Here is a 52991-nt window from a genome sequence, read left to right as displayed (position 1 = left end):
TCCTTCCGTTGTGCCGCCACCATCCAATCGTGGCGGTCTCCATGGAAAGCCGTGGAGGAGCTGCTCTTTCAGCATGGAACCATGCTGGACGAACGCTCGCGCGGCGGTTCTATGCGTATATGGTTAGACGCGCCGCTTCTTGCGCGGGCGGCAGCCATTGTGCGGGATCGGCGTCACGTCGCGGATCGAGGTGATGGTGAAGCCGCCGGCCTGCAGCGCGCGCAGCGCCGATTCACGACCCGAACCCGGACCGCAGACCTCGACCTCGAGCATGCGCATGCCGTGTTCCTGCGCCTTCTTGGCGACGTCCTCGGCAGCCATCTGGGCGGCGAACGGGGTCGACTTGCGCGAACCCTTGAAGCCCTGGGCACCGGCCGACGACCAGGCGATCGTGTTGCCCTGCGCGTCGGTGATGGTGATCATCGTGTTGTTGAAGGTGGAGTTCACGTGGGCGGTGCCCGACGAGATGTTCTTGCGTTCGCGACGGCGGACGCGTCCGGCTTCCTTGGCCATGTAGTACCTTTCTATCGATCTCAACGCCGCCGTAATGCCAGCGGCTACACCAGGGAGTCAGTAGGGAATAGTCAGTAGTGAGTAGTGGGAAATCGACTATTTCCTACTCACTGCTCCCTACTCACTCCAGATTACTTCTTCTTGCCCGCGATCGCCTTCGCCGGACCCTTGCGGGTGCGGGCGTTGGTGTGCGTGCGCTGGCCGCGGACAGGCAGGTTGCGGCGATGACGCAGGCCGCGATAGGCGCCGAGGTCCATCAGGCGCTTGATGTTCATCGAGGTCTCGCGGCGCAGGTCACCCTCCACCTGGTAGTCGCGGTCGATCGCTTCGCGGATCTGGAGCACCTCGGCGTCGGTCAGCTGGTTGACGCGGCGGTCTGCCGGAATGCCGACCTTGTCGACGATCTCCTGGGCGAATCTCTTGCCGATGCCGTGAATGTACTGGAGCGCGATGACGACGCGCTTGTTGGTCGGTATGTTGACGCCTGCTATGCGGGCCATCGTCTTCTCCATGTGGGCCGGCTGCAGAATTTCATCTGGCCGGCAGGTTATGGTTGACCCGCGTCCGGTGGAGGCCGGCCCTTGCGGGGTATCTTCCAATTCAACAAGGCCGCCTTGTCCCAAGGGACCCGGCAGCCTCACGCCTATTCGGAGATGCGCCGCTATAGCCCAGCGACGCTTCCTAGTCAACCGTTACTTCTTCGCCTTCTTGCCGGCCTTCTTCAGCAGCGCCTCGATCGCTTTCGTCACGTCGTCGATACCAGCCATGCCGTCGACGGTCTTGAGCAGACCCTTGGCGTAGTAGTAGCCGGTCAGCGGCGCGGTGTTCTTGTAGTATTCGCGCAGGCGAACCGGAACCTTCGCCGGATCGTCGTCGGCCCTGACCGGCTTGCCGGCAGCCTTGGTCTCTTCCGCCCGCTTGGCGATGCGCGCTACGAGTTCGGCTTCATCGACGGTCAGTTCGATGACCACATCGAGCTTCAGCTTGCGTTTCTTTAGCATCCTGCCCACGGCGTCGGCCTGCGCCAGCGTGCGCGGATAGCCGTCGAGGACAAAGCCCCTGGCGCAGTCCTTCTGGTCGATGCGCTCGGCGACGATGGCGTTGACGATCTCGTCGGAAACGAGCTCGCCGGCGTCCATGACCGCCTTCGCCTTCAGGCCGATCGGCGTTTTCGCCGCGACAGCCGCGCGCAGCATGTCGCCGGTTGAGAGCTGAGGTATGCCGTGTTTTTCGACCAGTCTTAGTGCTTGCGTCCCCTTGCCCGCCCCCGGCGGACCAAGCAGTATCAGCCTCATTTTCCCCTCTTGCCCCCGCGCAGCTTCGACTTCTTGATCAGCCCCTCATACTGGTGCGCGATCAGGTGACCCTGGATCTGCGCAACCGTGTCGAGCGTTACACTGACCACGATCAGAAGCGAAGTGCCACCAAGGTAGAAAGGCACGCCAGTCGCCGAAATCAGGAATTCCGGCAGCAGGCAGACGAGCACGAGATAGATCGCGCCGATCACCGTGATGCGGGTGAGCACATAGTCGATGTAGTCGGCCGTGCGCTCGCCGGGGCGATAGCCGGGGATGAAGCCGGAATGCTTCTTCAGCTGGTCGGCGGTGTCCTTCGGATTGAACACGATCGCCGTGTAGAAGAAGGCGAAGAAGGCGATCATCGCGGCATAGAGCGCCATGTAGAGCGGCTGGCCGTGGCCAAGCGCTGCGAGGATGGCGGACGCCCAGCCGGGCATTGTCGTCGTTGCCGAGAAACCGGCGACGGTCGCTGGCAAGAGCAGCAGCGAAGAGGCGAAGATCGGAGGGATGACGCCCGCCGTGTTGAGCTTGAGCGGCAGGTGCGACGTATCGCCCTGGAACATGCGGTTGCCGACCTGGCGCTTCGGATACTGGATGAGCAGGCGGCGCTGCGCGCGCTCGAAGAACACGATGAGCGCGATGACGACGACGGCAAGCACGATGATCGCAAGGATCAGGCCGGTCGAGAGCGCGCCGGTGCGGCCGAGTTCGAGCGTGCCGCTGATGGCGCCAGGCAGACCGGCGACGATGCCGGCGAAGATGATCAGCGAGATGCCGTTGCCGATGCCGCGCGCCGTGATCTGCTCGCCGAGCCACATCAGGAACATGGTTCCGCCGACCAGCGTGATCACCGCGGAGATGCGGAAGAAGATGCCGGGGTCGGCGACGATGCCGGAGCCGCCCTCGAGGCCGACCGAGATGCCGTAGGCCTGCACGATCGCCAGGAGAACGGTGCCGTAGCGGGTGTACTGGTTGATGACCTTGCGGCCCTGCTCGCCTTCCTTCTTCAGCGCTTCCAGCGACGGGATGACCGACGTCATCAGCTGCATGATGATGGAGGCGGAGATGTAGGGCATGATGCCCAGCGCGAAGATCGCCATGCGCTCCACGGCGCCGCCGGCGAACATGTTGAACATGCCGAGCACGCCGGATGACTGCTGCGAGAATGCCTGCGCGAAAGCGTCCGGGTTGATGCCGGGAAGCGGGATGTAAGTGCCGAGGCGGTAGACGAGAAGCGCGCCGAGGGTGAACCAGATACGCTTCTTGAGATCCTCGGCCTTGGCGAAGGCTGCGAAATTCAGGTTCGATGCAAGTTGTTCAGCAGCCGATGCCATGCACTATTCTCCGCTTGGTCACGCTGACCCGGTGCGGGCATCGCGTGTCGCCGAAGTTCCGAGATAGGCTCCGGTCGACGAAGTTGCAAGCGGCGGCAATCCCCTTGCCGCCGCCCGTCTGAAGGGCCCGTTACTCGGTCGCTTCCGCCTTCGCAGGCAGCTTGACCGAACCCCCGGCCTTCTCGACTTTCTCGATCGCGGCCTTGGACGCTCCGGCGATGTCGAAGGCGAGCTTCGCCTTCAGCTCGCCGTCGGCCAGAAGCCGCACGCCGTCCTTGGCGCGGCGGATCACGCCGGCCTTGATGAGGGCTTCCGCGTCGACCGTCGCCTTGGCGTCGAGCTTTTTGGCGTCGATGGCCGTCTGGATGCGGGCGAGCGACACGACGTTGAAGCTCTTGGCGAAGATGTTGTTGAAGCCGCGCTTCGGCAGGCGGCGATAGAGCGGCATCTGGCCGCCCTCGAAGCCGTTGATGGCGACGCCGGAGCGCGCCTTCTGGCCCTTCACGCCGCGACCGGCCGTCTTGCCGGAGCCCGAGCCGATGCCGCGCCCGAGGCGCTTCTTCGAATGGGTGGCGCCTTCGTTGTCCCTGAGTTCGTTGAGTTTCATTGTCTTTCTCCTCGCGCCCTGCCCTATTTCTCGTCGACGACGCGGACGAGGTGGGCAACGGCGGCGATCATGCCGCGGACCGAAGGCGTATCCTCCAGCGTGCGCTGCTTGTGCATCTTGTTCAACCCGAGGCCGACCAGCGTTGCGCGCTGTTCCTTGGGACGGCGGATCGGGCTGCCGATCTGCTCGACGGTCACGGTCTTGGTAGCTTTCTTGGCCATGGTGATGATCCCTGAGGCGACGACTACTCTTCGGCCGCGACCGCGTTGCCGCGGCGAGCCTGGAGCGTCGAGTACTTGATGCCGCGCTGGGCCGCCACATCCTTCGGATGCATCTGGCTCTTCAACGCATCGAAGGTCGCGCGGACCATGTTGTAGGGGTTGGACGACCCCATCGACTTGGCGACCACGTCATGCATGCCGAGCGTCTCGAACACGGCGCGCATCGGGCCGCCGGCGATGATGCCGGTGCCAGGCTTGGCGGCGCGCAGCAGAACCTTGCCCGCCCCGTGCCGTCCCTCGACGTCGTGATGCAGAGTGCGGCCCGAACGCAGCGGCACGAAGATCAGGTCGCGCTTGGCCGACTCGGTCGCCTTGCGGATCGCCTCGGGCACTTCGCGCGCCTTGCCGTGGCCGAAGCCGACGCGGCCCTTCTGGTCGCCGACGACGACGAGCGCCGCGAAACCGAAGCGCCGGCCGCCCTTGACGACCTTGGCGACGCGGTTGATGTGGACGAGCTTGTCGACGAATTCGCTGTCGCGCTCTTCACGGTCTCGGCCGCCGCGATGGCCGCCGTCCCTACGTTCCTGTGCCATATCCTGTTCCTTGTTCTTTTCCGGAAGCACGGGTTGCTATTTGCCGATCCTTTTGGATCTGGCGGCGAAATCATTCTCTCCTTGGCATCGTCCCGTCCGAAAAGTCTGCAACTTTTCGGGACTATGCCTAGAAGCTCAGGCCGGCCTCGCGGGCTGCCTCGGCGAGCGCCTTGACGCGGCCGTGATAGATATACGGGCCACGGTCGAAGACGACTTCCTTGACGCCTGCCTTGGACGCGCGCTCGGCGACGAGCTTGCCGACGGCAATGGCGGCGGCCACATCGGCGCCGGTCTTCAGCGAGCCCTTCAAGTCCTTCTCGAGGCTCGAAGCCGAAGCGACGGTGTGACCCTTCGCGTCGTCGATGACCTGCGCGTGGATGTTCTTCGACGACCGGTGCACCGACAGGCGCAGGCGGCCGTTGGAGACGGCCTTTACCTGGCGGCGGATGCGCTGGGCGCGGCGTTGGGTGGATTCTTTCGAAGCCATGATCTTACTTTCCTTGCCTTCATAAGCCGGGGGCCGTCCTGTGCGGTAGGGATTGCCTCCCGCGACTGAGCCCCCGTGGCGTTGGTCTTTAAGGCATGACCCTGTCCGAAAAGTCTGCGACTTCTCGGGGATCATGCCGCGTTCTACTTCTTCTTGCCTTCCTTGCGCACGATGCGCTCGCCGGCATACTTCACGCCCTTGCCCTTGTAAGGCTCGGGTCCGCGATACTTACGGATCTCGGCGGCCACCTGGCCGACCTGCTGCTTGTCGATGCCCGTGATCGTGATCTCGGTCGGCTTCGGCACGGTGATCGTGATGCCCTTCGGGGTCTCGTACACCACGTCGTGGCTGAAGCCGAGCGCGAGCTGCAGGTTCTTGCCCTGAAGCGCCGCGCGATAACCGACGCCGCTGATTTCGAGCTTCTTCTCGAAGCCGTCCTTCACGCCGGTCAGGATGTTCACGATCTGCGTGCGCGACATGCCCCACTTGGAACGCGCCGTCTTCGACTGGTCGCGCGGCTCGACGGCGATCTGGCCGTCATCCATCTTGACCAGCACCTCGTCGTTGACGACGAAATGCAGCTCGCCCTTCGGTCCCTTCGCCGTCACGGTCTGGCCGTTGACGGTGGCGGTGACGCCTTGCGGCAGCGATACGGGTTTCTTGCCAATACGAGACATTGTCGTCTCCTCGATTCTTTTTGTTCAGCCGATCAGAAGATCTGGCAGAGGATTTCGCCGCCGACGTTCTGCTCGCGCGCCTCGTGATCGGCCATCACGCCCTTCGGCGTGGAGAGGATGGCGATGCCGAGGCCGTTAGCCACGTGCGGTATGGACTTGGCCGACACGTAGACGCGGCGGCCAGGCTTCGAGACGCGGGCGATTTCGCGGACAACCGGGGCGCCGTCGAAATACTTCAGCTCGATCTCGATCTCGGACTTGCCGTTGTCGAAGTCGGTCTGGCTGTAGTCGCGGATATAGCCCTCGGCCTTCAGCACGTCGAGCACGCGGGCGCGCAGCCGGGAAGCCGGCGTCGACACAGTCGACTTCTTGCGGCCGTAGGCGTTGCGGATGCGGGTGAGCATATCGCCCAGAGGATCACTCAAAGACATGTCAGTCCTCCTTACCAGCTGGACTTGACGAGACCGGGGATGACCCCGGAATTGCCGAGTTGACGGAGCGCGATGCGCGACATGCCGAGCTTGCGATAGACGGCGCGCGGGCGACCGGTGATTTCACAGCGGTTGCGGATGCGGATCTTGGCCGAATTGCGCGGCATCGCGGAAAGCTTGAGCTGCGCGCGGAAACGCTCCTCGAGCGGCTTCGACTGATCCATGATGATCGCCTTCAGCGCCGCACGCTTGGCGGCGCTTTGCGCCACGAGCTTCCGGCGCCGGTTGTTCTTCTCGACTGAGCTGGTCTTTGCCATTCAGATTGTTCCTTTGCTCGCTGCCGTTACTGCCGGAAGGGGAAGTTGAAAGCCTTGAGCAGCGCCCTGGCTTCGTCGTCCGTCTTGGCGGTCGTACAAACGATGATGTCCATGCCCCAGATCTGATCGACCTTGTCGTAGTTGATCTCCGGGAACACGATGTGCTCCTTGATGCCCATGGCGTAGTTGCCGCGGCCGTCAAAGCTCTTCGGGTTCAGGCCGCGGAAGTCGCGAACGCGCGGCAGCGCGATCGTGACCAGGCGGTCCAGGAACTCGTACATGCGCTCCTTGCGGAGCGTTACCTTGGCGCCGATCGGCATCTGCTCGCGCACCTTGAAGCCGGCGATCGACTTGCGGGCGCGGGTCACGACGGCCTTCTGGCCGGCGATCAGCGCGAGATCCTCGGCGGCGACCGAGGGCTTCTTGGAGTCGCCCGTGGCCTCACCGACGCCCATGTTGAGAACGATCTTGTCGAGGCGCGGAACCTCCATCTCGTTGTCATACTTGAACTGCTCGAGAAGCGCCTTGCGGATCGTCTCTTCGTAGACCTTCTTCAGGCGCGGCTGGTTCTTGGCCGTCGCCTGGGCCTGTGCTGCTGCCTTAGCCATTGATGACTTCTCCCGAGCGCTTGGCGAAACGCACCTTCTTGTCGCCGTCGACGCGGAAACCGACGCGGGTCGGCTTGCCGTCCTTGGGGTCGGCGACCGCGAGGTTCGACAGGTGGATCGGCGCTTCCTTGACGATGATCCCGCCCTCCTGGGACTGGGTCTGCTTCTGGTGACGGCGCACCTGGTTGACGCCGCGAACGAGGGCCTTGTCCTCCTTCGGCATGACGGACAGCACCTCACCGGTGCGGCCCTTGTCCTTGCCGGCCAGGACGACGACCTTGTCGCCTTTTCTGATCTTCTGCATTTCCGGCTCCTTACAGCACTTCAGGCGCGAGCGAGATGATCTTCATGTGGTTCTTGGCGCGGAGCTCGCGCGGAACCGGCCCGAAGATGCGCGTGCCGACTGGCTCTTTCTTGTTGTCGACGAGAACGGCCGCGTTCTTGTCGAAACGGATCACGCTGCCGTCCGGGCGGCGGATGTCCTTGGCCGTGCGTACCACGACCGCCTTCATCACATCGCCCTTCTTCACGCGGCCGCGCGGAATGGCTTCCTTGATCGAAACGACGATGATGTCGCCGACCGAAGCATATTTCCGCTTCGAACCGCCCAGCACCTTGATGCACATGACACGACGGGCGCCGGAGTTGTCCGCGACGTCGAGGTTTGTTTGCATCTGAATCATGACTGGCCGCCTTCTTCATTCACCGGGGACCGGCTCTCGCCCTCCCCGTCTCATCCAAAATTGTTCTTAGGCCTGCGCTTCGGTGATCACGATCCAGCGTTTGTCCTTGGAAATCGGCTTCGATTCCTGGATGAACACCTGATCGCCCACCTTGCAGGCGTTGTTCTCGTCATGCGCCTTGTACTTCTTGGTCGAACGCACGGTCTTCTTCATCACCGGATGGGTGAAGCGACGCTCGACCTTGACGACAACCGTCTTCTCGTTCTTGTCGCTGACGACGGTGCCCTGCAGAATGCGCTTTGGCATGTTCTTGTCCTTATGCCTTCTTGGCCGAAGCTTTTTCGGCGGCGATGGTCTTGATGCGCGCGATGTCCCTGCGGACGATCTTGACGCGCGCTGTCTTCTCGAGCTGGCCGGTGGCCTTCTGGAAGCGCAGGTTGAACTGCTCCTTCTTGAGGCTCGCCAGCTCGTCGTTGAGCTGGTCGGCGGTCTTGGTCCTGACGTCGGAGGCTTTCATTGCCGTCCCTTCCTATTCTGCGATGCGCTGCACGAAGCGCGTCTTGACCGAGAGCTTGGCCGCGCCGAGGCGCAGCGCCTCGCGGGCGGTTTCCTCGGAAACGCCGTCGATCTCGAACATGATGCGGCCCGGCTTCACGCGCGCCGCCCAGTAGTCGACGGCGCCCTTGCCCTTGCCCATGCGGACTTCGGTCGGCTTCGAGGTCACCGGCAGGTCCGGGAACACTCGGATCCAGACGCGGCCGGCGCGCTTCATTTCACGCGTGATCGCGCGGCGGGCCGCCTCGATCTCGCGCGCGGTCACCCGGTTCGGCTCCATCGCCTTCAGCCCGAAGCCGCCGAAATCCAGGTTGGTGCCGCCCTTGGCGAGACCATGGATGCGGCCCTTGAACTGCTTGCGGAACTTCGTGCGCTTTGGCTGCAGCATCTTCCTTACTCCAAATTCCTATGCGCTCAGGCGTTCTCGCGGCGGCGTCCGCCGCTGCGTTCGCCGGAATGGTCGCCTTCCGTCGCGCGACGCTCCGAAGCCATCGGGTCGTGCTCGAGGATCTCGCCCTTGAACACCCACACCTTGACGCCGCAGATGCCGTAGGCGGTCTGAGCCTCGGCGGTCCCGTAGTCGACGTCGGCGCGAAGCGTATGCAGCGGCACGCGGCCCTCGCGGTACCACTCCATGCGGGCGATCTCGGCGCCGCCCAGACGGCCGGCGCAGTTGATGCGGATGCCCTCGGCGCCCAGACGCATCGCCGACTGCACGGCGCGCTTCATGGCGCGGCGGAACGCGATGCGGCGCTCGAGCTGCTGGGCGATCGACTGGGCGATCAGCGTGGCGTCGATCTCGGGCTTGCGCACCTCGACGATGTTCAGATGCGTCTCGGACTTCGTCATCTCCATCAGCTTCTTGCGAAGCTTCTCGATGTCGGCGCCCTTCTTGCCGATGATCAGGCCCGGACGCGCCGCGTGGATCGTCACGCGGCACTTCTTGTGCGGACGCTCGATCACGACCTTCGAGATCGCGGCCTGCTTGAGTTCCTTCTCGAGATAGGCGCGGATCTTGATGTCTTCATGCAGCAGCTTGGCGTACTCGCCGGTGTTGGCGTACCAGCGCGAGTCCCAGGTGCGGTTGATGCCGAGGCGCAGCCCGATCGGATTGATTTTCTGGCCCATTATGCGGCCTCCCCTTTTTCCTCGACTTCACGAACGACGATCGTGAGGTGAGAGAATGGCTTCTCGATGCGGCTCGCGCGGCCCCGGCCACGAGCATGGAAACGCTTCATGACGATGGACTTGCCGACATAGGCCTCGGCGACGACGAGCGCGTCGACATCGAGGTCGTGGTTGTTTTCCGCGTTGGCGATCGCCGATTCCAGCGTCTTCTTCACCGTTCCGGAAATCCGCTTCTGCGAAAATTCCAGGTCGGAGAGCGCTGTCGCGACCTTCTTGCCGCGGATCAGCGCGGCAACGAGGTTCAGCTTCTGCGGGCTGATACGGATCGTGCGCAGGACGGCGCGCGCTTCGTTGTCAGCAAGCCTGCGCGGAGCTTTGGCCTTGCCCATATCTATTTCCTCTTCGCCTTCTTATCCGCGCCGTGACCGTAATAGGTCCGGGTCGGAGCGAACTCACCGAACTTGTGGCCGACCATGTCCTCGTTGACCGAGACAGGGATATGCTTCTGGCCGTTGTAGACGCCGAAGGTGAGGCCGACGAACTGCGGCAGGATGGTGGAGCGACGGCTCCACATCTTGATCACTTCGCTGCGGCCGCCCTCGCGCACCTTGTCGGCTTTCTTGAGCAGATAGCCGTCGACGAACGGGCCTTTCCAGACTGAACGTGTCACTTCTGACTACCTCTTCTTAGCTCTTGCGCTGGTGGCGCGAGCGAACAATGAACTTGTCGGTCGACTTGTTCGACCGCGTCTTCTTGCCCTTGGTCGGCTTGCCCCACGGCGTGACCGGATGGCGGCCGCCCGAGGTGCGGCCTTCGCCGCCGCCATGCGGGTGGTCGACCGGGTTCATGGTGACGCCGCGGTTGTGCGGGCGCTTGCCCAGCCAGACCTTGCGGCCGGCCTTGCCCAGGTTGATGTTGCCGTGGTCGGGGTTCGACACGGCGCCCACCGTGGCCAGGCACTGGCCGCTGACGATGCGCTGCTCGCCGGAATTCAGCCGCAGGATCGCCATGCCCTGGTCGCGGCCGACGAGCTGTGCGTAGGAACCCGCCGAACGTGCGACCTGGCCGCCCTTCCCAGGCTTCAGTTCGACATTGTGGATGATCGTGCCGACCGGCATCGCCGAAAGCGGCATCGCGTTGCCGGGCTTCACGTCGACAGCGCTGCCCGCGACGATCTTGTCGCCGGGGGCCAGGCGCTGCGGCGCGATGATGTAGTTCAGCTCGCCGTCCTCGTACTTGACCAGCGCGATGAAGGCGGTGCGGTTCGGATCGTACTCGATGCGCTCCACCGTCGCCGTCATGTCGAACTTGCGGCGCTTGAAGTCGATGATGCGATACGAACGCTTGTGACCGCCGCCGATGAAGCGGGCCGTGATGCGCCCGTAATTGTTGCGGCCGCCCGACTTGGTCAGGCCTTCCGTCAGGCCCTTGACCGGCTTGCCCTTATACAGGGCCGAACGGTCGACCAGCACCAGCTGGCGCGTGCTCGGCGTTACGGGATTGTATGATTTCAGTGCCATTGTACTTCCCTCGCGCCCTGTCTCAGAGGCCCGTCGCGACGTCGATCGACTGGCCATCGGCCAGCGTGACAATCGCTTTCTTCACGTCGCTCTGGCGGCCGACCGTGCCACGGAACCGCTTCACCTTGCCCTTGCGGACGAGCGTGTTGACGGCGGTGACCTTGACGCTGAACAGCGCCTCGATGGCTGCCTTGATCTCGGGCTTCGTCGCCTTCCTGGCGACGTTGAACACGACCTGGTTCTGTTCGGAGGCCATGGTCGACTTTTCCGTGATGGCCGGGCTGACGATCACGTCGTAATGGCGAAGGTCAGTCATTTGAAGCGCTCCTCGAGAGCCTCGACGGCGGCCTTCGAGAGGACCAGCGTGCCGCGGCGCAGAATGTCGTAGACGTTGATGCCCTGGATCGGCAGCACATCGATGTTCGGGATGTTGGTGGCTGCCCGCTTGAAGTTCTGGTCGAGCTCGGCGCCGCCGATGACAAGCGCGTTCGAGAGGCCGAGCTTCTCGAAGTTCGCAACCAGCACCTTCGTCTTGGCGTCCTTCATCGTCAGTTCGTCGACGATGATGATGCTCTCCGACTTCGCCTTGGCCGAAAGCGCATGCTTTAGGCCAAGCGCGCGGACCTTCTTGGGCAGGTCGTGCTCGTGGCTGCGCACGACCGGGCCGTGAGCCTTGCCGCCGCCGCGGAACTGCGGAGCGCGCGCCGAATGGTGGCGGGCGCGGCCCGTACCCTTCTGCTTGTACATCTTGGCGCCGGTGCGCGCGATTTCGGCGCGGCCCTTGGTCTTGTGCGTGCCCTGCTGCTTCTTGGCGAGCTGCCAGCGCACGACGCGGGCGAGGATGTCCTCGCGCGGGTCGAGCCCGAAGATTTCCTCGGAGAGCTTCAGCTTGCCGGCGTCCTTGCCGGCGAGGGTAGTGATCTTGAGATCCATTATTCCGCTCCCTCAGTAGCCGCGGTCTCGGGCTGCGTTTCAGCCTTGGCCACCGCGCGGATCGCGGCCGGCTTCGGCGCGTCCTTCGGCAGCGCGACCTTGGCGGCGTCGCGGACCAGTATCCATGCACCCTTCGAGCCCGGAACCGCGCCGCGGATCAGGATCAGGCCGCGATCGGTATCGGTCGAAACCACCTCGACGTTCTGCGTGGTCACGCGGGTCGAACCCAAGTGGCCGGCCATATGCTTGCCCTTGAACACCTTGCCCGGGTCCTGGCGCTGGCCGGTCGAGCCGTGCGTACGGTGCGAGACCGAGTTGCCGTGTGTCGCGCGTCCGCCGCCCATGTGGTGGCGCTTGATGACGCCCTGGAAACCCTTGCCGATCGTGGTGCCCGTCACGTCGACCTTCTGGCCGGCGACGAAGTGATCGACCGTGATCTCGGAGCCGACGTCGAGCATGTTGTCGGTCGACACGCGGAACTCCACGACCTTCGCCTTGGGCTCGACGGAAGCGGTCGCGAAATGGCCGCGCATAGCCTTCGACGTGTTCTTCACCTTGGCGAGGCCGACGCCGAGCTGGACGGCGGTGTAGCCGTTCTTCTCTTCCGTGCGCTGCGCCACGACCTGGCAGTTCTCCATGCGGAGAACAGTGACCGGCACATGCTCGCCAGCGTCGTTGTAGACGCGGGTCATGCCGACCTTCTGTGCAATTACACCTGAACGCATTTTTTCGTTCTTCCTTCAGAGGAGCCTTCGGGCGGACCCTTCAGGCTCATGGCTTTGCCTTAAAGCTTGATCTCGACGTCGACACCGGCGGCGAGGTCGAGCTTCATCAGCGCGTCGACGGTCTGCGGGGTCGGGTCCACGATATCAAGCAGGCGCTTGTGGGTGCGCATTTCGAACTGTTCGCGGCTCTTCTTGTCGACGTGAGGCGACCGGTTGACCGTGAACTTCTCGATCCGCGTAGGCAGCGGAATCGGGCCGCGAACGTTGGCGCCGGTACGCTTGGCCGTCGAAACGATCTCTCGCGTCGAGGCGTCGAGCACACGGTGATCGAACGCTTTAAGTCGGATGCGGATATTTTGCCCGTTCATCTCGTCATTCCTTGGTTCTGGCGCGGCGCGGGCGTTGTCCCGCCCGCGACAGATGTCTTTTCTTGTTCTTCTTACTCTTTGATGCTGGCAACGATGCCGGCGCCGACGGTGCGGCCGCCTTCGCGGATGGCGAAGCGCAGCTTCTCCTCCATGGCGATCGGCACGATCAGCTCGACGTCGACTGTCACGTTGTCGCCCGGCATCACCATCTCGGTGCCTTCCGGCAGCGTCACGATGCCCGTCACATCAGTCGTGCGGAAGTAGAACTGCGGACGGTAGTTGGTGAAGAACGGCGTGTGGCGGCCACCCTCCTCCTTGGTCAGGATGTAGGCCTCGGCCACGAACTTCTTGTGCGGCTTCACCGAACCCGGCTTGGCCAGAACCTGGCCGCGTTCCACGCCCTCGCGGTCGACGCCGCGCAGCAGCGCGCCGATGTTGTCGCCGGCCTGGCCCTGGTCCAGCAGCTTGCGGAACATCTCGACGCCCGTGCAGGTCGTCTTCGTCGTCGGGCGGATGCCCACGATCTCGAGCTCCTCGCCGACCTTGACGATGCCGCGCTCGACGCGGCCCGTGACAACCGTGCCGCGGCCCGAGATCGAGAACACGTCCTCAATCGGCAGCAGGAACGGCTTGTCGATCGGACGCTCCGGCGTCGGGATGTAGCTGTCGACCGCTTCCATCAGCTTGCGGATCGCGTTCTCGCCGATCTCCTTGTCGCCGTCATTGAGCGCGACCACCGCCGAACCCTTGATCATCGGGATGTCGTCGCCCGGATATTCGTATTTCGACAGCAGCTCGCGAACCTCGAGCTCGACCAGTTCGAGCAGCTCGGCGTCGTCGACGAGGTCGACCTTGTTCAAAAACACCACCAGCGCGGGAACGCCGACCTGGCGGGCCAGAAGAATGTGCTCGCGCGTCTGCGGCATCGGGCCGTCGGCAGCCGAAACCACCAGGATCGCGCCGTCCATCTGCGCGGCGCCCGTGATCATGTTCTTCACATAGTCGGCGTGGCCGGGGCAGTCGACATGCGCATAGTGGCGGTTGGCCGTCTCGTATTCGACATGCGCCGTCGAGATCGTGATGCCGCGCGCCTTCTCCTCAGGCGCCGCATCGATCGAATCGTAGGACCGGTACTCGCCGAAAAACTTCGTGATCGCCGCCGTCAGCGACGTCTTGCCATGGTCAACGTGACCGATCGTGCCAACATTCACATGAGGCTTCGTGCGCTCGAATTTACCTTTTGCCATGTGAGATCTCCATTCCTGCTGCCCGGTTGCGGGCGTTAATTAAGTTCTCGCGTCAAGCCCTTGGAATTACGCGTATTTCTTCTGAATTTCCTGGGCGACTGCGGTCGGCACAGGCTCGTAGTGATCGAACTGCATCGTGTACTGGGCGCGGCCCTGGGACATCGAACGCAAATTGTCGACGTATTTGAACATGTTGGCGAGCGGCACCATGGCGTTGATGACCACGGCGACGCCGCGCGCTTCCTGGCCCTGGATCTGCCCGCGGCGGCCGTTGAGGTCGCCGATGACCGAGCCGACATAGTCCTCCGGCGTCACCACCTCGACCTTCATGATCGGCTCCAGAAGCTGTGCGCCTGCCTTCTGCGCACCCTCGCGGAAGGCCGCGCGGGCAGCGATTTCGAAGGCCAGCACCGAGGAGTCGACGTCGTGGTATGCGCCGTCGAGCAGCGTTGCCTTGACGGCAAGCATCGGGAAGCCGGCCAGCGGACCGGAGGACAACACGCTCTGGATGCCCTTCTGGACGCCCGGGATGTATTCCTTCGGCACCGCGCCGCCGATGATCTTTGACTCGAAGACGAAATCGTCGCCGTCGGGATTGTGCTCGAACAGGATCTTCACCCGCGCGAACTGGCCGGTGCCGCCGGTCTGCTTCTTGTGCGTGTAGTCGATCTCGGCCGCGCGGGTGATCGTCTCGCGATAAGCCACCTGCGGGGCGCCGACATTCGCCTCGACCTTGAACTCGCGCCTCATGCGATCGACGATGATGTCGAGATGCAGTTCGCCCATGCCGGAGATGATGGTCTGGCCGCTTTCCTCGTCGGTCTTGACGCGGAAGGACGGGTCCTCGGCGGCAAGACGATGCAGCGCCAGGCCCATCTTTTCCTGGTCGTTCTTGGTCTTGGGCTCGATAGCGATCTGGATGACCGGATCGGGGAACTCCATACGCTCCAGGATGACCGGATGAGCCGGGTCGCAAAGCGTGTCGCCGGTGGTCGTGTCCTTGAGGCCGGCAAGCGCCACGATGTCGCCGGCGAAGGCTTCATCGATGTCGGCGCGCGAGTTCGCATGCATCTGCAGCATGCGCCCGATGCGCTCCTTCTTGCCCTTCACCGTATTATCCAGCGAGGCGCCCTTGGCCAGCTTGCCCGAATAGATGCGGGCGAAGGTGAGCGAACCGACGAACGGGTCGTTCATGATCTTGAAGGCCAGCATCGACAGCGGCTCGCTGTCGTCGGCATGACGCTCGATCTCGGCATCCGTCTTGGCGTCGACGCCCTTGATGGCGGGAACGTCGGCCGGCGACGGCAGGTACTCGACAACCGCGTCGAGCAGCGGCTGAACGCCCTTGTTCTTGAAGGCCGAGCCGCAGAACATCGGGAAGAACTTCACCGCGATCGTGCCCTTGCGGATCAGAGCGCGGATCTGGTCGTTGTCCGGGAGGTTGCCTTCGAGGTAGTTGTTCATCGCGTCGTCGTCCATCTCGACGGCGGCTTCGATCATCTTCTCGCGGTATTCCTCGGCTCTCGCCTTGAGATCGTCCGGGATCTCGACGACGTCCCAGGCAGCGCCCAGCGTCTCGTCGCGCCATACCAGCGCGTTCATCTCGACCAGGTCGACAACGCCTTTGAACTCTGTCTCGGCGCCGATCGGCAGCTGCATGACGACGGCCTGCGCGCCGAGGCGCGAGCCGATCATCTCGACCGAGCGGTAGAAGTCGGCGCCGATCTTGTCCATCTTGTTGCAGAAGATCATGCGCGGAACGCGATACTTGTCGGCCTGGCGCCAGACGGTCTCGGTCTGCGGCTCCACGCCGGCGTTGGCGTCGAGCAGCGCAATCGCGCCGTCAAGCACGCGCAACGAGCGCTCCACCTCGATGGTGAAGTCGACGTGGCCGGGGGTGTCGATGATGTTGAAGCGGCGCATCTTGCCGTCGCGGCCCTGCCAGAAGGTCGTGGTAGCGGCCGACGTGATGGTGATGCCGCGCTCCTGCTCCTGCTCCATCCAATCCATGGTGGCAGCGCCGTCGTGGACTTCGCCGATCTTGTGCGACTTGCCCGTGTAATAGAGCACGCGCTCGGTCGTAGTCGTCTTGCCAGCATCGATGTGGGCCATGATGCCGAAGTTACGGTAGTCCTCGATTTTATATTCGCGGGCCATGGGGGTGCCTCTTCAGTCTCTCTTCGCCGCTTACCAGCGGTAGTGCGCGAAGGCGCGGTTGGCTTCCGCCATCTTGTGGGTGTCTTCACGCTTCTTCACGGCGGTGCCGCGGTTGTTGGCCGCGTCCATCAGCTCGCCGGAGAGGCGATCGACCATGGTGGTCTCGTTGCGGTTGCGGGCGGCTGCGATCAGCCAGCGGATCGCCAGCGCCTGGCGGCGCTCGGGGCGGACGTCGACCGGAACCTGGTAGGTCGCGCCGCCGACGCGGCGGGAGCGGACTTCGACATGCGGCGCGACGTTGTCGAGCGCCTGATGGAAGACCGTCACCGGCTCCTGCTTGGTCTTGGCCTGCACCTGGTCGAGCGCGCCATAGACAATGGTCTCGGCGACCGACTTCTTGCCGTCGTACATGACGGCGTTCATGAACTTGGTGACGATGAGGTCGCCGAACTTCGGGTCCGGGTTGATCTCACGCTTATCTGCACTGTGACGACGGGACATGCTGTTGTCTCTCTTGTCTCAAGCCCGGCGCACAAAAAAAGCGCCGAAGCCGGGAAACCCTTACTTCGGACGCTTGGCGCCGTATTTCGAGCGGCGCTGCTTGCGGTTCTTCACACCCTGCGTATCGAGCACGCCGCGAATGATATGATAGCGGACGCCCGGAAGGTCTTTCACGCGGCCGCCGCGGATCATCACCACGGAGTGCTCCTGAAGGTTGTGGCCTTCGCCGGGGATGTAGCCGATCACCTCGAAGCCGTTGGTCAGGCGGATCTTCGCAACCTTGCGCAGCGCGGAGTTCGGCTTCTTCGGCGTCGTTGTGTAGACGCGTGTGCAGACGCCCCGCTTCTGCGGGTTCTGCTGCATGGCCGGGACCTTGTTGCGCGTCGCCGGCGCCTGGCGCGGCTTGCGGATCAGCTGGTTGACGGTAGGCATTAAACCCTCTTGTCTCTCAATTCCGTGTCTCAAGCCCGTCAAGGCTCGTCTCGCTTCCGGGCCCCTGGCCCATTTCCATACGCAAATTCGGGCCACAAACCGCGGATCGCGGTCCTGCCCGAACAAAAAGCAGAGGAAGCGGGAGCCGCTTCATGCATGCCGGAAATGTTCAGTCGCTCGTAAGACGAACCCTGTTTGAGGCAAACTCCGGGGCGAGCCGCCCTGGAAAGCAAAACCTCACATCGGCTCAGATTGCGCGGCTTCTACTCGCAACGCCCTGAAGCGTCAACCCCGATGCCGCGATTTCTCCGCTCACATAGCCACATGCGGGCGGCGGCGCAAGGGCGCGACATTTTCTTGCGCGATCCCGCTCCTGCGAAACACATTGTGACCAGCTTTCGCCTGTTGCGCTTGCGCCGATCATGCGAAAATGCCCCGGCATGCGAATCTCCCCACGATATGGACCAATGTACGGACCGGCGCGCGAGGGAATCACCGCTCGGGGAATCAAAGCAATGAACGACAATGAGGAGCGCCCGGTCACGATCATCACCGGCCGCGTGCGTCGTTCGAAGGCCGGCGGATGGGAGGGCGTCCATGTGCTTCTGGCCGCACCCGACGACGACACCGCTGTCCGTACGGCGCTGACCGCCCTCACCCGTGAAGGCTACGCCGAGGCCGAGCTCGACCAGATCGGCGACATTGAGGGCGAGCCCGAGGAGGAGCCGCATCTGTCGGCCTGGCAGGGTGCGCTCGAAGGCGAGGTTTCGATCGTCATGGTGAAGGACGAACGCTGAAGCCGGCATGCCTGTTTGGAAGCGGAACGCGCAGCCGCCTCAGCAGGGACGGCGCGCCTCCACCAGGCGGAATGGGTCTGTACCGCCCCGATGCTTGAGCCCGAACCGATCGGCGCCTGCTCTGCCGGCTGCGTTCGCCGCTTGCGCGAAGCCCAGCTTCTGCTAGTCACCTCCCGAAAATCAATCCGGGGTATATTCCATGCCATCAGCAGAAGCGCCCATCAGGCTCGGCATCGTCGGCGTCGGCAAGATCGTCCGCGATCAGCATCTGCCAGCAATAGCGAGAAACAAGGACTACGCACTCGTCGCGGCCGCCAGCCGCAACGCGACGGTCGACGGCGTCGCCAATTTCGCGACCATCGAGGAGATGCTCGCCGCTGATGTCGAGATCGACGCGGTTTCGCTTTGCCAGCCGCCCCAGGTCCGTCACCAAGCGGCGCGCGCGGCACTTGAGGCAGGCAAGCACGTCTTCCTTGAAAAGCCGCCCGGCGCGACGGTGAGCGAAGTGGAAGACCTCAAGGCGCTGGCAACGGCAAAGGGTGTTTCCCTCTTCGCCAGCTGGCATTCGCGCTACGCCCCGGCCGTCGAAGCCGCCCGCGCCTTCCTCGCCTCGACGCGGATCAGATCGGTCGCCATCGACTGGAAGGAGGATGTCCGCCGCTGGCATCCGAACCAGGACTGGATCTGGCGCGCCGGCGGGTTCGGCGTGTTCGACCCCGGCATCAACGCGCTGTCGATCGCCACCCACATACTGCCACCGATGTTCGTCGTCTCATGCGCCCTCGATTTTCCTGACAACCGCGACGCGCCGATCGCCGCACGGATCGATTTCCTGACATCGACCGGCCAGCCGGTCGCGGCTGTCTTCGACTGGCGCCAGACCGGCCCCCAGACCTGGGACATCACGGCCGAGACGGACGCCGGCCGGATGCTGCTGTCCGCCGGAGGCGCCAAGCTCGCGATCGACAGCCGTGTGGTCCACGACGAACCCGAACAGGAGTATCCGATGCTCTACCGGCGCTTCGCCGAGATCGTGCGGGCCGGCAAATCCGACGCCGACCTCGCGCCGCTCCAGCACGTCGCCGACGCCTTCATGCTCGGCAAGCGGAATGTGGTGGAGGCGTTCTTCGATTGAGAGCGGCGAGTTTCCGGCATTGAAATCTGCATCAAATGATGCAATATTTGATGCAGATGGGAGCATGCATCATGCGCACGACAGTTACCCTCGACGACGAACTGGTCGCGAAGGCTCAGAACTATACGGGAGTAAAGGAGCGGGCGACCTTGATCCGTATGGGTCTGGAAGCTCTGGTGCAAAGGGAAGCGGCACGCCGTCTGGCGCGCCTTGGCGGGAGCGATCCGAACGCCACGGCCGGCCGCCGGCGTCGTCCGGACAATGAACAAGAATGATCCTGGTCGACTCCTCGGTGTGGATCGATCATCTGCGCACTACCAATCCCTCATTGCTCGGACTGATCAAAGACGACGTGGTGTTGACGCATCCTTTCATCATTGGCGAACTCGCGGTCGGATCGATCAAGGGCCGTCAGGAATTTCTGTCGAAATTGTCCGATCTGCCGACAGCGATAGTTGCGGCCGAGGTCGAAGTGCTTGAGCTTATCGAGCAGCGTTCGCTATTTGGCGGTGGTATCGGTTATCTGGATGCTCACCTTCTTGCGTCGGCTCTGGTAACGGACGGCGCGAAGCTGTGGACGTTTGATCGCAGGCTTCATGCGCTGGCGGAACGCGAAGGTTGCGCCGCGGATCTGCCGCGTCGACAATCTCACTAGATCGCCTTACGTCCGTCCGAACGCACAAAGGACGCTCATTGGCGTTCTTCGCGAAATTTCATCGGACAGCAGATAGCAGAAGGGGCCCGGACGGGCCCCTTTCAATTCGCATTGTCGACGCCGCCCTTTTACTCGGCGGCGTTGGTCATGTCGGCGAGCATCGGCTCGGCAATTTCCACGCCGGACGTCTTGCGGCGCTCGTCGAGGATGAGTTCGTCGCGCGACGTCGCGATGCGCCGGATGGCGCTCATCGTTCCGCCGGTGCCGGCCGGGATCAGGCGGCCGACGATGACGTTCTCCTTGAGACCCTGCAGCATGTCGGTCTTGCCGGCGACCGCCGCTTCCGTCAGCACCCGCGTCGTCTCCTGGAAGGAGGCGGCCGAGATGAAGGACGGCGTCTGCAGCGAAGCCTTGGTGATGCCGAGCAGCACAGGCTGGCCTTCGGCGGGCTTCTTGCCTTCGTCGATCAGTCGCTCGTTGATCTCCTCGAGCTCGATCACGTCGACATGGTCGCCCGGGATGTAGGTCGAGTCGCCCTGCACGGTGATCTCGACCTTCTGCAGCATCTGGCGAACGATCACCTCGATGTGCTTGTCGTTGATCAACACGCCCTGCAGCCGGTAGACCTCCTGGATCTCGTTGACGAGGTAGGAGGCCAGAGCCTCCACGCCCTTGATCGCCAGGATGTCGTGCGGCGCCGGGTTGCCGTCGAGGATGTAGTCGCCCTTCTCGATGGCGTCGCCGTCCTGCAGGTGGAACGGCTTGCCCTTCGGGATCAGGTACTCGACCGGCTCCAGCGTGGAGTCGTGCGGCTCGATGATGACGCGGCGCTTGTTCTTGTAGTCGCGCCCGAAGCGGATCGTGCCGTCGATCTCGGCGATGATGGCGTGATCCTTCGGACGACGCGCCTCGAACAGCTCGGCCACACGCGGCAGACCGCCGGTGATGTCCTTGGTCTTGGCGCTTTCCATCGGAATACGCGCGATCACGTCGCCAGGGCGCACGGTGGCGCCCGGTTCCACCGAAAGGATCGCCTCGACCGAGAGCTGGAAGCGGGCGTCCCCGCCCTTGCCCAGCTTGCCGACCTTGCCCTTGGCGTCATGGATGACGATCGCCGGCTTGAGATCGGAACCGCGCGGCGTCGAGCGCCAGTCGATGACTTCACGCTTGGTGATGCCGGTCGACTCGTCGGTGGTCTCCTGCACGGAGATGCCATCGACGAGATCCTCGAACACCACCTTGCCGGCGACCTCGGTCAGCACCGGGCGGGTATAGGGATCCCACTCGGCGATGCGCTGGCCGCGCTTCACCTTGTCGCCATCGTCGACGAACAGGCGCGAACCATAGGTCAGCCTGTGCGTCGCGCGCTCCTTGCCGGCCTCGTCCAGGATCAGCACCGCCATGTTGCGGCCCATCACCATGTTCTGGCCGTCCGAGTTGCGCACCACGTTGCGGTTGCGGATCTCGACCTTGCCTTCATACGAGGCTTCGAGGAACGATGAGTCCACCACCTGCGCCGTGCCGCCCATGTGGAAGGTACGCATGGTGAGCTGCGTGCCCGGCTCGCCGATCGACTGCGCCGCGATGACGCCGACGGCTTCACCCTGGTTGACCGGGGTGCCGCGCGCGAGGTCGCGTCCGTAGCAGACCGCGCAGACGCCGGTCCTGACCTCGCAGGTCAGCGCCGAGCGGATGCGGATCGCCTGAACGCCGGCCTTCTCGATCTGCTCGATGTCGCGCTCGTCCATCAGCGTGCCGGCCTTGACGATCACGTCGCCGGTCACCGGATGCGTGATGTTGTCGAGAGCGGTACGTCCCAGAACGCGTGCGCCCAGCGAAGCCACGACCTGGCCCGCATCGACGATCGGCTGCATGGTGAGGCCCTTGTCGGTGCCGCAGTCGACCGAGTTGACGATGCAGTCCTGCGCCACGTCGACGAGGCGGCGCGTCAGATAGCCGGAGTTGGCGGTCTTCAGAGCCGTGTCGGCAAGACCTTTGCGGGCACCGTGCGTCGAGTTGAAGTACTCGAGAACGGTCAAGCCTTCCTTGAAGTTCGAGATGATCGGCGTCTCGATGATCTCGCCCGACGGCTTGGCCATCAGGCCGCGCATGCCGGCAAGCTGGCGCATCTGGGTCGGAGACCCGCGGGCGCCGGAGTGCGACATCATGTAGATCGAGTTCATCGGCTTCTGACGGCCGTTGTCGTCGAATTCGACCGCCTTGATGCGGGCCATCATCTGGTCGGCGACGCGTTCCGAGCACTTCGCCCAGGCGTCGACCACCTTGTTGTACTTCTCGCCCTGGGTGATCAGGCCGTCATTGTACTGCTGCTCGTATTCCTTGGCGAGCGCCTCGGTCCGTTCGACTTCGCCGGCCTTGGTCTCCGGGATCAGCATGTCGTCCTTGCCGAACGAAATGCCGGCCTTGCAGGCATGGCTGAAGCCGAGCGCCATGATGCGGTCGCAGAAGATCACGGTCTCCTTCTGGCCGCAGTGACGGTAGACGGTGTCGATCATCTTGGAGATGTTCTTCTTGGTCATCTCCTGGTTGGCCGTCTCGTAGGGCACGTTGACGTTCTTCGGCAGGAGCTCGCCGATGATCATGCGGCCGGGTGTCGTGTCGTGGATTTTCGACACGGGCTTGCCCTTGGCGTCGACCGTCTTGAAGCGGCCCTTGATCTTGGCGTGCAGCGTCACCGCCTTCGTCTCGAGCGCATGCTGAAGCTCGCCCATGTCGGCGAACACCATGCCCTGGCCGGGCTCGTTCTCGTTGACGATCGACAGGTAGTAGAGGCCGAGAACCATGTCCTGCGACGGCACGATGATCGGCGCGCCGGAAGCCGGGTGCAGGATGTTGTTGGTCGACATCATCAGCACGCGGGCTTCGAGCTGGGCCTCCAGCGACAGCGGGACGTGGACGGCCATCTGGTCGCCGTCGAAGTCGGCGTTGAAGGCCGTGCAGACCAGCGGGTGAAGCTGGATCGCCTTGCCTTCGATCAGGATCGGCTCGAACGCCTGGATGCCGAGGCGGTGCAGCGTCGGCGCGCGGTTGAGCAGCACCGGATGCTCGCGGATGACCTCGTCGAGGATATCCCAGACTTCCGGCTTTTCCTTTTCGACCAGCTTCTTGGCCTGCTTGACGGTCGAGGAGTAACCCTTGGCGTCGAGGCGGGCGTAGATGAACGGCTTGAACAGCTCCAGCGCCATCTTCTTGGGCAGGCCGCACTGGTGCAGCTTGAGCTCCGGACCGGTCACGATGACCGAGCGGCCCGAATAGTCGACGCGCTTGCCGAGCAGGTTCTGGCGGAACCGGCCCTGTTTGCCCTTCAGCATGTCGCTGAGCGACTTCAGCGGGCGCTTGTTGGCGCCGGTGATGACGCGGCCGCGGCGGCCGTTGTCGAACAATGCATCGACCGCCTCCTGAAGCATGCGCTTCTCGTTGCGGATGATGATTCCAGGCGCGCGCAGCTCGATCAGCCGCTTCAGGCGGTTGTTGCGGTTGATGACGCGGCGGTAGAGGTCGTTCAGGTCGGACGTCGCGAAGCGGCCGCCGTCCAGCGGGACCAGCGGGCGCAGGTCCGGCGGGATCACCGGCACGACCTTCATGATCATCCACTCCGGACGGTTGCCGGACTCCATGAAGTTCTCGACGACCTTCAGGCGCTTCAGGTACTTCTTCTGCTTCAGCTCGGAGGTGGTCGAGGCAAGCTCGGTACGCAGCTCGCCCGCGATCTTCTCGAGGTCCATCGCGGCGAGCAGGTCGTGGATCGCCTCGGCGCCGATCATGGCGGTGAAGCTATCCTCGCCATATTCCTCGACGGCCAGCATGTACTCCTCTTCGCTGAGCAGCTGGTGCTCCTTCAGCGCGGTGAGGCCAGGCTCAGTGACGATGTAGTTTTCGAAATAGAGGACGCGCTCGATGTCCTTCAGCGTCATGTCGAGCAGCGTGCCGATGCGCGACGGAAGCGACTTCAGGAACCAGATGTGAGCGACCGGAGCGGCGAGCTCGATATGGCCCATGCGCTCGCGGCGCACGCGGCTCAGCGTGACTTCGACGCCGCACTTCTCGCAGATGACGCCCTTGTACTTCATGCGCTTGTACTTGCCGCATAGGCACTCATAGTCCTTGATCGGGCCAAAAATGCGCGCGCAGAAGAGGCCGTCACGCTCGGGCTTGAACGTGCGGTAGTTGATGGTCTCCGGCTTCTTGATCTCGCCGAACGACCAGGACAGAATCTTTTCAGGGCTCGCGAGCGATATCCGGATGGAATCGAACACCTGCACGGGCGTCTGGGGATTGAAGAGATTCATGACCTCTTGGTTCATGCCGTTCTCCTTTGCGGGGTCGGGGAACCCCATTTCCGGTTCAATAACGGGCGATGCCGCCCTTTTCGTGACCCTCGGCGAGCTCCGCAGCCCTTGCCGCCGTCACGGGTAGTCTTGCCTGCGGGCGTTGTTTCGCGCCCTGGAATTCGTCCGGCGCGCCGCGGGTTTAGCCGCAGCGCGCCTTGATCGTTTACTCTGCCGCGTCGGGCAGCCGGGCCGGCGCATCGTCGAGCTTGGTGTTCTCGAGTTCGACGTTGAGGCCCAGCGAGCGCATTTCCTTGACGAGAACGTTGAAGCTCTCCGGAATGCCCGCCTCGAACGTATCGTCGCCTCTGACGATCGCCTCGTAGACCTTCGTGCGTCCCGCCACGTCGTCCGACTTCACGGTCAGCATTTCCTGCAGCGTGTAGGCGGCGCCGTAGGCTTCGAGCGCCCAGACCTCCATCTCGCCGAAGCGCTGGCCGCCAAACTGCGCCTTACCGCCCAGCGGCTGCTGGGTGACGAGCGAGTACGGGCCGATCGAACGCGCGTGGATCTTGTCGTCCACCAGGTGGTGAAGCTTGAGCATATAGATGTAGCCCATCGTCACCTTGCGGTCGAAAGCCTCGCCGGTGCGCCCGTCATAGAGCGTCGACTGGCCGCTGGTGTGCAGGCCGGCCTCGGTCAGCATCTCGTTGATGTTTTCCTCATGCGCGCCGTCGAACACCGGCGTGGCGATGGAAACGCCGCGCCGCATCTGTTCGCCGAGACGCACGATCGACTCGTCGTCGTACTGCCGGACCGGTTCGTTGCGGTCGTTGGCCGGGATCAGGTGTTCGAGCGTCTTCCTCAGCGGCTTGATGTCTCCAGCCGCCTTGTAGGCGTCGATCAACTCGCCGATCTTCTTGCCCATGCCAGCGCAGGCCCAGCCCAGATGCGTCTCCAGGATCTGGCCGACATTCATGCGCGACGGCACGCCCAGCGGATTGAGCACGATGTCGGCATGGGTGCCGTCCTCGAGGAACGGCATGTCCTCGACCGGAACGATCTTGGACACGACGCCCTTGTTGCCGTGACGGCCGGCCATCTTGTCGCCCGGCTGCATCTTGCGCTTCACGGCCACGAAGACCTTGACCATCTTCATGACGCCCGGAGGCATTTCGTCGCCGCGCTGCACCTTTTCGACCTTGTCCATGAAACGCTGCTCGAGCGCCTTCTTGGACTCGTCGTACTGGCCGCGCAGAGCTTCGATCTCGCCCTGCAGCTTCTCGTTCTCGACGGCGAACTGCCACCACTGCGAACGCGGATAGTCGTCGAGGACATCCTTGTTGAGCTTGGTGCCCTTCTTGAAGCCCTTCGGGCCGGCGATGGCCTCCTTGTTCTTCAGCATGTCGGAGAGACGGCTGTAGACGTTGCGGTCGAGGATCGCCTGCTCGTCGTCGCGGTCCTTGGCGAGGCGTTCGATCTCCTCACGCTCGATCGCCATGGCGCGCTCGTCCTTCTCCACGCCGTGGCGGTTGAAGACGCGCACTTCGACGACCGTGCCGAAGGTTCCCGGAGGCATGCGCATCGAGGTGTCGCGCACGTCCGAGGCCTTCTCGCCGAAGATGGCGCGCAGCAGCTTCTCTTCCGGCGTCATCGGGCTTTCGCCCTTTGGCGTGATCTTGCCGACCAGAATATCGCCCGGCTGCACTTCCGCACCGATGTAGACGATGCCGGCCTCGTCGAGGTTCTTCAGCGCCTCTTCCGAGACGTTCGGAATGTCGCGCGTGATTTCCTCCGGCCCGAGCTTGGTATCGCGGGCCATGACCTCGAATTCCTCGATGTGGATCGAGGTGAAGACGTCGTCCGAGACGATCTTCTCCGAGAGCAGGATCGAGTCCTCGTAGTTGTAGCCGTTCCACGGCATGAACGCGACGAGCACGTTGCGGCCGAGAGCCAGATCGCCGAGATCGGTCGAGGGACCGTCCGCGATGATGTCGCCCTTGTTGACCTTGTCGCCCATGCGCACCAGCGGACGCTGGTTGATGCAGGTGTTCTGGTTCGAACGCTGGAACTTCATCAGCCGGTAGATGTCGACGCCGGACTTGCCCGGATCGAGATCTTCCGTGGCGCGGATGACGATACGCGTCGCGTCCACCTGGTCGACCACGCCGCCGCGGCGGGCGCCGATGGCGGCGCCCGAGTCACGGGCAACGATCGGCTCCATGCCGGTGCCTACGAACGGAGCCTCGGCGCGCACCAGCGGCACGGCCTGACGCTGCATGTTCGAGCCCATCAGAGCGCGGTTGGCGTCGTCGTTCTCGAGGAACGGGATCAGCGCCGCGGCAACCGAAACGAGCTGCTTGGGGCTGACGTCCATCAGGTCGACGTTCTCGCGCGGAGCCATCATCACTTCGCCGGCGTGGCGGCAGATCACGAACTCGTCGACGAACTGGCCCTTCTTGTCGAGCTCGGCGTTGGCCTGCGCGACGTAGTGCTTGGCCTCCTCCATCGCCGACAGATAGGTCACGTCCATCGTCACCTTGCCGTTCACGATCTTGCGGTACGGCGTCTCGATGAAGCCGTACTTGTTGACGCGGGCGAAGGTCGCGAGCGAGTTGATCAGGCCGATGTTCGGGCCTTCCGGAGTCTCGATCGGGCAGATGCGGCCGTAATGCGTCGGGTGCACGTCGCGCACCTCGAAGCCGGCGCGCTCGCGGGTCAGACCGCCCGGCCCAAGCGCCGACAGGCGGCGCTTGTGGGTGATTTCCGAGAGCGGGTTGGTCTGGTCCATGAACTGCGACAGCTGCGAGGAGCCGAAGAACTCCCGCACCGCGGCAGCGGCGGGCTTCGCGTTGATCAGGTCCTGCGGCATCACGGTGTCGATCTCGATGGAGCTCATGCGCTCCTTGATCGCGCGCTCCATGCGCAGCAGGCCGACGCGGTACTGGTTCTCCATCAGCTCGCCGACCGAACGCACGCGGCGGTTGCCGAGATTGTCGATGTCATCGATCTCGCCCTTGCCGTCACGCAGCTCGACCAGCGTCTTGACCACGGCAAGGATGTCCTCCTTGCGCAGCACGCGCACGGTGTCCTCGGCGTCGAGCTCCAGGCGCATGTTCATCTTGACGCGGCCGACTGCAGAAAGGTCGTAGCGGTCGCCGTCGAAGAACAGCGAGTTGAACATCGCCTCGGCGGTCTCGAGCGTCGGCGGCTCGCCGGGACGCATGACCCGGTAGATGTCGAACAGGGCATCCTGCCGGCTCTCGTTCTTGTCGATCGCCAGCGTGTTGCGGATGTAGCCGCCGATGTTGATGTGATCGATGTCGAGGATCTTGATTTCCTTGTCGCCGGCCTCGAGCAGAACCTTCAGCGTCTTCTCGTCGATCTCGTCGCCGGCCTCGAGGAAGATTTCGCCGGTCTTGTAGTCGACGATGTCCTCGGCGAGGTAGCTGCCGAGCAGGTCATCATTGGTCGCCTTGATCGCCTTCAGACCCTTGTCGGCAAGCTGCTTGGCCTGGCGGGCGGTGATCTTCTTGCCCTGCTCGACCACGACCTCGCCGCTGTCGGCGTCGATGAGGTCGTTGACGGCCTTCAGTCCCTTGAAGCGCTCGACCGCGAACGGGATGCGCCAGTGGTCCTTCGAGCGCTTGTAGGTGATCTTGTTGTAGAAGGTCGACAGGATCTCCTCGCCGTCCATGCCAAGCGCCATCAGCAGGCTCGTCGCGGGAATCTTGCGGCGGCGATCGATGCGGGCGTGCACCACGTCCTTGGAATCGAACTCGATGTCGAGCCAGGAGCCGCGATAGGGGATGACGCGGGCTGCAAACAGCAGCTTGCCCGAGGAATGCGACTTGCCCTTGTCGTGGTCGAAGAAGACGCCCGGCGAACGGTGCATCTGCGAGACGATCACGCGCTCGGTGCCGTTGATGATGAAGGTGCCGTTCAGCGTCATGAGCGGCATGTCGCCCATGTAGACGTCCTGCTCCTTGATGTCCTTCACCGACTTGGCGCCGGTATCCTCGTCGATATCGAACACGATGAGGCGCAGCGTCACCTTGAGCGGCGCCGCATAGGTCAGGTCGCGCTGACGGCACTCGTCGACGTCGAACTTCGGACCCTCGAACTCGTACTTGACGAATTCGAGCATCGAGGAACCGGAGAAGTCGGAGATCGGGAACACCGACTTGAAGACGGCCTGCAGCCCCTCGTCGGGACGCCCGCCTTCAGGCTCCTTCACCATCAGGAACTGGTCATACGAAGCCTTCTGAACCTCTATGAGGTTCGGCATCTCCGCGACTTCGGGGATATTTCCGAAGAATTTTCTAACGCGTCTGCGGCCATTGAATGTAAGGGTCTGGGCCATCGTCGCTCCTTGCTTGCTCTTCTCGGGGCGCGGCCTCGGCCTGCACGCGCCTTGCGAATATCTCCGGATCACCGCCGCGACCCGTAAAAACGGTGAAAAACCCGTTTCCTGAAAGCCGTATCCCGGCCCTCAGGAAAGAGGTTCCCCATGACTTGCCCCGCGACGCGGGCGTCCCTGCCCGGCCCCCCCGCCGGCGGGATCGGCGGACGGCTTTTCGGCCGTCCGCCTGACGCAACGCTTACTTCAGGTCGACCTTGGCGCCGGCTGCTTCGAGCTGGGCCTTGAACTTCTCGGCATCGGCCTTGGAAACGGCTTCCTTGACCGGCTTCGGAGCCGCCTCGACCAGGTCCTTGGCTTCCTTGAGGCCAAGGCCGGTGATGGCGCGGACTTCCTTGATGACGTTGATCTTCTGGGCGCCGGCGTCGGTCAGAACGACGTCGAACTCGGTCTTCTCTTCGACCGGAGCGGCAGCGGCAGCACCACCGCCGGCGGCGGCAACCGCAACCGGAGCAGCGGCGGAAACGCCCCACTTCTCTTCCAGGAGCTTCGAAAGCTCGGCCGCCTCAAGGACGGTCAGCTTCGAAAGGTCATCTACGATCTTTGCGAGATCAGCCATTGTTGTATTCCTTCACTAGGTTTGAACGTGTGTTGGTGATAGCGAAGAACGGCCTCATGCCGCCTCGTCCTTCCGGGCGTAAGCGCCAATGACGCGCGCGACCGAAGCCGCTGGCGCATTGACGATCTGGGCGATCCGGGTTGCCGGCGTGGCGATCATGCCAACCAGCCTGGCGCGCAACTCGTCGAGCGACGGGAGCGTGGCCAAGGCCTTCACCCCATCGACGTTGAGCGAGGTCGAACCCATCGCGCCGCCGAGAATGATCAACTTCTCATTCCCCTTGGCGAAATCGGAGGCGACCTTCGGCGCCGCAATCGGATCATCCGAGTAGGCGACCAGCGTCTGTCCCTTGAACAGATCGATGATGCTCTCGGATTCCGTGCCCTGAAGAGCGATTTTGGCGAGACGGTTCTTCGCGACTTTGACGGTGCCGCCCGCAGCGCGCATTTTCGACCGGAGGTCGTTCATCTGCGCCACGGTGATACCGGCATAGTGGGCCACGACCACTGAACCGGCGCCCTTGAAGGCGTCGTTCAGGCCCGTGACGAGTTCGCGTTTTTCCGCTCTGTCCACTGCCTATCTCCAGTTGACCGCTTTCCCCATTCGCGGGGGTCGCGGCCGGTTGCCTTTTGCCGGCCGGGCTTTCCATCTCTGGATCACCCGAACGACGCTCGAGGATCCTGCCCCCTTTCGCCACATCGCCCCGATTTTTAGCGGACCGATGCGCAGACAAAAGGCAAACACGGTTCAAACCTTTCATTGGAGCCGAAGCTCCGTTGTCGGGTCCGTACCCGTCTCATGCAGGCCATGCGATTAAGGCCGTGGCTTCAAAAGCTTCGGGCCGCCTGCAATCTCGGACAGGATAGCCAAAAACATCTCTGTCTCTGGCATCCGAGCCACTTTCATGGCCAGGAATTCTTTCTGGATCAGCCTCTTAGCGGCTAATCCTAATTCAACGCATCAGGCCGTCAGGCTCGCTATGTCGAGCTTCAGGCCGGGACCCATCGTCGAGGTGACAGACACCTTCTTGATGTAGTTGCCCTTGGCGCCCGCGGGCTTGGCCTTGGTCACGGCGTCGGTGAAGGCGCGGACATTCTCTTCCAGCGCCTTGACGTCGAACGAAGCCTTGCCGACGCCGGCATGCACGATGCCGGCCTTCTCGACACGGAACTCCACCGCGCCGCCCTTGGACGCCTTCACGGCGCCGGCGACATCGGTGGTGACGGTGCCGACCTTCGGGTTCGGCATCATGCCGCGGGGCCCGAGCACCTTGCCGAGACGGCCGACCAGCGGCATCATGTCCGGCGTGGCGATGCAGCGGTCGAAATCGATCGTGCCCTTCTGCACGATCTCGACCAGATCCTCCGCGCCGACGATGTCGGCTCCGGCTGCCCTGGCCTCATCGGCCTTGGCGCCCTTGGCGAACACGGCGACGCGCACCGAGCGGCCGGTGCCGTTCGGCAGGTTGACCACGCCGCGGACCATCTGGTCGGCATGGCGCGGGTCGACGCCGAGATTCATGGCGACTTCAACGGTCTCGTCGAACTTGGCCGTCGCACGGTCCTTGAGGAGCTTCAGCGCCTCGCCGAGCGGATAGGCCTTGTTGCGGTCGATGCCCTCGCGGGACTTGACTACTCGCTTTGCAATCTTTGCCATCGTCTCAGCCCACCACTTCCAGGCCCATCGAGCGGGCGGAGCCCTCGACCATGCGCATGGCCGCCTCGACGTCGTTTGCGTTCAGATCCTTCATCTTCGTGGTCGCGATCTCGCGCACCTTGTCGCGGCTGATCTGGCCCGCCTTGACCTTGCCCGGCTCCTTCGAGCCCGACTTCAGGTTGGCGGCCTTCTTCAGGAAATAGCTCACCGGCGGCGTCTTCATCGCGAAGGTGAACGACTTGTCCTGGTAATAGGTGATGACCACCGGAATGGGCGAACCCTTTTCCATTTCCTGCGTCTGGGCGTTGAACGCCTTGCAGAATTCCATGATGTTGATGCCGCGCTGACCGAGCGCCGGACCGATCGGAGGCGACGGCGTCGCCGATCCTGCCGGAACCTGGAGCTTGAGCTGGCCCGCTATTTTCTTAGCCATTCTCTCTGCCTCTGTTTCATGCCGGACCCTTGTCCGGCGGTTGCAGTCTGGTGGTCCGGTTCCGGCGGCCGGCTATAAAAGCCGCCGTCGCCTCCCACCCGTTCAGGCCGTGAACCTTTCACGGCCGCCCGCCATGCCGGTCGCCCGGCGGCGGAACTTTCTTGACATTGGAATCATCCGAAAACCGCGATGCACTTTTCGGTCCAATGCCCTGGTCAGTTCTTCTCGACCTGACCGAATTCCAGATCGACGGGCACGGCGCGTCCGAAGATCGAAACTTCCACCTTGAGCCGCGCGCGCTCCTCGTCGACATCCTGCACGGTGCCGTTGAACGAGGCGAACGGGCCGTCCGAGACGCGAACCTGCTCGCCGATCTCGAAGGTCACCGATGGCTTCGGCCGCTCGACGCCCTCCTGCACCTGGTGCAGGATACGCTCGGCCTCCTTCTCGGTGATGTGCATCGGCTTGGCCGAATGCTTGTCCTCGCCGAGGAAGCCGGTGACGCGCGGCGTGTTCTTGACCAGGCTGATCACGGCGTCGTTCAGGTCGGCCTTCATCAGCACATAGCCGGGGAAGAACTTGCGTTCCGCGTCCACCTTCTTGCCGCGGCGGACTTCCACCACCTTCTCGGTCGGGACGACGATCTGCTCGATCCGGTCACGCAGGCCCTTCTGCTTGGCCTTGTTCTCAATATCCTCCGCGACCTTCTTTTCGAAGTTCGAATAGGCGTGGACGATGTACCACCGCGCAGTCATCCCAAGAATTCTCCAAAAACGTCCGGTGCCGATCGTCCGCCGGTCAGCGACCGATTCCCAGGATGAGTTCCACCACAAAGGCCATGATCTGATCAGCAGCAAAGAAGAAAAGCATCGCGATCACCGCGAAAACGAGAACCATCGCCGTCGAGATCATGGTCTCGCGCCGGGTCGGCCAAGTCACCTTCCCCCCTTCCGCCCTTACCTGCTGCAGGAAGGTGAAGGGATTCGTAGTCTTTGACGCCATGTGCCGCTTATCCTGCCGCCTTCGGTTAATCCGAAGAGTTTTCGATTCCGTACCCGGAAACGCCCTGCCGCGCCGAACTCAACCGCGAATCACGATACGTTCAGGCAAGCAATTAAGGCGCGCAAAGATGGTTTCCCCCTCAGCGCGCCGTAGGTATCTCTGGCCGATATATATCCTCGTGGAAAAATTAACAAGGCCCCATCGTGAAAACGGCGGGAGGATACCTTCCCGTACCGTGCATTCGGTGCCAATACCCGTTCGGGCGGCAAACGGGTGGTCGGGAGGACGCTTGAGACAGGATGCCTATCCGCAGCTTTCCCACGTAAAAGATGCGATCATTTACGAGATTGATCGTACCGGCAGGTCTCTGGGAATCGCGCTGCCGCGACCGCGGATCGCCTTTTCCCGCTCGTCTCCTCACATATACGACTGCCTGATCAGCCGCAATTGGCTGGGTTACAGGATCGATTTCCTCGGCGCGGACCCCGCCAACCTCTCGAATCTCCATCGCACAGCCAATTTCCTGCATTTCCTCGCCTCCTGTCCTCGGGCGGTGCGCTCGGTCTTCGCGAACATATCGGACGGGAATTTTCAATCGGCCGCGCCATTCGCCATGGCGGCTAGGCATCCGGACGTCATCCCCCTGCCCGACAATTATTTCTTCAATACGCGTGGCTTCATTGCCTTCCGCAAGCAGGCCGAAGACAAGCCGGTCGCCTGGGACGCGCGATCTCCAATCCTGCGGTGGCGGGGCGGCGCGTCGGGGGACTATCGCATCGACCCGATCGGGCCCGGAAGCAAGGAGGACAGCCAGGTTCTGCCGCGCATACGAATGGCACTGATCCTGAAGGGACATCCGGGATGCGATATAGGCTTCGCCGGGAGTTTGATCCCAGAGGGCGTGCGCCTGATATTGAGGGAGGCCGGTCTGGAGAGCGATTTTATCCCTGAGGAGAACTGGATCAACGACAAGTTCGCCCTCGACATAGACGGCCATACCAACACATGGAGCAATTTCCTGGTCAGGATGCATCTCGGCTGCTGCGTCATCAAGGTCGACAGCCAGCACGGCTACCGTCAGTGGTACTACGACCGCATACGTCCCTGGGAGCATTTCGTGCCTGTCAAGGCCGACATGAGCGACCTCGTCGAGAAGATCGAATGGGCGCGCTCGCACGATGCCGAAGCGAAGACCATCGCTGCCAATGGACAGGCTTTTGCGCGCTCGATGACCTTCGAGAGCGAGACACGATGGGCCGTCGCCGCGATCTGCTCGGCGAATGGCGTTTCGTCAGGTTGAGAAGATGGCAGGGGCAGCAGGGCTCGAACCTGCGACCTGCGGTTTTGGAGACCGCCGCTCTACCAACTGAGCTATACCCCTAACGCGGACGCGTTCATTTCACAAAGCCTTGGCCGTTTCAAGGCCTTTGCGCCGCCCCAACAAAAAGGGCGGCCGAAGCCGCCCTTATACGCAACCGGCTGACGCCGAGTTACTCTTTGATGCTGGCAACGATGCCGGCGCCGACGGTGCGGCCGCCTTCGCGGATGGCGAAGCGCAGCTTCTCCTCCATGGCGATCGGCACGATCAGCTCGACGTCGACTGTCACGTTGTCGCCCGGCATCACCATCTCGGTGCCTTCCGGCAGCGTCACGATGCCCGTCACATCAGTCGTGCGGAAGTAGAACTGCGGACGGTAGTTGGTGAAGAACGGCGTGTGGCGGCCACCCTCCTCCTTGGTCAGGATGTAGGCCTCGGCCACGAACTTCTTGTGCGGCTTCACCGAACCCGGCTTGGCCAGAACCTGGCCGCGTTCCACGCCCTCGCGGTCGACGCCGCGCAGCAGCGCGCCGATGTTGTCGCCGGCCTGGCCCTGGTCCAGCAGCTTGCGGAACATCTCGACGCCCGTGCAGGTCGTCTTCGTCGTCGGGCGGATGCCCACGATCTCGAGCTCCTCGCCGACCTTGACGATGCCGCGCTCGACGCGGCCCGTGACAACCGTGCCGCGGCCCGAGATCGAGAACACGTCCTCAATCGGCAGCAGGAACGGCTTGTCGATCGGACGCTCCGGCGTCGGGATGTAGCTGTCGACCGCTTCCATCAGCTTGCGGATCGCGTTCTCGCCGATCTCCTTGTCGCCGTCATTGAGCGCGACCACCGCCGAACCCTTGATCATCGGGATGTCGTCGCCCGGATATTCGTATTTCGACAGCAGCTCGCGAACCTCGAGCTCGACCAGTTCGAGCAGCTCGGCGTCGTCGACGAGGTCGACCTTGTTCAAAAACACCACCAGCGCGGGAACGCCGACCTGGCGGGCCAGAAGAATGTGCTCGCGCGTCTGCGGCATCGGGCCGTCGGCAGCCGAAACCACCAGGATCGCGCCGTCCATCTGCGCGGCGCCCGTGATCATGTTCTTCACATAGTCGGCGTGGCCGGGGCAGTCGACATGCGCATAGTGGCGGTTGGCCGTCTCGTATTCGACATGCGCCGTCGAGATCGTGATGCCGCGCGCCTTCTCCTCAGGCGCCGCATCGATCGAATCGTAGGACCGGTACTCGCCGAAAAACTTCGTGATCGCCGCCGTCAGCGACGTCTTGCCATGGTCAACGTGACCGATCGTGCCAACATTCACATGAGGCTTCGTGCGCTCGAATTTACCTTTTGCCATTTGATCTTTCCTAAAGGCAGCAAGACAGACTGGATTTCGAATGCGGGGCGATTAGCGACAAAGGTCAAAAAACACAAGGGGCTTCTGCCCGGTGTGTCGGCCGGGTCATTGACTCCGGTCATTGACCCCGTGCCTCGTTCCGCACCGTTGCCGGTGCAAATCACTGCGGGTGAGATTTATGGGCCGCATGTAGGCACTGCGCCGGCCGGCGCAAAGGCTGCCCCGCCGTCACGGACTCTTAAGCACGGCCGGGCAATATCGGCGCTGGACGAGTGGGAACCGGCGCATCATGCAGACAAGAACGGTCGACCAAAGCCCGCGCCGGCGGCTCGTCCATCTCGTGCTCTTCGGCCTGGTCGTCGCCTATGCCGCGCTGCTCATCGCGACGTTTGTCATGGGCATCTGGCTGATCGGCGCGGATGGCCGGCCGATCGGGGTCGACTTCGTCTCCTTCTGGGCGGCCGGCAAGCTGGTGCTGCAGGGCCATGCGGTCGATGCCTACGACTGGGTGGTTCACAAGACCGTTGCCACGGCCGCCGGAATCGACATCAAGGGCCGCTTCACCTTCCAGTATCCGCCGACCTTCCTGCTCGTCACGCCGACACTGGCGCTTCTGCCCTACCCCGCCGCGATGCTTCTGTGGACCGCGTTCGGCATGACGCTCTATCTCTTCGCCGTGCGGCTGATCGCCGGGGGCTGGAACGCCACGCTGGTGGCGCTCGCCTGGCCGGCCGTGCTCTGGAACACCGTCGTCGGCCAGACCGGCTTTCTCACCGCGGCACTGCTCGGCGCGGGCATCGCGCTCATCGACCGGCGGCCGGCGCTGGCCGGCGTCCTCTTCGGCCTGCTCACCGTAAAACCTCAGTTCGGCTTGCTCATTCCCATCGCGCTGGTCGCAGGCGGTCGGTGGAAGGTCGTCATCTGGGCGGCCGTCTCGGCGCTGGCGTTGGCCGCGGCCTCCACCGTGATGCTCGGCGCGGCTTCCTGGACCGCCTTCCTCGATTCGGCTTCCCGCATCAACGACGCCATCCTGACCGCCGGCGGCGCCGATTTCTCCAAGCTGCAGAGCCTCTACGGCTATCTCCGCGCCCTCGGCTTCGGCTCCGAAGCTGCCTGGCTGGCGCATGGTGCATTCGTCCTCTTGCTCGCCGCCGGCGTCGCCTGGTTGTGGCGCTCCGCCGCCGCCTTCGACCTCAAGGCCGCGGGGCTCGCCGCCGCCACCATCCTCGCCTCGCCCTACGCCTTCATCTACGATTTCGTCATGCTGGCCCTCCCGCTGCTCTTTCTCGGCCGCACCGGCTTCTCCGGCAAGGAAGTCGCCGTCGTCGTCGCCGCGGCCCTTCTCGTCGGCTGGGGACCGGCCGACCACCTCGCCACAGGCCTTCTCGCGGGGATCCTCGTGCTCGGTATAGTGGCGGCCCGCGCCTATTCCGCTCAGGCCGCCCACCTTGGCAGCATCGATCGCCGCGCTAAACTTCAGCCGTGATCATCGCCACCTTCAACATCAACGGCGTCAACCGCCGGCTGCCGAACCTGATCGAATGGCTCGGCGAGCGAAAGCCTGATGTCGCCTGCCTGCAGGAACTCAAGGCCGATCAGAAGAGCTTTCCCGTCAAGGAACTCGCCCGCGCCGGCTACCGCGCCGTCTGGCAAGGCCAGCGCACCTGGAACGGCGTCGCCATCCTCGCGCGCGGCGTCGAACCGATCCTCACCCGCACCGCCCTGCCCGGCGATCCTTCCGACACCCAGGCGCGCTACATCGAGGCCGCCGTCAACAGCGTGCTCATCGCCTCCATCTACGCACCGAACGGCAATCCCCAGCCCGGTCCGAAATTCGACTACAAGCTCGCCTGGCACGCGCGGCTCCACAGACACGCAACCGAACTGCGAAAGACCGGCGCGCCGGTCGTGATTGCCGGCGACTACAACGTCGCGCCGACCGAGCTCGATATCTATTCGACGGCGTCCTACGACGACAACGCGCTGATACAGCCCGAAAGCCGTGCCGCCTTCAGGAAGCTCGTCGGGCGCTATTGGACCGACGCGCTTCGCTCAAAATATCCCGGCGAGCGCATCTACACGTTCTGGGATTACAAGCGGATGCGCTGGCCGCGCGACGCGGGGTTGAGGCTCGATCATTTACTGCTTTCGCCGCCCGCCGCCGAGCGTCTCGCCGAGGCCGGCGTCGACCGCGATGTGCGCGGCCGCGATGGCGCCAGCGACCACGCGCCTGCGTGGATCAGGCTGCGGTAGCGCAGTCGTACTTCCAGGCGACAGCCCGCCTGCGGCTGCATTCGGCGCAGGCGGGAAAGCGCATCCTTATACCGCCTTCACGGCGATCTTCTTCTCGGCGTTTTGCGCCGCCGCCGTCTTGGGCAGCTTCACCGTGAGTACACCCTTTGCGAAGTTCGCCTCGATCTTGTCGGCGTCAACGCCTTCAGGCAGTTGGAACGAACGCTGGAAGGAGCCGTAGCGGCGTTCCGACAGATAGTAATCCTTCCGTTTCTCCTCCGTCTTGTCCTCCTTCTCGCCCCTGATCGTCAGCATGTGGTTGGAAAGCTTGATCTCGACGTTTTTCTCGTCAATGCCGGGCAATTCGGCGGTGATTTCGTACTCGCGATCCTTCTCGACGAGGTCCATCGCCGGCGACACCGCCCACCCGCCACGGGCCAGCCCCGGGAATTCGAGATCGAAAATCGAGCGGGTTGCGGGCGCGCGTGAGCCGAAAGGGTGGAAGTTGTCGAACAGGCGATCCACCTCTCGGCGCAGGCTCGCGAGCGGTGACCAGTCTTCCAATCCTGCGGGCGACGCCGCCTTCTCGGTTTTGACGGGCATTTTCGTGGCGGTCTCAACCATGACACGTCTCCTTTTGACGTTGCCACCCGGCAACCGATCCGACCTGGCCGGGTGTCGTTGCCATGCACCACTTCGAGGCGGTCTCAACGCATCTGATTGCAGACCTCGACCGCGCGTTAAGCGCTACGGGCAACGACCAAATTAGAGCACAACAGCGTGTCGCCTTCGTTGACCGAGATCAAAGTCCGCAGCGCCGGCCAATCGATCGGCGGGACAACGGTCGTATCGGTCCAGGTTGATCGGGTCCTCAATGCCCGCCCGACAGGACGAGCGTCTGCACTGGCAGCAGCAGCGCCTGGATCCTCAGGATGATCGCGTGCACGACGCCGACCGTGTCGATGACGTGCAGGAAAAGCCACTGCCCGGTTCCGATGTTCGGGTCGTCCAGCCGGTCGTGGTTGTTCGTATAGGCATTGGCGATGCAGCTGCTGCCCGGCGGCACGCCGTCGAAGCCGCCCGCAAAAAGCGGCTCCATGTAGACTGTGATGGTGCCGGGCTTCACCACCTGCTGGGCATCGATCAGCCTGTCCGACGCCTGCACCTGGCCGGCCGCGATCAGGTCCTGCACCGAGGTCACCACCATCGGAATGATGGTCAGCGGCTTCGATATGCAGGTGACCTCGCCAATCATTCCTGTTTTCATCACCTGGGCTTCCAGCTGGCTGAAGCCCGCCACCAGGCCACCCCGGCCGGCCTCGGTCGGGATCAGCACGCCCGCCGAGCGCATGATCGGGTTGACGATGTCGCCCTTGCGCAGCGTGAACTGCTCGAGCAGTCCGTCCACGCCGGCGCGCACCACCGTCTTGTCCAGCTCGACCTGCGCCTCGGCGAGTGTGGCCTCCGCGCTCGCCTTCTGCGCCGGCAGCAACGACGTTATCTGCGCCTGCACCGACTGCTTGCTCGCAATGGCAGCCGCAACCGAAGCCTGCCGGCCGTTGACGACGTTCTGCAGCCTTTCGAGTTCGCGCTCCGAAACTGTCCCCGCGTTGCGTTTTTGCAGTTCAGTCTTGGTCGCGAGTTCGTCGACCGCCTGCTGGTAGGCGCTTTCCGCCTCCTGAATCTTGGCGTCGGCGCCGGCGAGGTCAGTCTTCGCCACTTCGAACGCTGCCTCCGTTTCTACGACGCGTTTTTGCGCGGTCAGCAGCGCCGCCTCCTGCCTGGAACTGTCGAGCTTGAAGATCGGATCGCCGGCCTTCACCTCGTGCTGCACCTCGACATAGACCTCCTCCACGCGTCCCGAACCCTCCGGCAGGATCGGAACGGTGCGGAAGAAGGAGATCGCGCTTGTCGTCGATGGATGGAAGTAGAGGATGAGCGTCAGCAGCACGATGGTGAGGCCAAGGCACGCGGTGATGCCGTAGCGCAACTCGTACCAGATCGAATAGAGCGTGATCTCGCGGCCGAGCCGCTTGCCCTGCACGAAGCGGCGGTAGAGGAAGTCGGGCAGGATCGTGACGACGGAACAGAGCAGCACTTCGATCATGGCTTGTGCCCTTCCGCCGCCGTGGCTTCGCCGTGAGGAGCCTCGTGCATGGTGCCGTGTTCGAGCGGCAGCATCGGCTGTAAGGCTGGATCGACCGCGTCATCCGGAGGCGGACGGCGCGGCCTCACCATACTGGCAAGCGAATCGGCCATCGAGGCCAGCGGCGTCCAGAAGTCGGGTATCGGGATCAAGGCGAGCATCAGCGCGAACACCCAGAACAGATTGTTGTGGGTGAACAGCGCCAGCAAGGCCAGCACGCCGACCAGCTGGAACTGAATCTTCCCCGTCCCGTGAGCCAGCCGCTCGGGGATCGAGTGCAGCCAGAAATACAAGCTGCCCAACCCCATAACCAGTATGATCAAAAAGATAACCGAGCCGACGAAGAGCGGGTCGGTTTCGCCGGGAGCGGTGATGAACCCCGGCAAATGGGCCGGCGCCGCTGGATGCATCGCTACGTTCGTCGCCATTCCATCCCCCGCGCTGCGTTCCTCAGGGCCGCGTCCGTAGCCTTGCCGGTTATCGGCCGGACTAAGTTTAGGCCCGACCCTGCCGACCTGTTTCCCAACTGAGCATACGTTGACGAATCGGTTGGGCGCAAGAAATTGCCATACAGCCAGTAAGCAGATTCCGCTTGGTCCGTACGCCCGATACCGTCGCGGCCCTGCCCACAGCCGGCATCACCGTGGCAAGGCGACCCGGCGGGCGGCCCTTTCGGGCCACCCATGGGTTGAGGACAGGTCTACTGTCCCGTGTGCTTTGAAGCTGCCTCGATCTGCGCCTTCACAGCTTCGAGGTTGAAGCTCGCGCCCTTCTGCATCGGCGGATACTCGAGGGCGGTCTGGACGAGTTTCCCTACTTCCTGCTGCACGAATACGAAGCGCCAGAACTCGTATTGGAACCAGCTGAAATACTCCTGCGCCCCATCCAGCGTGCCGCTCTTCGGCCAGGTCAGCCGCTCGAACGGGTCGAGGCGCAGATTGATCAGCGTCGGCACATCGAGCTGAACCTTACCGCCAATCCAGCCGTCCGGCTGCTCGAGGAAGCGATACTTGAAATCGTCGATGCGCACTGCACCGAGGGAGCTTTCGCCGAAGTAGAAGATCTCATGGCGGGCCGAGGGTCCCTTGCCGGTGATCATGTCCATCTGGTTGTACCCGTCGAGATGATTTTTGTAGGTACGGTCGCCGATCTGCTTTCCTTTCAGAAGCTCGTCGGAAATGTTCGGATTGCCCGCCGCCGCAACGAATGTCGGCAGCCAGTCGATGCCTGAAACGATGCCGTTCTCGACCACGCCGGCGGGAACCTTTCCGGGCCAGCGGATCATTGCCGGGCCGCGGAAGCCGCCTTCATAGGTCGTGCCCTTTTGGCCCTTGAACGGCGTGTTGCCGCCGTCCGGCCAGGTGAACGTCTCCGTGCCGTTGTCGGTGGTGAACAGGACGATGGTGTTGTCATCGACGCCGAGTTCCTTGAGCTTCTGCATGGTGGCGCCGACGATGTCGTCAAGCTGGGCCATACCTGCTTCGTGGATCGTCCAGCCATTCTGCGAGTTGCGCAGCCCCTCATACTTCTCCGACAAGTGGGTCACGATGTGCATGCGCGTCGGGTTGAGCCAGAGGAAGAACGGCTTGTTGTCCGCCTTTGCCTTGTCCAGGAACTTGAAGGCGAGGTCCTGGATTTCGTCGTCTACTGTCTCCATTCGCTCAGGATAGAGCGTGCCGGCGTCTTCGATCTTCTGCTTGCCGACCTTGCCCCAGCGCGGGTCGACGGTCGCGTCGTCGGTTTCGGTCGCCCAACTGTGGACCATGTTGCGTGGGCCAACCCTGTCCAGCAGTTCCTGCGGATATGCAGGGTGCGCTGGATCCTCCATCGCGTCGAGGTGATAGAGGTAGCCGAAAAACTCGTCGAAGCCATGGACGGTTGGCAAGAACTCGTTGCGGTCGCCAAGGTGGTTCTTGCCGAACTGGCCGGTGGCGTATCCCAAATCCTTGAGCGCAGTCGCAACGGTCATCGCTTCTGCGGGCAAACCGATCGTCGCGCCGGCCTGGCCGACCGTGGTCATGCCGGTTCGGATCGGCAGTTCGCCGGTAACGAAGGCCGCACGGCCAGCCGTGCAACTCGCTTCGGCATAATAGTCGGTGAACAGCATGCCCTCGGCGGCGATCTTGTCGAGGTTGGGTGTGCGCCCCGCCATCATGCCGCGATGGTAGGCGCCGATGTTCCAGATGCCGATGTCGTCACCCATGATGACGACGATGTTGGGCTTTGGGGTATCCTGCGCCACCGACGGCAAGTTCGACGCGGACAGAATTGCCAGTGTGACCGGCGCCGCCAGCCACGCATTCCTGATCATACTCATAAGCATTCCTCCCGGCTGCCCGAAACGGGCCGGCAGCCTGTGCCCTCTCAAGTAAGGCAAAAGCGGCTTTATATCCGGATGAAGCCCTGACAGCTTTGTACACTTGCACGAACCATGCAGGAACTTGTCCTCGGTACCGCCACATCCAAGAATGACAGGTTATCGGCTATTCAGGAAGTATGTTTCGGTTACTTACGGCCCAAAGCAGGGTGACGATCAATGTTGCCGACACCGGTCCAACGGACATGTCTCAACTGCAAATCTTGCCAAAGTGAATGCCAGCGACTTTAGCGGCGGAATCCGATGTTTTGTTCTGATATGCTTCCGTCCAATCAGGTTTTTGGGATCGCCAGGAGCATAGCTTGAAGCAAGTCGACATCGTCGACAGCATCACGAGGCCGCTCTCATTTCCGAGAGATGGCCAGACATCCTCGACCGCCCGGCGCCAATGGGTCAAAGCACGGCTGCCTCTTCGATAACGGACAGCCGCTACCGTATGCGGTTCCCGTCCGCGGCGATCACCACCTCGCCGTCGTCCTTGGTGAACGGGCCGATGTCGGGACTGGGCAGGATGTCGAGAACAGTCTCGGAAGGGCGGCAGAGCTTCACGCCCAGCGGCGTCACCACGATCGGCCGGTTGATGAGGATCGGATGCGCCATCATGAAGCCGATCAGTTCCTCGTCGGTCCATTTCGGATCGCCGAGGCCGAGTTCGGCATAGGGCGTGCCCTTCTCGCGCAGCAATTTGCGCGGCGTGATGCCCATGGCGGCAATCAGCTCGACCAGCCGCTCGCGCGACGGCGGCGTCTTCAGATACTCGATCACCCGCGGCTGCTCGCCCGACTGGCGGATCATGGCGAGCGTGTTGCGCGAGGTGCCGCAGTCGGGGTTGTGGTAGATGGTGATGGTCATCGGGGCCTTTCATTCAAGGAGGTTCGCCTCACGGCGGGGCCGCTCTCGTACCACCCCTTGGAACGGTTCACGATCCATACCACCGACAGCATGACGGGGACCTCGACGAGAACCCCTACCACGGTCGCCAGCGCCGCGCCGGACTGGAGGCCGAACAGCGCGATCGCGGCGGCCACCGCGAGTTCGAAGAAGTTCGAGGCGCCGATCAGGGCGGACGGACCGGCCACGCAATGGCGCTCGCCGGAGACGCGGTTCAGCAGGTAGGCCAGTCCCGAATTCAGGTAGACCTGGAACAGGATCGGCACCGCGAGCAACGCGATGACGGCTGGTTGGGCGATGATCTGTTCGCCCTGGAAGGCGAAGAGCAGCACGAGCGTCGCCAGCAGCGCGACCAGCGACAGCGGCTGCAGCGTCGCGAGCAGCCGATCGAGCGCGGCCTGCCCACCCTTCGCCAGCACGCCGGCGCGCACCGCCTGGGCCACGACGACAGGAAGCACGATGTAGAGCGCCACCGACAGCACCAGCGTGTCCCAGGGCACGGTAATGGCCGACAATCCGAGCAGCAGGCCGACGATGGGTGCGAAGGCCACGACCATGATCGCGTCGTTCAATGCCACCTGCGACAGCGTGAAGTTCGGCTCGCCCTTGGTCAGCGCCGACCACACGAAGACCATCGCCGTGCACGGCGCTGCGGCGAGGATGATCAGTCCGGCGATGTAGGAGTCGATCTGGTCCGCCGGCAGATACGGCCGGAACAGCCAGCCGATGAACAGCCAACCGAGCAGCGCCATGGAGAACGGCTTGATCGCCCAGTTTATGAACAGCGTCACGCCGATGCCGCGCCAGTAGGTGCCGACCTTCGCCATCGAGGCAAAGTCGACCTTGAGCAGCATGGGGATGATCATCAGCCAGATGAGGACGGCCACGGGAAGGTTCACCCGCGCGACCTCCGCCTTGGCGACGAGACCGACGAAGCCCGGCAGCAGGTAGCCGAGCGCGATGCCCGCGACGATGCAGAGCGCCACCCAGACCGTCAGGTATTTCTCGAAAAACCCGATGCTCGCAGGCGCGCTAGGCCCCGCGTCGAGAACGGTATCAGACACGTGTAATCCCTTTCAGCCGGCCTTGGGCAGTTCCCGGCCGATCTCTCGGAGACGCCCCTGCAGCGTCAGCCTGTCCAGCGATTTCAGCGGAAGGGCGGTGAAGATCGAAATGCGGTTGTTGAGCATCCTGTAGGCATCGGCGAAGGCGAGATGCTTCTCGGCCTCCGTGCCTTGCGCCGCCGCCGGGTCCGGCACGCCCCAATGCGCGGTCATCGGCTGGCCCGGCCACACCGGACAGGCTTCGTTGGCCGCGTTGTCGCAGACGGTGAAGACGAAATCCATGACCGGCGCGTCCGCGCCGGCGAATTCCTCCCAGCTCTTCGAGCGCGCGAAGGACGTGTCGTGGTTGAGGCTCTTCAGCAGCTCGAGCGCATAGGGGTGCACCTCGCCCTTCGGCTGCGATCCGGCGGAGAAGGCCCGGAAACGCCCCTGCCCCACCCGGTTGAGGATCGCCTCGGCAAGGATAGAACGGGCCGAATTGCCCGTGCACAGGAACAGGACATTGTAGACTTGGTCGCTCATCGCATTTTGCTCCTTGGCCCGGTTGCGGCCGGGTTCGAATTCGTCAGCATCGGCAGGTCACGGCATCGATCACCGGCCGGCAGAGCTCCGGCGCGCCGTCGCAGCAGTCTTCCATCAGATAGGCGAGCAGGTCGCGGAAGCCGGTCATGTCGGCGACATAGCGCACGATCCTGCCGTCCCGCTCGGGCCGGATGAGCCCTGCCTGCGCAAGCGCTTTCAGGTGCGAGGAGACGGTATTCTGAACCGCCCCCAGCCGCGTCGCGATCTCGCCGGCCCGCACGCCCTCGCCGCCAGCCCGGACCAGCAGCCGGAATATGTCCAGCCGGGTCTCCTGACCGAGAGCGGCCAGTGCGTTCAAGGCGAGTTTCTTATCCATGTATCCGACAATCCAGATATTTGGGTTTCTTTTGAACTAGCCGTATTGCGGCCGGATGACAAGCCGGACCTGACTAAAAAATGCTCGGCGGCGACGCGGCTCTGCAAGGCCGGCCCCGACAGGGCGTCAGATCGCCGATTCTATGCGATGGGAGGAGGACAAGGTCGCGGGTAGCGTGAGCGCGATCGAGCAATTGGAGCGGGTGAAGGGAATCGAACCCTCGTATTCAGCTTGGAAGGCTGCTGCTCTACCATTGAGCTACACCCGCAACCGCGCTGCCTTTGGCGCCCGCCTGTTTTGGCATAGCCGCCTCGCAAAAGCGACTGCTTCCGAGGCGATGCGCTGGCTTCCGGTGCGGCAGTGGTGGAGGAGGTTGGATTTGAACCAACGTAGGCTGAGCCAACGGATTTACAGTCCGTCCCCTTTAACCACTCGGGCACTCCTCCGTACTGCCGCCGGAGCCATGCAACGAGGCATCGACAGAGCAGCCGCCCCAGGGCAGCCGTTCCGCGAAGCGCCTTATGGCGGCACGGCCCAAAGCTGTCAACCGCGACAACCGGGCGCGGAGCCGAATTTCCGCCAGCCGATTTCACGGCGCCGCCATAGGCATTCCAACGCGTTGCGGATATAGAACCGGCCATGAGCGACGATAAGAAATCGAAGACCCCCAAGGACACGCACTACGCCAACCTCAGGCGCGCCTTTCGCGACCAGAAGAGCGGCGGCAAGCCAGATGGGAAACCGGCCGGCCCACCTGCCTTCCGGCCCCGCCCGCCGGTAGCGCCCGGCGAGGCCGCGCCCGACGGGCTGGTCAGGCTCTACGGTATCCACACGGTGCGCGCCGCTCTCGACAATCCCAGTCGCAAGATTTCGCGAATGCTCGTCACCCGCAACGCCGCCGAGCGGCTCGGCCTGGCGGACCTCTCCGCCCTGCCCTTCACCGCCGAACTGGTCGAGCCCAGGGACATCGACCGCATCACCGGCAGCGAGGCCGTGCATCAGGGCGTCGTCATCGAGGCGCGACCGCTCCAGCCAAAACCGCTCGATGCGCTTGGCGACACGAAGCTCGTCGTCGTGCTCGACCAGGTGACCGACCCGCACAATGTCGGCGCGATCATGCGCTCGGCCGTCGCCTTCGGTGCCGCCGCGCTGATCACCACCCAGCGCCACAGCCCGCAGGAATCGGGAGTGCTTGCCAAGTCCGCATCGGGCGCGCTGGAGCATATCGACCTCATCGAGGTGAAAAACCTCGCCGACGCGCTGGGCAAACTTCACGATGCCGGTTTCCAGACCATCGGACTGGACTCGGACGGCCCGGTCGAAATGGAAAAGTCGTTCGCCGGGGAAAAGATCGCCCTCGTACTCGGAGCCGAAGGGAAAGGCCTTCGCCAAAAAACGCGCGAAACCGTCACGACGCTCGCCCGATTGGACATGCCCGGCGCGATCCGCTCGCTCAATGTGTCGAACGCGGCTGCGGTGGCGCTATATGCGGCGAAAACCTGGCTCGGCGGGGCCCGCTAGCGCCCGCGTGAACAGAATCCAGCCTCCGCAACAGCTTTGATCCGCGCAAGCCGCTGACAAGCCTCCGGTATTTTCTGTCACGCCTGGATCGTCGGACCAATTCTATCCACGCGCCACCTCGTGCCCCGCCATTCGCTCCAGCGCCTTGACCAGCCCTGAATGATCGTCCTTCGCGCCGCCGTTCGCCGCGCATGAGTTGAAAAGCTGCTGCGTGGTCGAGGTATTGGGCAGCGACACGCCGAGCGCCTTCGCCCCGTCCAGCGCAAGCGCCAGATCCTTCTGGTGCAGCTCAATGCGGAACCCCGGCGCGAAGGTTCGCTTGATCATGCGCTCGCCATGCACTTCCAGGATACGCGAGGCTGCCAGCCCGCCCATCAGCGCCTGGCGCACCTTGGCCGGATCCGCGCCAGCTTTCGAAGCAAAAACAAGCGCTTCCGCCACCGCCTCGATGGTCAGCGCGACGACGATCTGGTTCGCGACCTTGGTCGTCTGGCCGACGCCGTTGGGGCCGACCAGCGTGATGTTCTTGCCCATCTTCTCGAACACCGGTTTCGCACGCTCGAACGCCTTCTCCTCGCCGCCGACCATGATGGTCAGCGACGCCGCTTTCGCCCCGACCTCGCCGCCCGACACCGGCGCATCGAGATAGTCGCAGCCCAGCGCGTTGATCTTCCTGGCGAATTCTTTGGTCGCGATCGGCGAGATCGAGCTCATGTCGATGACCAGCTTGCCCTTCGACAGGCCCGCCGCTACCCCGTTCTCCCCGAACAGCACCTCTTCAACCTGCGGCGTGTCCGGCACCATTGTGATAATGATATCAGCGTCTTGCGCCACAGCATGATGTCCGTCGACCGCCTTTAGGCCCCTCGCGACCAGTTCCTTCGGCGGCGGCTTGCGGTGGCTGCTCGTGACGACGCTGTAGCCGGCATCCAGCAGATGCCCCGCCATCGGCGCGCCCATGATGCCGAGCCCGATGAAGCCTATGGTTTCCATGATCTTTTTCCCTAAAGCGTACCGAGTGTTACGCCGCGGCGCTGCCTGCGCTTTTCATCTGCTTGAACCACCCGAGCCCCGCCTCGGTCCCGTCCCTCGGCTTGTATTCCGCCCCGACCCAGCCGGCGTAGCCAATACGGTCGAGGTGCGCGTAGAGGAACGGATAGTTGATCTCGCCTGTCCCCGGTTCGTGGCGGCCGGGATTGTCCGCAAGCTGGATATGCGCGATGCGGCCGAGATTTGCCTCGATGGTCCGGGCGAGATCCCCCTCCATGATCTGCATGTGGTAGATATCGTATTGAAAATAGAGGTTTTTCGAGCCGACGCGGTCGATGATTTTGAGCGCCTGCCTTGAAGTGTTCAGGAAGAATCCGGGAATGTCGCGCGTGTTGATCGCCTCGATCAGCAGCCGGATTCCCACCTCCTCCAGCCGTTTCGCCGCGTAGGTCAGGTTGTGGACGAAAAGGTCCTCCAGTTCCGCGGAGGCCGCCCCCTCCGGCGCGATGCCGGCGAGGCAGTTCACCTGCGGACAGCCGAGCGCCTTCGCATATGTGATCGCGGTGTCGACGCTTTTGCGGAACTCGTCGATTCGGTCGGGCAGCACGGCGATGCCGCGCTCGCCCGCCGCCCAGTCGCCGGGAGGCAGGTTGAAGAGCACCTGGGCGAGGCCGTTCTTCTTCAGCCGCGCCGCCACCACTTCGGGCGCGTGGTCGTATGGCCCGACATATTCGACGGCCTTGAAGCCCGCGCGCGCCGCGGCATCGAAGCGGTCGAGGAAATCGTGCTCGGTGAAGAGCATCGATAGATTTGCGGAAAAGCGTGGCATTCCAATCCCCTAGTCCAGCATGACGACCGCCGTCGGCGCGTCCTCGTTGTTCTCGGCAAGTTCCTCGAACTCGGTGATATTGTCTATCTCCGTGCCCATGGAAATGTTGGTGACGCGCTCGAGGATGAATTCCAGCACGACCGGAACCCGGTGCTGCTTCATCAGGCGTTTCGCCTCCTTGAAAGCCGCCGCGAATTCCTCCGGCCGCCTGACGCGCACCGCCTTGCAGCCCATGGCCTCCGCAACCGCGACATGGTCGACGCCATAGCCGGCCTCGGGGTCATTCGCCCGGTTCTGGTTCTCGAAGGCGAGGCTGACCTCGAAATCCATCGCAAAGCCGCGCTGCGCCTGGCGGATCAGCCCGAGATAGGCGTTGTTCACGACGACATGGATGTAGGGCAGCCGGTGCTGCGCGCCGACCGCCAGTTCCTCGATCATGAACTGGAAGTCGTAGTCGCCCGACAGCGCCACGATTGTCGCGTCGGGACGCGCGGCGCGCACGCCGAGTGCCGCCGGCAGCGTCCAGCCGAGCGGGCCCGCCTGGCCGCAATTGATCCAGTTCCTGGGACGGTAGACATGCAGGAACTGCGCCCCGGCGATCTGGCTGAGCCCGATCGTGGTGACATAGGTCGTGTCGCGCCCGAACGCCTTGTTCATCTCCTCGTAGACGCGCTGCGGCTTCAGCGGCACCTGGTCGAAGTGCGTCTTGCGCTTCATCGTCTTCTTGCGCGCCTGGCATTCCCTCGCCCAGCCGGACCAGTCAGCGAGCTTGCCCGCAGTCTTCCACTCCGTGGCGACGTCGAGCAGCATCTTCAGCGCCGCACCCGCATCGGACACGATACCGAGATCCGGCGCGAAGACGCGGCCGATCTGGGTCGGCTCGATGTCGACATGAACGATTTTCTTGCCCTTCGTGTAGGTCTCGACCGAGCCGGTGTGACGGTTCGCCCAGCGGTTGCCGATGCCGAAGACGAAATCGGCCTCCAGCATCGTCGCGTTGCCGTAGCGGTGCGAGGTCTGCAGCCCGCACATGCCGGCCATCAGACGGTGGTCGTCTGGGATCGTGCCCCAGCCCATCAGCGTCGGGATGACGGGAACGCCCGTGATCTCGGCGAACTCGATCAGCAGGTCGGATGCTTCGGCGTTTATGATGCCACCGCCGGCAACGATCAACGGCTTTTCAGCCGCATTGAGCATCGCCAGCGCCTTCTCGGCCTGGCCGCGCGTCATCGCCGGCTTGAACGCGGCGAGCGGCTCATAGGCGTCGATGTCGAACTCGATCTCGGCAAGCTGCACGTCGACCGGCAGGTCGATCAGCACCGGCCCCGGGCGCGAAGATCGCATCAGGTGAAATGCCTTCTGCAGCGCCATCGGCACCAGATAAGGCTCCATGACGGTGACGGCCCATTTGGCGACAGGTGCCGCGATCGCCGCGATGTCGACGGCCTGGAAGTCCTCCTTGTTCAGCCTGGCACGCGGCGCCTGTCCGGTGATGCAGAGGATGGGGATCGAATCCGCCGCCGCCGAATAGAGCCCGGTGATCATGTCGGTGCCGGCCGGACCCGACGTACCGATGCAGAGCCCGATATTGCCTGGCGCCGCGCGGGTAAAACCCTCGGCCATGTGCGAGGCCGCCTCGACATGCCGCGCCAGGATGTGGCGGATCGAACCGCGCGCCTTCAGCGCGGCGTAGAACGGATTGATCGCCGCGCCCGGCACGCCGAAGGCGCAGGAGATGCCTTCCTTTTCGAGAACGAGAACCGCCGCGTCGACAGCGCGCATCCGGGCCATGACCTTGCTCCATGTGCTTTGATGGCTGGAGAATGACAGGCCCTCTGCGATTTTTCAATTTTTCCAGAATAATTTTTCATTTCTGATCTACAATTCATATGTCTATGATTTTACGTGGTTTTGCGTTTTTCAGTTCGGGCTACCTCGATCACTTCTAAAAAACTATTTCATTTTCGGATGACAAATTCCCGCCGAAACGCCTACAAATGAACATGGACGCTACGGAAAAACGCCAGCGCGGGCGGCCGCGCTCCTTCAACGCTCCGGCCGACGCCGCGTCCGTGCAGGCGCTCGACCGGGGCCTGAAGATCCTCGCTATCGTGGCCGACGGCGACGCCCTGTCGCTCAGCGAGGTTGCCGCCAGGAGCGGAATCGCCGCCTCCACAGCATATCGCATGCTCACCACCCTCGCCTCGCACGGCATGGTCGAGTTCGACCGGGGCGGCCAGCTCTGGTCGGTCGGCGTCGAGACCTACCGCATGGGCTCGGCCTTCCTGCGCCGCCGAAAACTCGTCGATCGCGCGCGCATGGTCATGCAGGAGCTGATGGAAACGACCGGCGAGACGGCCAATCTTGGCGTCGCCGAGGACGATTGCGTGGTTTTCGTCAGCCAGGTCGAGACGCACCAGGCGATCCGCGCCTTCTTCCGGCCGGGCACACGCAGCCCCTTCCACGCCTCGGGCATCGGCAAGGCGATCCTGGCGCATCTGTCTCCCGAGCGTGTCAACGCCATCGTTCGCAAGGCCGGCCTCGAAGCCTATACGCAAAAGACGCTCGCCGACCCGATGTCGCTGGCGCAGGATCTCGGCGTCATCAGGGCGCGCGGCTGGTCGATCGACGACGAGGAGCGCAACGCCGGCATGCGCTGCGTGGCGGCGGCGATCTTCAACGAATTCGGCGAGCCGGTGGCCGGCATCTCCGTCTCCGGGCCGACGGTGCGCGTGACACACGAACGCGCCGCCGCGATCGGCCCGCTGGTGCGCGAAGCGGCCGAGGAAGTGACCAAGGCGATCGGCGGCAAGCTGCCCTAACAGCGCTGTTAGAGCGCCGAACCGTCGGCGAGTTGCGTCACGTCGAGCACGATGGCGGCCCCTACCCCGGCGAATGTCACCACCAGCCCGATCATGAAGAACCGCACCGCGCGATCGTGCACGGAGCGGCGCAGCGATTCCTGTCGCATGAGGTCGGCCAGCGCCTTCATCTGCAGCGCGATGCCGATGATGATCGGCGCAACCGCCACGAGATGACTTTGCTGCCAGGGGATAGGGTTCGACGCCCACTGCGTGAGGAAGACGAGCGAAAACGCCACCACGATACCGACGACGGTGATGGTGCCGTTCCTGAACAGGATTTCCACGCGGTCGTCGCCGTCCGGACGCTTGTCCGCCATCACCCGATGCTCCCCGATGTCGAGCGATTAGAGCGGAAAGAACGTCGAGTGAAAAGGTGGTCCGCCAGTCGGCGAGAAAGGAGCGCCTTGCGACGCCCCTGTCCCGAAAGCGCTGAAGCGGATCACCTCCTCTCAAAGCGTACAGCGATGCTCGTAGCCGTCGTAGCCGATGTAGGTGTCGGTACGGTGGTTGTAGGTACGGTAGCGGGCGTAGCAGCGGTCGACATGGGTTTCCCATGGGCTGCTGTGAATGTCGTAGTATTCCGGCCCGTGGCCGGCATTGGCGATGCCGAGGCCAAGCACGAAACCGCCGATGCCGGCGATGGCGGCCACTTCGCCCTTCGAGAGCTTCTTGGCCTCCGACTGGCCGACCGTGCCGGCCATGGCGCCTGCCACGACAGTCAGCGAAAGCAGGCTGGAAACGAGTTTGGTCCTGAGCGACATGGTGATCTCCTATGGTCCCGTTGGGAGGCGTCCATCCGCCTCATGACCATCAGTCGCTCGGGTCTCGAAAAAGGTTCGAAGCCGGTTCGAGATTTTTGGAGCTGTCGGGCGACCGCATTGAGGGCGCGATCGCCTCTCGGCTCAAAACTCGCCGATGCCGGTGACGTGGCGTAGGTAGAAGGCGAGCACAATGAAGCCGGCGATGATCGCCCAACCCTTCCAATCCACCTTCGATGCCTTGATGTCACGGAACAGTTTGATCAGCAGCACCCACGCCACGATCACGATCAGCGCAATCACCACAAATCTGAGCATTGCGTCACTCCCCCAAAACCCCAACCGGCCACCATCTGGATGTAGGAAGCCTTCGCGCCCATTTCACGACGCTGACGATCGAGCGTCTCCGCCATGCCCTACTTTTGATTTTACTGGCGCGCGAGATATGCTAACCGGGCGCCCGTGCCCTTGTAGCTCAGCGGTAGAGCAGCGGTTTTGTAAACCGAAGGTCGGGAGTTCAATCCTCTCCGGGGGCACCATAAAGATCAAGAACTTAGCTTTAAATGTTCCAGTCGCTCTAGGCCCGGGGGAACCTCAGGGGAACTGGGCTTTGCTGACGCGGGGCTCCTAATTCTTTGCCTTTCGGGGCCGGCTGCCGGAGGAGTTCTCATGCGCCTTCGAGCGAAGGCGCGCATTGGGCCGCCTACCGCAAGACTACGTGCAAGCGCACATGTGGTACAATCTCGCCACCGCAAACCATCCCACCGGAGAACTTCGGGTTGGGTCAGCGAAGAACAGAAGATCGGGTGGCGCGTCGGATGACGACAGAGCAAATCGCTGAGGCTCAGACGCTCGCGCGAAACTGGCTTAAACTGTCGGGGTGGGACGCATCGTCAGGGGCGATATGATCTTAGTTATCAAGGTTTTAGGCCAGTGGGAAACCAGCTGGTTCGGCTCCTTTTGTCCCGTGCATGGAAGGCTACGCCGAGACAGTGTTATTTCGAGGCCCTTTCCCATGAGACGACCTTCCGCCGCTTCGCAAGCGTACGCACCTGACCACCGAATAGCCTCAGGCCCATCAGTGGCGTGCATCAGAATGGTGGTGTATATTTTGAAAGACCCGGGCAGCGACATGAGGGCTCCATGACGTCAAAGTCAGCATTCACGGAAGAAGAAATCCAGAAGGAGCATGCGCGCCGCCGACGCGGATCGTCTGACTACGGGTCTAGACTGCTTCTTCAATGCCTACACTGCGGCAACGGATTTGATCCCGCGACAGGTGGCAACGCGGAAGCACCGCTTTGCGACCACTGTCTGCATTCCGGCGATTAGCCTGGGGCTCCCTTAGCGAACTGTCCGGGATCAGCGCCTATGGCACAGAAATGAGGGTGTGATTTAAGGAGTGTTCGTTCTCGTCGGAGACGAAGGAACGAACATGAATTCGAAGTCGACTGGCGGCAAACGCTCCGCCGAA

Annotated in this window: 61 protein-coding genes and 4 tRNA genes; 10 read left to right on the top strand and 55 right to left on the bottom strand. The window is 63.3% G+C overall.

Annotation, left to right across the window (positions count from 1 at the left end):
• Window positions 1–123 precede the first annotated feature (123 nt).
• From rpsK to rpsL, 29 genes are all read right to left on the bottom strand, one after another.
• Window positions 124–513, bottom strand: a complete 390-nt coding sequence (gene rpsK, locus ABLE71_RS24335; RefSeq protein ID WP_121581801.1) for a 30S ribosomal protein S11 — start codon at window positions 511–513, stop codon at window positions 124–126.
• Window positions 514–644: 131 nt separating this feature from the next.
• Entirely contained in the window at window positions 645–1013 is a 369-nt protein-coding gene (gene rpsM / locus ABLE71_RS24330; RefSeq protein ID WP_348786068.1) for a 30S ribosomal protein S13, read from the bottom strand.
• Between the two features lie 192 nt (window positions 1014–1205).
• Window positions 1206–1808, bottom strand: a complete 603-nt coding sequence (locus tag ABLE71_RS24325) for an adenylate kinase (RefSeq protein ID WP_348786067.1) — start codon at window positions 1806–1808, stop codon at window positions 1206–1208.
• A complete protein-coding gene (gene secY, locus ABLE71_RS24320; RefSeq protein ID WP_348786066.1) occupies window positions 1805–3145 on the bottom strand; it encodes a preprotein translocase subunit SecY in 1341 nt (446 codons plus the stop codon). Before secY ends, ABLE71_RS24325 begins: the two co-directional genes overlap by 4 nt.
• Before the next feature lie 130 nt (window positions 3146–3275).
• Complete coding sequence (rplO, locus tag ABLE71_RS24315; protein WP_348786065.1) at window positions 3276–3752, bottom strand: 50S ribosomal protein L15; 477 nt, start codon at window positions 3750–3752, stop codon at window positions 3276–3278.
• A 23-nt stretch (window positions 3753–3775) separates the two neighbouring features.
• The gene (gene rpmD, locus ABLE71_RS24310; protein WP_348786064.1) at window positions 3776–3973 is read right to left on the bottom strand and encodes a 50S ribosomal protein L30; all 198 of its coding nucleotides are present in this window, start codon (window positions 3971–3973) and stop codon (window positions 3776–3778) included.
• A 23-nt stretch (window positions 3974–3996) separates the two neighbouring features.
• Window positions 3997–4566: a 30S ribosomal protein S5 gene (gene rpsE, locus ABLE71_RS24305; RefSeq protein ID WP_348786063.1), complete on the bottom strand. Its 570-nt coding sequence runs from the start codon at window positions 4564–4566 to the stop codon at window positions 3997–3999.
• 127 nt (window positions 4567–4693) lie between these two features.
• Complete coding sequence (gene rplR / locus ABLE71_RS24300) at window positions 4694–5053, bottom strand: 50S ribosomal protein L18 (protein ID WP_348786062.1); 360 nt, start codon at window positions 5051–5053, stop codon at window positions 4694–4696.
• Window positions 5054–5196: 143 nt separating this feature from the next.
• Window positions 5197–5730, bottom strand: a complete 534-nt coding sequence (rplF, locus tag ABLE71_RS24295; RefSeq protein ID WP_348786061.1) for a 50S ribosomal protein L6 — start codon at window positions 5728–5730, stop codon at window positions 5197–5199.
• Window positions 5731–5762: 32 nt separating this feature from the next.
• Window positions 5763–6161 carry a 30S ribosomal protein S8 gene (gene rpsH, locus ABLE71_RS24290; protein ID WP_348786060.1) on the bottom strand — a complete coding sequence of 133 codons (399 nt, stop codon included), beginning with the start codon at window positions 6159–6161 and terminating at the stop codon, window positions 5763–5765.
• An 11-nt stretch (window positions 6162–6172) separates the two neighbouring features.
• The gene (rpsN, locus tag ABLE71_RS24285) at window positions 6173–6478 is read right to left on the bottom strand and encodes a 30S ribosomal protein S14 (RefSeq protein ID WP_348786059.1); all 306 of its coding nucleotides are present in this window, start codon (window positions 6476–6478) and stop codon (window positions 6173–6175) included.
• A gap of 26 nt (window positions 6479–6504) precedes the next feature.
• Window positions 6505–7086 carry a 50S ribosomal protein L5 gene (gene rplE / locus ABLE71_RS24280; protein WP_348786058.1) on the bottom strand — a complete coding sequence of 194 codons (582 nt, stop codon included), beginning with the start codon at window positions 7084–7086 and terminating at the stop codon, window positions 6505–6507.
• Window positions 7079–7390 (bottom strand): 50S ribosomal protein L24, encoded by a 312-nt coding sequence (gene rplX, locus ABLE71_RS24275; RefSeq protein ID WP_348786057.1) that lies wholly within the window; start codon window positions 7388–7390, stop codon window positions 7079–7081. The genes rplE and rplX overlap by 8 nt, the downstream gene beginning before the upstream one ends.
• Window positions 7391–7400: 10 nt before the next feature.
• Window positions 7401–7769 carry a 50S ribosomal protein L14 gene (gene rplN, locus ABLE71_RS24270; protein ID WP_024924768.1) on the bottom strand — a complete coding sequence of 123 codons (369 nt, stop codon included), beginning with the start codon at window positions 7767–7769 and terminating at the stop codon, window positions 7401–7403.
• A 66-nt stretch (window positions 7770–7835) separates the two neighbouring features.
• Window positions 7836–8075: a 30S ribosomal protein S17 gene (gene rpsQ / locus ABLE71_RS24265; protein ID WP_348786056.1), complete on the bottom strand. Its 240-nt coding sequence runs from the start codon at window positions 8073–8075 to the stop codon at window positions 7836–7838.
• A gap of 10 nt (window positions 8076–8085) precedes the next feature.
• The gene (gene rpmC, locus ABLE71_RS24260; RefSeq protein WP_348786055.1) at window positions 8086–8286 is read right to left on the bottom strand and encodes a 50S ribosomal protein L29; all 201 of its coding nucleotides are present in this window, start codon (window positions 8284–8286) and stop codon (window positions 8086–8088) included.
• Window positions 8287–8298: 12 nt separating this feature from the next.
• The gene (gene rplP, locus ABLE71_RS24255; protein ID WP_348786054.1) at window positions 8299–8712 is read right to left on the bottom strand and encodes a 50S ribosomal protein L16; all 414 of its coding nucleotides are present in this window, start codon (window positions 8710–8712) and stop codon (window positions 8299–8301) included.
• 26 nt (window positions 8713–8738) lie between these two features.
• The gene (rpsC, locus tag ABLE71_RS24250; RefSeq protein ID WP_348786053.1) at window positions 8739–9452 is read right to left on the bottom strand and encodes a 30S ribosomal protein S3; all 714 of its coding nucleotides are present in this window, start codon (window positions 9450–9452) and stop codon (window positions 8739–8741) included.
• Window positions 9452–9841 carry a 50S ribosomal protein L22 gene (gene rplV, locus ABLE71_RS24245; RefSeq protein ID WP_348786052.1) on the bottom strand — a complete coding sequence of 130 codons (390 nt, stop codon included), beginning with the start codon at window positions 9839–9841 and terminating at the stop codon, window positions 9452–9454. The genes rpsC and rplV overlap by 1 nt, the downstream gene beginning before the upstream one ends.
• Before the next feature lie 2 nt (window positions 9842–9843).
• Entirely contained in the window at window positions 9844–10122 is a 279-nt protein-coding gene (gene rpsS / locus ABLE71_RS24240; protein WP_348786051.1) for a 30S ribosomal protein S19, read from the bottom strand.
• 16 nt (window positions 10123–10138) lie between these two features.
• Window positions 10139–10972, bottom strand: a complete 834-nt coding sequence (gene rplB, locus ABLE71_RS24235; RefSeq protein ID WP_348786050.1) for a 50S ribosomal protein L2 — start codon at window positions 10970–10972, stop codon at window positions 10139–10141.
• A gap of 22 nt (window positions 10973–10994) precedes the next feature.
• Complete coding sequence (locus tag ABLE71_RS24230) at window positions 10995–11288, bottom strand: 50S ribosomal protein L23 (protein WP_348786049.1); 294 nt, start codon at window positions 11286–11288, stop codon at window positions 10995–10997.
• Window positions 11285–11905: a 50S ribosomal protein L4 gene (rplD, locus tag ABLE71_RS24225; protein ID WP_348786048.1), complete on the bottom strand. Its 621-nt coding sequence runs from the start codon at window positions 11903–11905 to the stop codon at window positions 11285–11287. Before rplD ends, ABLE71_RS24230 begins: the two co-directional genes overlap by 4 nt.
• Window positions 11905–12630 (bottom strand): 50S ribosomal protein L3, encoded by a 726-nt coding sequence (gene rplC, locus ABLE71_RS24220; protein WP_348786047.1) that lies wholly within the window; start codon window positions 12628–12630, stop codon window positions 11905–11907. Before rplC ends, rplD begins: the two co-directional genes overlap by 1 nt.
• A 59-nt stretch (window positions 12631–12689) precedes the next feature.
• Window positions 12690–12998 (bottom strand): 30S ribosomal protein S10, encoded by a 309-nt coding sequence (gene rpsJ / locus ABLE71_RS24215; protein ID WP_006205468.1) that lies wholly within the window; start codon window positions 12996–12998, stop codon window positions 12690–12692.
• Between the two features lie 71 nt (window positions 12999–13069).
• Complete coding sequence (tuf, locus tag ABLE71_RS24210) at window positions 13070–14245, bottom strand: elongation factor Tu (RefSeq protein WP_348786032.1); 1176 nt, start codon at window positions 14243–14245, stop codon at window positions 13070–13072.
• Between the two features lie 66 nt (window positions 14246–14311).
• The gene (fusA, locus tag ABLE71_RS24205) at window positions 14312–16402 is read right to left on the bottom strand and encodes an elongation factor G (RefSeq protein ID WP_348786046.1); all 2091 of its coding nucleotides are present in this window, start codon (window positions 16400–16402) and stop codon (window positions 14312–14314) included.
• Window positions 16403–16432: 30 nt separating this feature from the next.
• Window positions 16433–16903 carry a 30S ribosomal protein S7 gene (gene rpsG, locus ABLE71_RS24200; protein ID WP_348786045.1) on the bottom strand — a complete coding sequence of 157 codons (471 nt, stop codon included), beginning with the start codon at window positions 16901–16903 and terminating at the stop codon, window positions 16433–16435.
• Between the two features lie 60 nt (window positions 16904–16963).
• Window positions 16964–17335, bottom strand: coding sequence for a 30S ribosomal protein S12 (gene rpsL, locus ABLE71_RS24195; protein WP_106775706.1), 372 nt, complete (start codon window positions 17333–17335; stop codon window positions 16964–16966).
• A 515-nt stretch (window positions 17336–17850) separates the two neighbouring features.
• Here rpsL and ABLE71_RS24190 point away from each other — a divergent pair.
• From ABLE71_RS24190 to ABLE71_RS24175, 4 genes are all read left to right on the top strand, one after another.
• Window positions 17851–18132, top strand: a complete 282-nt coding sequence (locus tag ABLE71_RS24190; RefSeq protein ID WP_348786044.1) for a transcriptional regulator — start codon at window positions 17851–17853, stop codon at window positions 18130–18132.
• Window positions 18133–18331: 199 nt separating this feature from the next.
• Window positions 18332–19267 (top strand): Gfo/Idh/MocA family oxidoreductase, encoded by a 936-nt coding sequence (locus ABLE71_RS24185; protein WP_348786043.1) that lies wholly within the window; start codon window positions 18332–18334, stop codon window positions 19265–19267.
• 71 nt (window positions 19268–19338) lie between these two features.
• Entirely contained in the window at window positions 19339–19542 is a 204-nt protein-coding gene (locus tag ABLE71_RS24180) for a type II toxin-antitoxin system VapB family antitoxin (protein ID WP_348786182.1), read from the top strand.
• Window positions 19539–19922, top strand: a complete 384-nt coding sequence (locus ABLE71_RS24175; RefSeq protein WP_348786042.1) for a type II toxin-antitoxin system VapC family toxin — start codon at window positions 19539–19541, stop codon at window positions 19920–19922. Before ABLE71_RS24180 ends, ABLE71_RS24175 begins: the two co-directional genes overlap by 4 nt.
• 128 nt (window positions 19923–20050) lie before the next feature.
• Here ABLE71_RS24175 and rpoC read toward each other — a convergent pair whose 3' ends face one another.
• The 8 genes from rpoC to secE form a co-directional block, all read right to left on the bottom strand.
• Window positions 20051–24247: a DNA-directed RNA polymerase subunit beta' gene (gene rpoC, locus ABLE71_RS24170; RefSeq protein ID WP_348786041.1), complete on the bottom strand. Its 4197-nt coding sequence runs from the start codon at window positions 24245–24247 to the stop codon at window positions 20051–20053.
• Between the two features lie 190 nt (window positions 24248–24437).
• Complete coding sequence (gene rpoB / locus ABLE71_RS24165; RefSeq protein WP_348786040.1) at window positions 24438–28574, bottom strand: DNA-directed RNA polymerase subunit beta; 4137 nt, start codon at window positions 28572–28574, stop codon at window positions 24438–24440.
• A 238-nt stretch (window positions 28575–28812) separates the two neighbouring features.
• The gene (gene rplL / locus ABLE71_RS24160) at window positions 28813–29190 is read right to left on the bottom strand and encodes a 50S ribosomal protein L7/L12 (protein WP_348786039.1); all 378 of its coding nucleotides are present in this window, start codon (window positions 29188–29190) and stop codon (window positions 28813–28815) included.
• Window positions 29191–29244: 54 nt separating this feature from the next.
• On the bottom strand, window positions 29245–29763 hold the full coding sequence (gene rplJ / locus ABLE71_RS24155; protein WP_348786038.1) for a 50S ribosomal protein L10: 519 nt from the start codon (window positions 29761–29763) through the stop codon (window positions 29245–29247).
• 387 nt (window positions 29764–30150) lie between these two features.
• Complete coding sequence (gene rplA / locus ABLE71_RS24150) at window positions 30151–30846, bottom strand: 50S ribosomal protein L1 (protein ID WP_348786037.1); 696 nt, start codon at window positions 30844–30846, stop codon at window positions 30151–30153.
• A gap of 4 nt (window positions 30847–30850) precedes the next feature.
• Window positions 30851–31279, bottom strand: a complete 429-nt coding sequence (gene rplK / locus ABLE71_RS24145) for a 50S ribosomal protein L11 (protein WP_348786036.1) — start codon at window positions 31277–31279, stop codon at window positions 30851–30853.
• Window positions 31280–31494: 215 nt separating this feature from the next.
• A complete protein-coding gene (gene nusG, locus ABLE71_RS24140; RefSeq protein ID WP_348786035.1) occupies window positions 31495–32034 on the bottom strand; it encodes a transcription termination/antitermination protein NusG in 540 nt (179 codons plus the stop codon).
• A 43-nt stretch (window positions 32035–32077) separates the two neighbouring features.
• The gene (secE, locus tag ABLE71_RS24135; RefSeq protein WP_348786034.1) at window positions 32078–32281 is read right to left on the bottom strand and encodes a preprotein translocase subunit SecE; all 204 of its coding nucleotides are present in this window, start codon (window positions 32279–32281) and stop codon (window positions 32078–32080) included.
• Window positions 32282–32570: 289 nt separating this feature from the next.
• Here secE and ABLE71_RS24130 point away from each other — a divergent pair, with 289 nt between their 5' ends.
• Entirely contained in the window at window positions 32571–33581 is a 1011-nt protein-coding gene (locus ABLE71_RS24130; protein WP_348786033.1) for a glycosyl transferase family 90, read from the top strand.
• Between the two features lie 5 nt (window positions 33582–33586).
• Here the strand turns inward: ABLE71_RS24130 and ABLE71_RS24125 are convergent.
• Window positions 33587–33662 (bottom strand) — tRNA-Trp (locus ABLE71_RS24125).
• 109 nt (window positions 33663–33771) lie between these two features.
• Complete coding sequence (gene tuf, locus ABLE71_RS24120) at window positions 33772–34947, bottom strand: elongation factor Tu (RefSeq protein WP_348786032.1); 1176 nt, start codon at window positions 34945–34947, stop codon at window positions 33772–33774.
• Window positions 34948–35236: 289 nt separating this feature from the next.
• On the opposite strand from tuf (ABLE71_RS24120), the gene ABLE71_RS24115 reads away from it, so the two are divergent.
• Window positions 35237–36433 (top strand): glycosyltransferase family 87 protein, encoded by a 1197-nt coding sequence (locus tag ABLE71_RS24115; protein WP_348786031.1) that lies wholly within the window; start codon window positions 35237–35239, stop codon window positions 36431–36433.
• Entirely contained in the window at window positions 36430–37200 is a 771-nt protein-coding gene (gene xth / locus ABLE71_RS24110) for an exodeoxyribonuclease III (RefSeq protein ID WP_348786030.1), read from the top strand. The genes ABLE71_RS24115 and xth overlap by 4 nt, the downstream gene beginning before the upstream one ends.
• A gap of 66 nt (window positions 37201–37266) precedes the next feature.
• On the opposite strand, the gene ABLE71_RS24105 is transcribed toward xth, so the two are convergent.
• The 10 genes from ABLE71_RS24105 to ABLE71_RS24060 form a co-directional block, all read right to left on the bottom strand.
• Window positions 37267–37803 carry an Hsp20/alpha crystallin family protein gene (locus ABLE71_RS24105; protein WP_348786029.1) on the bottom strand — a complete coding sequence of 179 codons (537 nt, stop codon included), beginning with the start codon at window positions 37801–37803 and terminating at the stop codon, window positions 37267–37269.
• 247 nt (window positions 37804–38050) lie between these two features.
• Window positions 38051–39286, bottom strand: coding sequence for a biotin/lipoyl-binding protein (locus ABLE71_RS24100; RefSeq protein ID WP_348786028.1), 1236 nt, complete (start codon window positions 39284–39286; stop codon window positions 38051–38053).
• Complete coding sequence (locus ABLE71_RS24095; RefSeq protein ID WP_348786027.1) at window positions 39283–39753, bottom strand: hypothetical protein; 471 nt, start codon at window positions 39751–39753, stop codon at window positions 39283–39285. Before ABLE71_RS24095 ends, ABLE71_RS24100 begins: the two co-directional genes overlap by 4 nt.
• A gap of 272 nt (window positions 39754–40025) precedes the next feature.
• On the bottom strand, window positions 40026–41642 hold the full coding sequence (locus ABLE71_RS24090; RefSeq protein ID WP_348786026.1) for an arylsulfatase: 1617 nt from the start codon (window positions 41640–41642) through the stop codon (window positions 40026–40028).
• 489 nt (window positions 41643–42131) lie between these two features.
• Window positions 42132–42554 (bottom strand): arsenate reductase (glutaredoxin), encoded by a 423-nt coding sequence (gene arsC, locus ABLE71_RS24085; RefSeq protein ID WP_348786025.1) that lies wholly within the window; start codon window positions 42552–42554, stop codon window positions 42132–42134.
• Window positions 42551–43612 (bottom strand): ACR3 family arsenite efflux transporter, encoded by a 1062-nt coding sequence (arsB, locus tag ABLE71_RS24080; protein ID WP_348786181.1) that lies wholly within the window; start codon window positions 43610–43612, stop codon window positions 42551–42553. Before arsB ends, arsC begins: the two co-directional genes overlap by 4 nt.
• A gap of 57 nt (window positions 43613–43669) precedes the next feature.
• Complete coding sequence (locus tag ABLE71_RS24075; RefSeq protein ID WP_348786024.1) at window positions 43670–44179, bottom strand: arsenate reductase ArsC; 510 nt, start codon at window positions 44177–44179, stop codon at window positions 43670–43672.
• 43 nt (window positions 44180–44222) lie between these two features.
• Window positions 44223–44555: a metalloregulator ArsR/SmtB family transcription factor gene (locus ABLE71_RS24070; RefSeq protein WP_348786023.1), complete on the bottom strand. Its 333-nt coding sequence runs from the start codon at window positions 44553–44555 to the stop codon at window positions 44223–44225.
• Between the two features lie 194 nt (window positions 44556–44749).
• Window positions 44750–44823, bottom strand: a tRNA-Gly gene (locus tag ABLE71_RS24065).
• A 93-nt stretch (window positions 44824–44916) separates the two neighbouring features.
• Window positions 44917–45001 (bottom strand) — tRNA-Tyr (locus ABLE71_RS24060).
• Between the two features lie 193 nt (window positions 45002–45194).
• Between ABLE71_RS24060 and ABLE71_RS24055 the strand changes: the two genes are divergently transcribed.
• Window positions 45195–46076: an RNA methyltransferase gene (locus tag ABLE71_RS24055; RefSeq protein WP_348786022.1), complete on the top strand. Its 882-nt coding sequence runs from the start codon at window positions 45195–45197 to the stop codon at window positions 46074–46076.
• A gap of 102 nt (window positions 46077–46178) precedes the next feature.
• Here the strand turns inward: ABLE71_RS24055 and ABLE71_RS24050 are convergent, their stop codons facing one another.
• Genes ABLE71_RS24050 through gcl form a run of 3 tightly spaced genes read right to left on the bottom strand, consistent with a single transcriptional unit; the run spans window position 46179 to window position 49686 of the window.
• Entirely contained in the window at window positions 46179–47069 is an 891-nt protein-coding gene (locus tag ABLE71_RS24050) for a 2-hydroxy-3-oxopropionate reductase (RefSeq protein WP_348786021.1), read from the bottom strand.
• A gap of 28 nt (window positions 47070–47097) precedes the next feature.
• Window positions 47098–47895, bottom strand: coding sequence for a hydroxypyruvate isomerase (hyi, locus tag ABLE71_RS24045; RefSeq protein WP_348786020.1), 798 nt, complete (start codon window positions 47893–47895; stop codon window positions 47098–47100).
• A 9-nt stretch (window positions 47896–47904) separates the two neighbouring features.
• A complete protein-coding gene (gene gcl, locus ABLE71_RS24040) occupies window positions 47905–49686 on the bottom strand; it encodes a glyoxylate carboligase (RefSeq protein ID WP_348786019.1) in 1782 nt (593 codons plus the stop codon).
• Window positions 49687–49898: 212 nt separating this feature from the next.
• Between gcl and bhcR the strand changes: the two genes are divergently transcribed.
• The gene (bhcR, locus tag ABLE71_RS24035) at window positions 49899–50717 is read left to right on the top strand and encodes an HTH-type transcriptional regulator BhcR (protein ID WP_348786180.1); all 819 of its coding nucleotides are present in this window, start codon (window positions 49899–49901) and stop codon (window positions 50715–50717) included.
• A gap of 8 nt (window positions 50718–50725) precedes the next feature.
• Here the strand turns inward: bhcR and ABLE71_RS24030 are convergent, their stop codons facing one another.
• The 3 genes from ABLE71_RS24030 to ABLE71_RS24020 all read right to left on the bottom strand — a co-directional run bounded on the left by ABLE71_RS24030 (window position 50726) and on the right by ABLE71_RS24020 (window position 51835).
• Complete coding sequence (locus tag ABLE71_RS24030; protein ID WP_348786018.1) at window positions 50726–51076, bottom strand: hypothetical protein; 351 nt, start codon at window positions 51074–51076, stop codon at window positions 50726–50728.
• A gap of 132 nt (window positions 51077–51208) precedes the next feature.
• Complete coding sequence (locus tag ABLE71_RS24025; RefSeq protein WP_348786017.1) at window positions 51209–51520, bottom strand: BA14K family protein; 312 nt, start codon at window positions 51518–51520, stop codon at window positions 51209–51211.
• A gap of 141 nt (window positions 51521–51661) precedes the next feature.
• Window positions 51662–51835 carry a hypothetical protein gene (locus tag ABLE71_RS24020; protein ID WP_348786016.1) on the bottom strand — a complete coding sequence of 58 codons (174 nt, stop codon included), beginning with the start codon at window positions 51833–51835 and terminating at the stop codon, window positions 51662–51664.
• A gap of 146 nt (window positions 51836–51981) precedes the next feature.
• On the opposite strand from ABLE71_RS24020, the gene ABLE71_RS24015 reads away from it, so the two are divergent.
• Window positions 51982–52056 (top strand) — tRNA-Thr (locus tag ABLE71_RS24015).
• The last annotated feature ends 935 nt before the right edge of the window (window positions 52057–52991 follow it).

Source organism: Mesorhizobium sp. KR9-304, assembly GCF_040049215.1.
Taxonomy (GTDB): Bacteria; Pseudomonadota; Alphaproteobacteria; order Rhizobiales; family Rhizobiaceae; genus Mesorhizobium_K.
The sequence above is the reverse complement of the archived record's forward strand: the minus strand, read 5'-3'. Positions and strand labels throughout refer to the sequence as shown.

What these genes read in the sequence shown, in the direction of transcription:
- ABLE71_RS24190 (WP_348786044.1), top strand. Translation starts at nt 17,851, where the DNA reads ATGAACGACAATGAGGAGCGCCCGGTCACGATCATCACCGGCCGCGTG.
- rplO (WP_348786065.1), bottom strand. Translation starts at nt 3,752, where the DNA reads ATGAAACTCAACGAACTCAGGGACAACGAAGGCGCCACCCATTCGAAG.
- rplC (WP_348786047.1), bottom strand. Translation starts at nt 12,630, where the DNA reads ATGCGTTCAGGTGTAATTGCACAGAAGGTCGGCATGACCCGCGTCTAC.
- rpsQ (WP_348786056.1), bottom strand. Translation starts at nt 8,075, where the DNA reads ATGCCAAAGCGCATTCTGCAGGGCACCGTCGTCAGCGACAAGAACGAG.
- rpoC (WP_348786041.1), bottom strand. Translation starts at nt 24,247, where the DNA reads ATGAACCAAGAGGTCATGAATCTCTTCAATCCCCAGACGCCCGTGCAG.
- rplK (WP_348786036.1), bottom strand. Translation starts at nt 31,279, where the DNA reads ATGGCTAAGAAAATAGCGGGCCAGCTCAAGCTCCAGGTTCCGGCAGGA.
- rpsE (WP_348786063.1), bottom strand. Translation starts at nt 4,566, where the DNA reads ATGGCACAGGAACGTAGGGACGGCGGCCATCGCGGCGGCCGAGACCGT.
- rpsL (WP_106775706.1), bottom strand. Translation starts at nt 17,335, where the DNA reads ATGCCTACCGTCAACCAGCTGATCCGCAAGCCGCGCCAGGCGCCGGCG.
- ABLE71_RS24050 (WP_348786021.1), bottom strand. Translation starts at nt 47,069, where the DNA reads ATGGAAACCATAGGCTTCATCGGGCTCGGCATCATGGGCGCGCCGATG.
- rpsN (WP_348786059.1), bottom strand. Translation starts at nt 6,478, where the DNA reads ATGGCAAAGACCAGCTCAGTCGAGAAGAACAACCGGCGCCGGAAGCTC.
- rplP (WP_348786054.1), bottom strand. Translation starts at nt 8,712, where the DNA reads ATGCTGCAGCCAAAGCGCACGAAGTTCCGCAAGCAGTTCAAGGGCCGC.
- ABLE71_RS24100 (WP_348786028.1), bottom strand. Translation starts at nt 39,286, where the DNA reads ATGATCGAAGTGCTGCTCTGTTCCGTCGTCACGATCCTGCCCGACTTC.
- arsC (WP_348786025.1), bottom strand. Translation starts at nt 42,554, where the DNA reads ATGACCATCACCATCTACCACAACCCCGACTGCGGCACCTCGCGCAAC.
- rplV (WP_348786052.1), bottom strand. Translation starts at nt 9,841, where the DNA reads ATGGGCAAGGCCAAAGCTCCGCGCAGGCTTGCTGACAACGAAGCGCGC.
- ABLE71_RS24230 (WP_348786049.1), bottom strand. Translation starts at nt 11,288, where the DNA reads ATGACTGACCTTCGCCATTACGACGTGATCGTCAGCCCGGCCATCACG.
- rpoB (WP_348786040.1), bottom strand. Translation starts at nt 28,574, where the DNA reads ATGGCCCAGACCCTTACATTCAATGGCCGCAGACGCGTTAGAAAATTC.
- rplX (WP_348786057.1), bottom strand. Translation starts at nt 7,390, where the DNA reads ATGCAGAAGATCAGAAAAGGCGACAAGGTCGTCGTCCTGGCCGGCAAG.
- rplE (WP_348786058.1), bottom strand. Translation starts at nt 7,086, where the DNA reads ATGGCTAAGGCAGCAGCACAGGCCCAGGCGACGGCCAAGAACCAGCCG.
- tuf (WP_348786032.1), bottom strand. Translation starts at nt 34,947, where the DNA reads ATGGCAAAAGGTAAATTCGAGCGCACGAAGCCTCATGTGAATGTTGGC.
- rplF (WP_348786061.1), bottom strand. Translation starts at nt 5,730, where the DNA reads ATGTCTCGTATTGGCAAGAAACCCGTATCGCTGCCGCAAGGCGTCACC.
- gcl (WP_348786019.1), bottom strand. Translation starts at nt 49,686, where the DNA reads ATGGCCCGGATGCGCGCTGTCGACGCGGCGGTTCTCGTTCTCGAAAAG.
- secE (WP_348786034.1), bottom strand. Translation starts at nt 32,281, where the DNA reads ATGGCGTCAAAGACTACGAATCCCTTCACCTTCCTGCAGCAGGTAAGG.
- ABLE71_RS24090 (WP_348786026.1), bottom strand. Translation starts at nt 41,642, where the DNA reads ATGAGTATGATCAGGAATGCGTGGCTGGCGGCGCCGGTCACACTGGCA.
- rpsC (WP_348786053.1), bottom strand. Translation starts at nt 9,452, where the DNA reads ATGGGCCAGAAAATCAATCCGATCGGGCTGCGCCTCGGCATCAACCGC.
- rplB (WP_348786050.1), bottom strand. Translation starts at nt 10,972, where the DNA reads ATGGCACTGAAATCATACAATCCCGTAACGCCGAGCACGCGCCAGCTG.
- rplR (WP_348786062.1), bottom strand. Translation starts at nt 5,053, where the DNA reads ATGGCTTCGAAAGAATCCACCCAACGCCGCGCCCAGCGCATCCGCCGC.
- ABLE71_RS24185 (WP_348786043.1), top strand. Translation starts at nt 18,332, where the DNA reads ATGCCATCAGCAGAAGCGCCCATCAGGCTCGGCATCGTCGGCGTCGGC.
- nusG (WP_348786035.1), bottom strand. Translation starts at nt 32,034, where the DNA reads ATGACTGCGCGGTGGTACATCGTCCACGCCTATTCGAACTTCGAAAAG.
- rpsJ (WP_006205468.1), bottom strand. Translation starts at nt 12,998, where the DNA reads ATGAACGGGCAAAATATCCGCATCCGACTTAAAGCGTTCGATCACCGT.
- rplD (WP_348786048.1), bottom strand. Translation starts at nt 11,905, where the DNA reads ATGGATCTCAAGATCACTACCCTCGCCGGCAAGGACGCCGGCAAGCTG.
- ABLE71_RS24180 (WP_348786182.1), top strand. Translation starts at nt 19,339, where the DNA reads ATGCGCACGACAGTTACCCTCGACGACGAACTGGTCGCGAAGGCTCAG.
- ABLE71_RS24055 (WP_348786022.1), top strand. Translation starts at nt 45,195, where the DNA reads ATGAGCGACGATAAGAAATCGAAGACCCCCAAGGACACGCACTACGCC.
- rplA (WP_348786037.1), bottom strand. Translation starts at nt 30,846, where the DNA reads ATGGCAAAGATTGCAAAGCGAGTAGTCAAGTCCCGCGAGGGCATCGAC.
- rpmC (WP_348786055.1), bottom strand. Translation starts at nt 8,286, where the DNA reads ATGAAAGCCTCCGACGTCAGGACCAAGACCGCCGACCAGCTCAACGAC.
- rpsM (WP_348786068.1), bottom strand. Translation starts at nt 1,013, where the DNA reads ATGGCCCGCATAGCAGGCGTCAACATACCGACCAACAAGCGCGTCGTC.
- fusA (WP_348786046.1), bottom strand. Translation starts at nt 16,402, where the DNA reads ATGGCCCGCGAATATAAAATCGAGGACTACCGTAACTTCGGCATCATG.
- rplL (WP_348786039.1), bottom strand. Translation starts at nt 29,190, where the DNA reads ATGGCTGATCTCGCAAAGATCGTAGATGACCTTTCGAAGCTGACCGTC.
- ABLE71_RS24175 (WP_348786042.1), top strand. Translation starts at nt 19,539, where the DNA reads ATGATCCTGGTCGACTCCTCGGTGTGGATCGATCATCTGCGCACTACC.
- ABLE71_RS24115 (WP_348786031.1), top strand. Translation starts at nt 35,237, where the DNA reads ATGCAGACAAGAACGGTCGACCAAAGCCCGCGCCGGCGGCTCGTCCAT.
- ABLE71_RS24020 (WP_348786016.1), bottom strand. Translation starts at nt 51,835, where the DNA reads ATGCTCAGATTTGTGGTGATTGCGCTGATCGTGATCGTGGCGTGGGTG.
- secY (WP_348786066.1), bottom strand. Translation starts at nt 3,145, where the DNA reads ATGGCATCGGCTGCTGAACAACTTGCATCGAACCTGAATTTCGCAGCC.
- tuf (WP_348786032.1), bottom strand. Translation starts at nt 14,245, where the DNA reads ATGGCAAAAGGTAAATTCGAGCGCACGAAGCCTCATGTGAATGTTGGC.
- rpsK (WP_121581801.1), bottom strand. Translation starts at nt 513, where the DNA reads ATGGCCAAGGAAGCCGGACGCGTCCGCCGTCGCGAACGCAAGAACATC.
- rpmD (WP_348786064.1), bottom strand. Translation starts at nt 3,973, where the DNA reads ATGGCCAAGAAAGCTACCAAGACCGTGACCGTCGAGCAGATCGGCAGC.
- ABLE71_RS24075 (WP_348786024.1), bottom strand. Translation starts at nt 44,179, where the DNA reads ATGAGCGACCAAGTCTACAATGTCCTGTTCCTGTGCACGGGCAATTCG.
- ABLE71_RS24095 (WP_348786027.1), bottom strand. Translation starts at nt 39,753, where the DNA reads ATGGCGACGAACGTAGCGATGCATCCAGCGGCGCCGGCCCATTTGCCG.
- bhcR (WP_348786180.1), top strand. Translation starts at nt 49,899, where the DNA reads ATGGACGCTACGGAAAAACGCCAGCGCGGGCGGCCGCGCTCCTTCAAC.
- ABLE71_RS24105 (WP_348786029.1), bottom strand. Translation starts at nt 37,803, where the DNA reads ATGGTTGAGACCGCCACGAAAATGCCCGTCAAAACCGAGAAGGCGGCG.
- ABLE71_RS24025 (WP_348786017.1), bottom strand. Translation starts at nt 51,520, where the DNA reads ATGTCGCTCAGGACCAAACTCGTTTCCAGCCTGCTTTCGCTGACTGTC.
- rpsH (WP_348786060.1), bottom strand. Translation starts at nt 6,161, where the DNA reads ATGTCTTTGAGTGATCCTCTGGGCGATATGCTCACCCGCATCCGCAAC.
- rplN (WP_024924768.1), bottom strand. Translation starts at nt 7,769, where the DNA reads ATGATTCAGATGCAAACAAACCTCGACGTCGCGGACAACTCCGGCGCC.
- hyi (WP_348786020.1), bottom strand. Translation starts at nt 47,895, where the DNA reads ATGCCACGCTTTTCCGCAAATCTATCGATGCTCTTCACCGAGCACGAT.
- rpsG (WP_348786045.1), bottom strand. Translation starts at nt 16,903, where the DNA reads ATGTCCCGTCGTCACAGTGCAGATAAGCGTGAGATCAACCCGGACCCG.
- ABLE71_RS24070 (WP_348786023.1), bottom strand. Translation starts at nt 44,555, where the DNA reads ATGGATAAGAAACTCGCCTTGAACGCACTGGCCGCTCTCGGTCAGGAG.
- ABLE71_RS24030 (WP_348786018.1), bottom strand. Translation starts at nt 51,076, where the DNA reads ATGGCGGACAAGCGTCCGGACGGCGACGACCGCGTGGAAATCCTGTTC.
- ABLE71_RS24325 (WP_348786067.1), bottom strand. Translation starts at nt 1,808, where the DNA reads ATGAGGCTGATACTGCTTGGTCCGCCGGGGGCGGGCAAGGGGACGCAA.